At 74.3% G+C, this 55238-nt stretch carries 52 protein-coding genes, 1 tRNA gene and 2 pseudogenes (1 of these 55 running past the window's edge); 33 read left to right on the top strand and 22 right to left on the bottom strand.

Annotated features, from left to right (window positions below):
- Positions 1 to 220, top strand: the final stretch of a protein-coding gene (locus ACZ3IL_RS14565) for a class F sortase (RefSeq protein WP_467390151.1). It extends 431 nt beyond the left edge of the window; the window shows 220 of its 651 coding nt (coding positions 432-651); its start codon lies beyond the left edge, outside the window; it ends in the stop codon at positions 218 to 220.
- Between the two features lie 401 nt (positions 221 to 621).
- A tRNA-Leu gene (locus ACZ3IL_RS14560) sits at positions 622 to 706 on the top strand.
- 93 nt (positions 707 to 799) lie between these two features.
- On the opposite strand, the gene ACZ3IL_RS14555 is transcribed toward ACZ3IL_RS14560, so the two are convergent.
- Genes ACZ3IL_RS14555 through ACZ3IL_RS14545 form a run of 3 tightly spaced genes read right to left on the bottom strand, consistent with a single transcriptional unit; the run spans position 800 to position 2512 of the window.
- Positions 800 to 1510 carry a class I SAM-dependent methyltransferase gene (locus ACZ3IL_RS14555; protein WP_467390149.1) on the bottom strand — a complete coding sequence of 237 codons (711 nt, stop codon included), beginning with the start codon at positions 1508 to 1510 and terminating at the stop codon, positions 800 to 802.
- 34 nt (positions 1511 to 1544) lie between these two features.
- Positions 1545 to 2069 (bottom strand): hypothetical protein, encoded by a 525-nt coding sequence (locus ACZ3IL_RS14550; RefSeq protein ID WP_467390147.1) that lies wholly within the window; start codon positions 2067 to 2069, stop codon positions 1545 to 1547.
- Positions 2070 to 2074: 5 nt separating this feature from the next.
- A complete protein-coding gene (locus ACZ3IL_RS14545; RefSeq protein ID WP_467390145.1) occupies positions 2075 to 2512 on the bottom strand; it encodes an ATP-binding protein in 438 nt (145 codons plus the stop codon).
- A 265-nt stretch (positions 2513 to 2777) separates the two neighbouring features.
- On the opposite strand from ACZ3IL_RS14545, the gene ACZ3IL_RS14540 reads away from it, so the two are divergent.
- From ACZ3IL_RS14540 to ACZ3IL_RS14530, 3 genes are all read left to right on the top strand, one after another.
- The gene (locus tag ACZ3IL_RS14540) at positions 2778 to 3650 is read left to right on the top strand and encodes a helix-turn-helix domain-containing protein (protein WP_467390143.1); all 873 of its coding nucleotides are present in this window, start codon (positions 2778 to 2780) and stop codon (positions 3648 to 3650) included.
- Positions 3651 to 3887 carry a DUF397 domain-containing protein gene (locus tag ACZ3IL_RS14535; RefSeq protein WP_467390141.1) on the top strand — a complete coding sequence of 79 codons (237 nt, stop codon included), beginning with the start codon at positions 3651 to 3653 and terminating at the stop codon, positions 3885 to 3887.
- A gap of 73 nt (positions 3888 to 3960) precedes the next feature.
- A complete protein-coding gene (locus ACZ3IL_RS14530; protein WP_467390139.1) occupies positions 3961 to 4779 on the top strand; it encodes an SAM-dependent methyltransferase in 819 nt (272 codons plus the stop codon).
- Positions 4780 to 4852: 73 nt separating this feature from the next.
- Here the strand turns inward: ACZ3IL_RS14530 and ACZ3IL_RS14525 are convergent, their stop codons facing one another.
- Positions 4853 to 6196 (bottom strand): 6-phospho-beta-glucosidase, encoded by a 1344-nt coding sequence (locus ACZ3IL_RS14525; protein WP_467390137.1) that lies wholly within the window; start codon positions 6194 to 6196, stop codon positions 4853 to 4855.
- A 133-nt stretch (positions 6197 to 6329) separates the two neighbouring features.
- Here ACZ3IL_RS14525 and ACZ3IL_RS14520 point away from each other — a divergent pair, with 133 nt between their 5' ends.
- The gene (locus ACZ3IL_RS14520) at positions 6330 to 6767 is read left to right on the top strand and encodes a YchJ family protein (protein ID WP_467390135.1); all 438 of its coding nucleotides are present in this window, start codon (positions 6330 to 6332) and stop codon (positions 6765 to 6767) included.
- A gap of 75 nt (positions 6768 to 6842) precedes the next feature.
- Here ACZ3IL_RS14520 and ACZ3IL_RS14515 read toward each other — a convergent pair whose 3' ends face one another.
- Positions 6843 to 7037, bottom strand: a complete 195-nt coding sequence (locus tag ACZ3IL_RS14515) for a hypothetical protein (protein ID WP_388697296.1) — start codon at positions 7035 to 7037, stop codon at positions 6843 to 6845.
- Between the two features lie 627 nt (positions 7038 to 7664).
- Here ACZ3IL_RS14515 and ACZ3IL_RS14510 point away from each other — a divergent pair.
- The gene (locus ACZ3IL_RS14510; RefSeq protein WP_467390484.1) at positions 7665 to 7922 is read left to right on the top strand and encodes a WhiB family transcriptional regulator; all 258 of its coding nucleotides are present in this window, start codon (positions 7665 to 7667) and stop codon (positions 7920 to 7922) included.
- A gap of 44 nt (positions 7923 to 7966) precedes the next feature.
- Here ACZ3IL_RS14510 and ACZ3IL_RS14505 read toward each other — a convergent pair whose 3' ends face one another.
- From ACZ3IL_RS14505 to ssgD, 3 genes are all read right to left on the bottom strand, one after another.
- On the bottom strand, positions 7967 to 8941 hold the full coding sequence (locus ACZ3IL_RS14505; RefSeq protein WP_467390133.1) for an acyl-ACP desaturase: 975 nt from the start codon (positions 8939 to 8941) through the stop codon (positions 7967 to 7969).
- Positions 8942 to 9249: 308 nt separating this feature from the next.
- The gene (locus ACZ3IL_RS14500) at positions 9250 to 10893 is read right to left on the bottom strand and encodes an ABC-F family ATP-binding cassette domain-containing protein (RefSeq protein ID WP_467390131.1); all 1644 of its coding nucleotides are present in this window, start codon (positions 10891 to 10893) and stop codon (positions 9250 to 9252) included.
- Between the two features lie 356 nt (positions 10894 to 11249).
- On the bottom strand, positions 11250 to 11666 hold the full coding sequence (gene ssgD / locus ACZ3IL_RS14495) for a spore wall synthesis regulator SsgD (RefSeq protein ID WP_388697069.1): 417 nt from the start codon (positions 11664 to 11666) through the stop codon (positions 11250 to 11252).
- A 350-nt stretch (positions 11667 to 12016) separates the two neighbouring features.
- On the opposite strand from ssgD, the gene ACZ3IL_RS14490 reads away from it, so the two are divergent.
- Positions 12017 to 13165, top strand: coding sequence for a WD40/YVTN/BNR-like repeat-containing protein (locus ACZ3IL_RS14490; protein ID WP_467390482.1), 1149 nt, complete (start codon positions 12017 to 12019; stop codon positions 13163 to 13165).
- On the opposite strand, the gene ACZ3IL_RS14485 is transcribed toward ACZ3IL_RS14490, so the two are convergent.
- On the bottom strand, positions 13162 to 13461 hold the full coding sequence (locus ACZ3IL_RS14485; protein WP_467390128.1) for a YciI family protein: 300 nt from the start codon (positions 13459 to 13461) through the stop codon (positions 13162 to 13164). The genes ACZ3IL_RS14490 and ACZ3IL_RS14485 overlap by 4 nt on opposite strands.
- An 89-nt stretch (positions 13462 to 13550) precedes the next feature.
- On the opposite strand from ACZ3IL_RS14485, the gene ACZ3IL_RS14480 reads away from it, so the two are divergent.
- The gene (locus ACZ3IL_RS14480; RefSeq protein WP_467390126.1) at positions 13551 to 14282 is read left to right on the top strand and encodes an endonuclease V; all 732 of its coding nucleotides are present in this window, start codon (positions 13551 to 13553) and stop codon (positions 14280 to 14282) included.
- Between the two features lie 273 nt (positions 14283 to 14555).
- Entirely contained in the window at positions 14556 to 14813 is a 258-nt protein-coding gene (locus ACZ3IL_RS14475; protein WP_467390124.1) for a VOC family protein, read from the top strand.
- Between the two features lie 61 nt (positions 14814 to 14874).
- On the opposite strand, the gene ACZ3IL_RS14470 is transcribed toward ACZ3IL_RS14475, so the two are convergent.
- On the bottom strand, positions 14875 to 16152 hold the full coding sequence (locus tag ACZ3IL_RS14470) for a saccharopine dehydrogenase family protein (protein WP_467390122.1): 1278 nt from the start codon (positions 16150 to 16152) through the stop codon (positions 14875 to 14877).
- Between the two features lie 178 nt (positions 16153 to 16330).
- Between ACZ3IL_RS14470 and ACZ3IL_RS14465 the strand changes: the two genes are divergently transcribed.
- The 4 genes from ACZ3IL_RS14465 to ACZ3IL_RS14450 are packed head-to-tail and all read left to right on the top strand — an operon-like array spanning position 16331 to position 22104.
- The gene (locus ACZ3IL_RS14465; protein ID WP_467390120.1) at positions 16331 to 17476 is read left to right on the top strand and encodes a CaiB/BaiF CoA transferase family protein; all 1146 of its coding nucleotides are present in this window, start codon (positions 16331 to 16333) and stop codon (positions 17474 to 17476) included.
- Positions 17473 to 18615, top strand: a complete 1143-nt coding sequence (locus tag ACZ3IL_RS14460) for an acyl-CoA dehydrogenase family protein (RefSeq protein WP_467390118.1) — start codon at positions 17473 to 17475, stop codon at positions 18613 to 18615. The genes ACZ3IL_RS14465 and ACZ3IL_RS14460 overlap by 4 nt, the downstream gene beginning before the upstream one ends.
- A 59-nt stretch (positions 18616 to 18674) precedes the next feature.
- A complete protein-coding gene (locus ACZ3IL_RS14455) occupies positions 18675 to 19889 on the top strand; it encodes an acetyl-CoA C-acetyltransferase (RefSeq protein WP_467390116.1) in 1215 nt (404 codons plus the stop codon).
- Positions 19890 to 19929: 40 nt separating this feature from the next.
- Positions 19930 to 22104: a 3-hydroxyacyl-CoA dehydrogenase NAD-binding domain-containing protein gene (locus ACZ3IL_RS14450; RefSeq protein ID WP_467390114.1), complete on the top strand. Its 2175-nt coding sequence runs from the start codon at positions 19930 to 19932 to the stop codon at positions 22102 to 22104.
- Between the two features lie 52 nt (positions 22105 to 22156).
- Here ACZ3IL_RS14450 and ACZ3IL_RS14445 read toward each other — a convergent pair whose 3' ends face one another.
- From ACZ3IL_RS14445 to ACZ3IL_RS14435, 3 genes are all read right to left on the bottom strand, one after another.
- On the bottom strand, positions 22157 to 22891 hold the full coding sequence (locus ACZ3IL_RS14445) for a MerR family transcriptional regulator (protein WP_467390112.1): 735 nt from the start codon (positions 22889 to 22891) through the stop codon (positions 22157 to 22159).
- A gap of 75 nt (positions 22892 to 22966) precedes the next feature.
- Positions 22967 to 23521, bottom strand: coding sequence for a Clp protease N-terminal domain-containing protein (locus ACZ3IL_RS14440; protein ID WP_467390110.1), 555 nt, complete (start codon positions 23519 to 23521; stop codon positions 22967 to 22969).
- Positions 23521 to 23730: a helix-turn-helix domain-containing protein gene (locus ACZ3IL_RS14435; RefSeq protein ID WP_467390108.1), complete on the bottom strand. Its 210-nt coding sequence runs from the start codon at positions 23728 to 23730 to the stop codon at positions 23521 to 23523. The genes ACZ3IL_RS14440 and ACZ3IL_RS14435 overlap by 1 nt, the downstream gene beginning before the upstream one ends.
- Before the next feature lie 208 nt (positions 23731 to 23938).
- Between ACZ3IL_RS14435 and ACZ3IL_RS14430 the strand changes: the two genes are divergently transcribed.
- Positions 23939 to 24436 carry a hypothetical protein gene (locus ACZ3IL_RS14430; protein ID WP_467390106.1) on the top strand — a complete coding sequence of 166 codons (498 nt, stop codon included), beginning with the start codon at positions 23939 to 23941 and terminating at the stop codon, positions 24434 to 24436.
- A 9-nt stretch (positions 24437 to 24445) separates the two neighbouring features.
- Here ACZ3IL_RS14430 and sph read toward each other — a convergent pair whose 3' ends face one another.
- Positions 24446 to 25480 (bottom strand): sphingomyelin phosphodiesterase, encoded by a 1035-nt coding sequence (gene sph / locus ACZ3IL_RS14425; protein ID WP_467390104.1) that lies wholly within the window; start codon positions 25478 to 25480, stop codon positions 24446 to 24448.
- Between the two features lie 125 nt (positions 25481 to 25605).
- On the opposite strand from sph, the gene ACZ3IL_RS14420 reads away from it, so the two are divergent.
- Together ACZ3IL_RS14420 and ACZ3IL_RS14415 are read left to right on the top strand one after the other, a co-directional pair.
- Entirely contained in the window at positions 25606 to 26091 is a 486-nt protein-coding gene (locus ACZ3IL_RS14420; protein ID WP_467390102.1) for a F0F1 ATP synthase subunit B family protein, read from the top strand.
- Between the two features lie 110 nt (positions 26092 to 26201).
- A complete protein-coding gene (locus ACZ3IL_RS14415) occupies positions 26202 to 27065 on the top strand; it encodes an oxygenase MpaB family protein (protein WP_467390100.1) in 864 nt (287 codons plus the stop codon).
- 26 nt (positions 27066 to 27091) lie between these two features.
- Here the strand turns inward: ACZ3IL_RS14415 and ACZ3IL_RS14410 are convergent, their stop codons facing one another.
- The gene (locus tag ACZ3IL_RS14410) at positions 27092 to 28627 is read right to left on the bottom strand and encodes a M1 family metallopeptidase (RefSeq protein WP_467390098.1); all 1536 of its coding nucleotides are present in this window, start codon (positions 28625 to 28627) and stop codon (positions 27092 to 27094) included.
- Positions 28628 to 29048: 421 nt separating this feature from the next.
- Between ACZ3IL_RS14410 and ACZ3IL_RS14405 the strand changes: the two genes are divergently transcribed.
- Positions 29049 to 30362 (top strand): M14 family metallopeptidase, encoded by a 1314-nt coding sequence (locus ACZ3IL_RS14405; RefSeq protein ID WP_467390096.1) that lies wholly within the window; start codon positions 29049 to 29051, stop codon positions 30360 to 30362.
- Between the two features lie 74 nt (positions 30363 to 30436).
- On the opposite strand, the gene ACZ3IL_RS14400 is transcribed toward ACZ3IL_RS14405, so the two are convergent.
- On the bottom strand, positions 30437 to 31393 hold the full coding sequence (locus ACZ3IL_RS14400) for an NAD(P)/FAD-dependent oxidoreductase (protein ID WP_467390094.1): 957 nt from the start codon (positions 31391 to 31393) through the stop codon (positions 30437 to 30439).
- Positions 31394 to 31474: 81 nt separating this feature from the next.
- Here ACZ3IL_RS14400 and ACZ3IL_RS14395 point away from each other — a divergent pair, with 81 nt between their 5' ends.
- The 3 genes from ACZ3IL_RS14395 (at position 31475) to ACZ3IL_RS14385 (ending at position 34289) form a co-directional block, all read left to right on the top strand.
- Positions 31475 to 32038, top strand: a complete 564-nt coding sequence (locus ACZ3IL_RS14395) for a hypothetical protein (protein ID WP_467390092.1) — start codon at positions 31475 to 31477, stop codon at positions 32036 to 32038.
- 58 nt (positions 32039 to 32096) lie between these two features.
- A complete protein-coding gene (locus ACZ3IL_RS14390; protein ID WP_467390090.1) occupies positions 32097 to 33734 on the top strand; it encodes an ABC-F family ATP-binding cassette domain-containing protein in 1638 nt (545 codons plus the stop codon).
- 150 nt (positions 33735 to 33884) lie between these two features.
- Positions 33885 to 34289 carry a hypothetical protein gene (locus ACZ3IL_RS14385; RefSeq protein WP_467390088.1) on the top strand — a complete coding sequence of 135 codons (405 nt, stop codon included), beginning with the start codon at positions 33885 to 33887 and terminating at the stop codon, positions 34287 to 34289.
- Positions 34290 to 34346: 57 nt separating this feature from the next.
- Here ACZ3IL_RS14385 and ACZ3IL_RS14380 read toward each other — a convergent pair whose 3' ends face one another.
- A complete protein-coding gene (locus tag ACZ3IL_RS14380) occupies positions 34347 to 36755 on the bottom strand; it encodes a Tex family protein (protein WP_467390086.1) in 2409 nt (802 codons plus the stop codon).
- A gap of 119 nt (positions 36756 to 36874) precedes the next feature.
- Positions 36875 to 37741, bottom strand: a complete 867-nt coding sequence (locus ACZ3IL_RS14375; RefSeq protein ID WP_467390084.1) for an SCO6745 family protein — start codon at positions 37739 to 37741, stop codon at positions 36875 to 36877.
- Positions 37742 to 38196: 455 nt separating this feature from the next.
- On the opposite strand from ACZ3IL_RS14375, the gene ACZ3IL_RS14370 reads away from it, so the two are divergent.
- The gene (locus ACZ3IL_RS14370; protein WP_467390082.1) at positions 38197 to 38823 is read left to right on the top strand and encodes a DJ-1/PfpI family protein; all 627 of its coding nucleotides are present in this window, start codon (positions 38197 to 38199) and stop codon (positions 38821 to 38823) included.
- 12 nt (positions 38824 to 38835) lie between these two features.
- On the opposite strand, the gene ACZ3IL_RS14365 is transcribed toward ACZ3IL_RS14370, so the two are convergent.
- Entirely contained in the window at positions 38836 to 39579 is a 744-nt protein-coding gene (locus ACZ3IL_RS14365; RefSeq protein WP_467390080.1) for an enoyl-CoA hydratase/isomerase family protein, read from the bottom strand.
- 345 nt (positions 39580 to 39924) lie between these two features.
- Between ACZ3IL_RS14365 and ACZ3IL_RS14360 the strand changes: the two are divergent.
- Positions 39925 to 40374: pseudogene (locus tag ACZ3IL_RS14360) on the top strand (ATP-binding protein); the annotation flags it as partial.
- Between the two features lie 76 nt (positions 40375 to 40450).
- On the opposite strand, the gene idi reads toward ACZ3IL_RS14360, so the two are convergent.
- From idi to ACZ3IL_RS14345, 3 genes and pseudogenes are all read right to left on the bottom strand, one after another.
- Positions 40451 to 41071, bottom strand: coding sequence for an isopentenyl-diphosphate Delta-isomerase (gene idi / locus ACZ3IL_RS14355; protein ID WP_467390078.1), 621 nt, complete (start codon positions 41069 to 41071; stop codon positions 40451 to 40453).
- 368 nt (positions 41072 to 41439) lie between these two features.
- Positions 41440 to 42219 (bottom strand): annotated as a pseudogene (locus tag ACZ3IL_RS14350) (class I SAM-dependent methyltransferase); the annotation flags it as partial.
- A gap of 313 nt (positions 42220 to 42532) precedes the next feature.
- Positions 42533 to 43474 (bottom strand): cation diffusion facilitator family transporter, encoded by a 942-nt coding sequence (locus ACZ3IL_RS14345; protein WP_467390076.1) that lies wholly within the window; start codon positions 43472 to 43474, stop codon positions 42533 to 42535.
- 408 nt (positions 43475 to 43882) lie between these two features.
- Here ACZ3IL_RS14345 and ACZ3IL_RS14340 point away from each other — a divergent pair, with 408 nt between their 5' ends.
- The 10 genes from ACZ3IL_RS14340 (at position 43883) to ACZ3IL_RS14295 (ending at position 55081) form a co-directional block, all read left to right on the top strand.
- Positions 43883 to 45664 carry a DUF5941 domain-containing protein gene (locus ACZ3IL_RS14340; protein WP_467390480.1) on the top strand — a complete coding sequence of 594 codons (1782 nt, stop codon included), beginning with the start codon at positions 43883 to 43885 and terminating at the stop codon, positions 45662 to 45664.
- Positions 45661 to 46398 (top strand): phosphocholine cytidylyltransferase family protein, encoded by a 738-nt coding sequence (locus tag ACZ3IL_RS14335; RefSeq protein ID WP_467390074.1) that lies wholly within the window; start codon positions 45661 to 45663, stop codon positions 46396 to 46398. Before ACZ3IL_RS14340 ends, ACZ3IL_RS14335 begins: the two co-directional genes overlap by 4 nt.
- Positions 46386 to 47447: an iron-containing alcohol dehydrogenase family protein gene (locus tag ACZ3IL_RS14330; RefSeq protein ID WP_467390072.1), complete on the top strand. Its 1062-nt coding sequence runs from the start codon at positions 46386 to 46388 to the stop codon at positions 47445 to 47447. The genes ACZ3IL_RS14335 and ACZ3IL_RS14330 overlap by 13 nt, the downstream gene beginning before the upstream one ends.
- Positions 47425 to 48204, top strand: coding sequence for a CDP-alcohol phosphatidyltransferase family protein (locus ACZ3IL_RS14325; RefSeq protein ID WP_467390070.1), 780 nt, complete (start codon positions 47425 to 47427; stop codon positions 48202 to 48204). The genes ACZ3IL_RS14330 and ACZ3IL_RS14325 overlap by 23 nt, the downstream gene beginning before the upstream one ends.
- Before the next feature lie 186 nt (positions 48205 to 48390).
- Entirely contained in the window at positions 48391 to 49320 is a 930-nt protein-coding gene (locus ACZ3IL_RS14320) for an ABC transporter permease (RefSeq protein ID WP_467390068.1), read from the top strand.
- Positions 49313 to 50098, top strand: a complete 786-nt coding sequence (locus ACZ3IL_RS14315; protein ID WP_467390066.1) for an ABC transporter ATP-binding protein — start codon at positions 49313 to 49315, stop codon at positions 50096 to 50098. The genes ACZ3IL_RS14320 and ACZ3IL_RS14315 overlap by 8 nt, the downstream gene beginning before the upstream one ends.
- A 508-nt stretch (positions 50099 to 50606) precedes the next feature.
- On the top strand, positions 50607 to 51518 hold the full coding sequence (gene hpnC, locus ACZ3IL_RS14310; RefSeq protein ID WP_467390064.1) for a squalene synthase HpnC: 912 nt from the start codon (positions 50607 to 50609) through the stop codon (positions 51516 to 51518).
- Positions 51515 to 52465 carry a presqualene diphosphate synthase HpnD gene (hpnD, locus tag ACZ3IL_RS14305; RefSeq protein ID WP_467390062.1) on the top strand — a complete coding sequence of 317 codons (951 nt, stop codon included), beginning with the start codon at positions 51515 to 51517 and terminating at the stop codon, positions 52463 to 52465. The genes hpnC and hpnD overlap by 4 nt, the downstream gene beginning before the upstream one ends.
- A 118-nt stretch (positions 52466 to 52583) precedes the next feature.
- On the top strand, positions 52584 to 53984 hold the full coding sequence (gene hpnE / locus ACZ3IL_RS14300; protein WP_467390060.1) for a hydroxysqualene dehydroxylase HpnE: 1401 nt from the start codon (positions 52584 to 52586) through the stop codon (positions 53982 to 53984).
- The gene (locus ACZ3IL_RS14295) at positions 53981 to 55081 is read left to right on the top strand and encodes a polyprenyl synthetase family protein (RefSeq protein ID WP_467390058.1); all 1101 of its coding nucleotides are present in this window, start codon (positions 53981 to 53983) and stop codon (positions 55079 to 55081) included. Before hpnE ends, ACZ3IL_RS14295 begins: the two co-directional genes overlap by 4 nt.
- The last annotated feature ends 157 nt before the right edge of the window (positions 55082 to 55238 follow it).

Below are 55238 nucleotides of genomic sequence, written 5' to 3'. Positions count from 1 at the left end.
GGGGAGCCGCGTGGAGGTCCGGCGCCGCGACGGCAGGACCGCCGTCTTCACGGTGTACGGGGTGGAGGTCGTCCCGAAGGAGGGCTTCCCCGCCGGGCGGGTCTACCGGGACACCGGTCTGCCGGAACTGCGCCTGATCACCTGCGGCGGCAGGTTCACGCGGGAGAAGGGCTACGAGGGCAACGTGGTCGTCTCGGCCCGCCTGACCGAAGTCCGCTGACCGCCCGGCCCCACCCCGCCCCGCCTCTCCCGGCCGGAGCCCGCCGCCCCCGGCGCCCGGCCGCGGCCCTACGCCGGACCGCGCCCGCTCTCTCCTCTCCCGCCCCCCCCCGTGGACCTGACGGACTCCGGACGGAGCATTGGCCCGGACCATGCCGCAGTGACCAGGGTGGCTCCCACGGAGCCGGCGTCGGGGGGCGTCGGGCTCCCACCCGGCGGCGTTCACCTTCGGTACGCGAGCGAACGCGCACCGTGAGAGCGACGGGACGGGCCCGGCCGGAGCGGGGGCGACGGGACCCCGCCACCCCACTGACCACGGGAAACGCTGGTGAAAGGGGCCCCGAACCCCTGGTAGAGTTATCTCTGTCGCCGCGGGGGAAACCCCGGGACGACAGACACCTTGTCCGGGTGGCGGAATGGCAGACGCGCTAGCTTGAGGTGCTAGTGCCCTTTATCGGGCGTGGGGGTTCAAGTCCCCCCTCGGACACAGAGAAGAAGCGCCGGTCGACCTCGTGTCGACCGGCGCTTCTCGTGTGCCCGTGAACGGCCCGGCCCGGGGCGCCGGGTCCTGCGGTACTGCCTAGCCCTTCCGCGCCACCACCAGTCTGCACCGGGGGCTCCCGTCCTCCCGGCGGCCCAGGGGTTCGACCGGGACGAGGGAGACGTCGAAGCCCGCCGCCTCCAGGCGGGCGCGCACGTCCGTGAGGCGGAAGGTGCGGTAGTACATGACGAACGGCGGGCGCCACAGCGCGTTCCTGACCCGCATCACCGCGTCGAAGCCCCACAGGGTCCAGTAGGGGCGCGAGCCGACGGCCGGTGGGGCCGGGAGGGGGAAGGCGAAGGTGCCGCCGGGGCGGAGGGAGGCGTGGACCTGCGCGAAGAGGGTCCGCTGGGCGTCCGGGAGGAAGTGGCCGAAGGCGCCGAAGCTGACCGCCAGGTCGAAGGCCGGGGCGAAGGGCAGGGCCAGGGCGTCGGCGCGCACCAGGCCGGCGTCGGGGTGGGCGCGGCGCGCCCCGGCCAGCATGCCCGCGCTGAAGTCGACGCCCGCGACCCGGCCCGCGCAGACCGAGCGGAGGACGCCGAGCCCGGCGCCGGTGCCGCAGCAGACGTCGAGGCCCGTGTCGAAGGGCCCCAGGGGTTCCAGGGTGCGGGTCACCGCCTCCAGGAGGCGGTCGGAGGTGCGGAAGGGGGTCGCGTCGAACTTGTCCGCGAGCAGGTCGTAGCCGTGCTCCACGGAGGAGAGCGCCTGGACGGCCAGTTCGCGGAGGGTGGGACCCTGCGGAGTGGACATGGGCCCGACCCTATGCGGTGGGGGCCGGCGCGCGTCAGAGCGCGCTGCGCACCGGGGACACCGACCAGGCCGGGGCGATGCCCGTCAGCTGGCAGGTCAGCAGGTACAGGGGGATCGGCGGCGTGTAGGGCGAGCTGCCGTCGGGGCGGTGGACGAGGCGGGGGCGGCGGTCCGGGATCTCCGCGCCGGGCGCGTAGCAGGCGGGCAGCGGCCAGGTGAGGTCCAGGTCGGAACCGGCGGGGACGAGCCACCACCACCAGGCGGAGTCGGCGTAGACGCAGCCCTGGGCGGGGAGCCGGGAGAGGATCTTGAAGCCGAAGCGGGCCGGGACGCCGACGGCGTCGCAGCCGAGACCGGTGCGGAGGCCTGCGGGGACGGCGAGGCGGGTGGCGTCCAGTCGCCGGGGGCGTGCCGAATCGGCCGGGACGCGGGCGCCGGAGGCCGCCGGGAGGCGGCGGGCGTCCAGTTCGAGGCGGAGTTCCCGGGAGCGTCCGGCGGCCGGGGCGAGGCCGGCGCCGGGGTACCTGCTGCGGGCCCGCGGCATCATGCGGGTCGCCATCGACCTCAGCACGGTTCGCCCGTGCCGTGGTCCAGCTCCGCCCAGACGGTCTGCGAGGTGCCGTGGCCGGTGCGCTCGGCGCCCCAGGCGCCGCACAGCGCGTCGACGATGAGGAGGCCGCGGCCCCTCTCGTCCTCGCCGCAGTCGCGTATCCGCGGTCCCGCCGGGCCGCCCTCGTCCCGTACCGCTATCCGCAGCTTCTCCCCGCCCTCGCGGAGCTCGCAGACGAAGCGGCCGCTGGCGGTGTGCACGACGGCGTTGGTGACCAGCTCGGACACGATGAGCGACACCGTGTCCCGTACGTCGGGGCCGCAGCCCCAGATGATGAGCCGTTCCTCCGCGAGCCGCCGGGCGCGCGCGACCGACACGGTGAGGGCCGGCAGCTCGAAGGCGAAGCGCCGTACTGCGGGGGTGGTGGTCCGGGGCTGTGGGCGCTGGGCCATGACGCGGGGACTCATGAGACCTGAAGGCTGCGCGTTACCAGAAGCCACGACCGGTTCCTCACAACAGTGGGCAGGACTTGCCGTACGGCGCCGGCGCCGGGGCGCGGAGACGCACGACGGCAGCGTGTACTGGTTCACCGGAACACTGTCCTCCTGACTCGGACACTTGGCAAGTGGCACTCTGAAAATTGCAGAGTGCCGTGTTCTCTCTGACCCCGCTTCGTGGCACACTCGGTCGAAACAGTGCGTCGGGGGAGGTCTGACAGTGAGCGAGCCGCGGTCCGCCCCGACGGTGGGACAGGTCGTCCTCGGAAAGCGACTGCAGGATCTGCGCGAGCGGGCCGGCATGAAGCGGGAGGAGGCCGCGAAGATCCTCCGCGTGGCCCCGGCCACCGTCCGGCGGATGGAGACCGCCGAGGTCGCGCTGAAGATCCCGTACGTGCAGCTCCTGCTGAAGGAGTACGGGGTCACGGACTCCGAGGCGGAGGGCTTCGTCGCCCTCGCGGAGGAGGCCAACCTCCCCGGCTGGTGGCAGCGGTACCACGACGTGCTGCCCGGCTGGTTCTCCATGTACGTGAGCCTGGAGGGGGCCGCGAGCCTCATCCGCGCGTACGAGCCCCAGTTCGTCCCCGGACTGCTCCAGACCGGGGAGTACGCCCGTGCCATCCTGCGCGGCGGGGCGGTCGGGGGCGGCGGCGGCGTCGGGGACGAGGACACCGAGCGCCACGTGGCCCTGCGCATGGAGCGCCAGTCCCTGCTGACCAGGGAGGACGCCCCCAGGTTCTGGGTGATCATGGACGAGACGGTGTTCCGCCGGCCGGTCGGCGACGGGCCCGAAGTGATGCGCGGCCAGATCGACCGGCTGCTCGAGGCCTCGGAGATGCCGAACGTCACCCTGCAGATCGCGGAGTTCGCGTCCGGCCACCACCCCGGCACCTACGGACCGTTCGTCCTCTTCCGCTTCGCCGTGCCCGAACTCCCGGACATGGTCTACAGCGAGTACCTGACCGGTGCCGTCTACCTCGACGCGCGTCCCGAGGTGGCGTCCCACCTGGAGGTCATGGACCGCATGGCGGCGCAGGCCGCGACTGCACAACGCACGAAGGAGATTCTCCGGAATCTCCGCAAGGAGCTGTGAATGGACCGCGTGTACAACGGCATGCCCGCCGCCGAGCTCGGTGCCGAGGGATGGCACAAGCCGTGGAGCGGCGGGAACGGGGGCAACTGCGTGGAGGCCATGAAGCTGGCCGACGGCAGGATCGCCGTGCGGCAGTCCGCGGACCCCGAGGGGCCCGCGCTCATCTACACCCACGGAGAGATCGAAGCCTTCATCCAGGGGGCGAAATCCGGACAGGCTGACTTCCTGCTCACCTGACCCTTCCGTCCCGCCCCGCGCATCGCGTAACTCTTGCTCCCGTACACCTCGTTCGTCCCGACCAGGAGAGCCGATGACCCAGGACCCCGCCGCCCCGCGCAGCGAGATACGCATCGACACCAGCAAGCCGCATCCGGCGCGCATGTACGACTGGTTCCTGGGCGGCAAGGACAACTACCCGGTCGACGAGGCGATGGCCCGCCAGCTCCTCACCCTCGACGCCCGGGGCCGGGACATGGCCCGTGTGAACAGGGCGTTCATGCACCGCGCCATCCGCTGGCTCAGCGCCCGGGGCGTCCGCCAGTACCTGGACATCGGCACGGGCATCCCGACCGAGCCGAACCTGCACCAGATCGCGCAGCAGGCCGCGCCGGAGTCCCGCATCGTCTACTGCGACAACGACCCGATCGTGCTCGCGCACGCGGCCGCCCTGCTGCGCTCGACCCCGGAGGGGGCCACCGAGTACATCCAGGCGGACGCCCGTGAGCCCGAGGCCATCCTGGAAAGGGCCGGAAAGGTCCTTGACTTCGATCAGCCGATCGCCCTGTCGATGCTCGCCCTGCTGCACTTCATCGGGGACGAGGACGGCGCGCACGATCTGGTCGCCAAGATCGTCGAGAAGCTCGCGCCGGGCAGCTACCTCGTCCTCTCCCACGTCACCGGGGACTTCAACCCCGAGGGGTCGGCGCAGGCGGTCGCCCTGTACAAGGAGCGCGGACTGACCCTGCGGCCCCGCTCGCGCGACGAGCTGGCCGCGTTCTTCGACGGCCTGGAAATCGTCGAGCCGGGCGTCTCGCTCACCGCCGAGTGGCACCCGGAGCTGGGCGAGCCCGTCCCGGTCCAGGGCGACGAGCCCATCCCGGGGTGGGCCGGCGTGGCCCGCAAGCCCTGACCCCCGCCGACGGCGTGACGGGACCCGCGGGCCCTCCGGCCCGCGGGTCCTCGCCGTACGCCTCCCCGGCGGCTCAGTTCCGCAGGTGGGCGAGGCCCGGGTGCTCCGCCGCGTACCGCTCCACGAGCCGGCGGGCGACCGCGACGGAGTCCACCAGCGGGTGCAGCGCGAAGGCCTTCACGGCCGTCTCCCGGGAGCCGCTCTCCGCCGCCGCCAGCACCTCCCGCTCCACCGCCTTCACGGCGGTCACCAGACCGACGGCGTGGTACGGCAGCGGGGCCGCCGCCACCGGGCGGGCGCCGTTCGCGTCGACCAGGCAGGGCACCTCGACCACCGCGTCCGCGTCGAGCACGGAGAGCGTCGTGCCGTTGCGCACGTTCAGGATCAGCGTCGTCCGCTCGTCGCGCGCGACCGCCCGCATCAGGGCGAGGGCCACCTTCTCGTAGCCGCCCGGCTCCAGGTCCTCCCCGGCGCGCTCCCCGGCCCCGGCCGCCTCCCGGTTGGCGGCCATGTAGGTGGCCTCCCGGTCCGCGAGCGTGCGGCGCCAGGTGGCCAGGGCCGGGGTGCCCGGCCGGCCCATCTCCTCGTAGAAGGCGTCCTGCTGGTCGCGCAGGTACGCCCCGCGCGTCCGCTCCGCGGTCCGGTAGGCGCGCACCGCCTCCCGGTTGAAGTAGTAGTAGTGCAGGTACTCGTTGGGGACCGCGCCGAGCGAGCGCAGCCACTCCGGACCGAAGAGCCTGCCCTCCTCGAAGGAGCCGAGCGCCTTCTCGTCGGCGAGCAGCCGGGGCAGCTCGTCCCGGCCGCCGATCCGCACCCCCCGCAGCCAGCCGAGGTGGTTGAGGCCCACGTAGTCGAACCAGGCCTCGTCCGGGTCGGCGCCCAGGACGCGGGCGACCCGGCGGCCCAGGCCCACGGGGGAGTCGCAGATGCCGACGACCCGGTCGCCGAGGACCCGGGACATCGCCTCCGTGACCAGGCCCGCCGGGTTGGTGAAGTTGATGACCCAGGCGTCCGGGGCGAGTTCCGCGATCCGCCGGGCCACGGCCGTCGCGACGGGCACGGTCCGCAGCCCGTACGCGATCCCGCCCGCCCCCACCGTCTCCTGGCCGAGCACCCCTTCGGCGAGCGCGATCCGCTCGTCCGCCGCCCTGCCCCCGAGGCCGCCGACCCGGATCGCGGAGAAGACGAAGTCCGCCCCGCGCAGCGCCTCGTCCAGGTCCGTCGTCGCCGTCACCGCCGGCGCGTCCGGCACCCCTTCCGCCTGGTCCGCGAGGACCCGCGCGACGGCGGAGAGCCGCGCTCCGTCCGGGTCGTACAGGGTGACCCGGGTGACCCGCCCCTCGGCGTGGTCGCCGAGGAGGGCGCCGTACACCAGCGGCACCCGGAATCCGCCGCCTCCGAGAATCGTCAGTCTCATGCCCTCACGCTACTGGGAGGCCCCCCGGGGCAGCCGGATTCCGGACGGGCGCCCGTCCGGGCGCCTCCGCGGCGGGTGCCCCCGGACCGGCGGCGGGGCCCGTCCCGGGGGCGCGGTGGGGGAGAATGACGGCATGTCCCGACGCAAGACCCGCCCCCGCACCCCGCAGGCCCCCGCCGTGACGGCGGCCTCGCCCTGCCCCTGCGGCACGGGCGTCCCCTACGGCGAGTGCTGCGGCCGTTTCCACGCGGGCACGGGCGGCGCCGCGCCCACCGCCGAACTCCTCATGCGCTCCCGCTACAGCGCCTTCGTGGTCCGCGACGAGGCCTATCTGCTGCGCACTTGGGCGCCGGAGACGCGGCCGGACGGGATCGACTTCGACCCGGGGCTGCGCTGGACCGGCCTGGAGATCGGGGAGACCACCGGGGGCACCGCCTTCCACCAGCACGGCACCGTCGCCTTCACGGCCCGCCACGTCCACGGCGGGGAGCCGGGCGCGCTGCGCGAGCGGAGCCGTTTCGCCCGCCGCGAGGGGGCGTGGGTGTACGTGGACGGGGACGTCGCGGAGTAGCCGGAGGCGCCGGGGAGGCGCTGGGGGGAGGCCGAAGCTCCCGCCCGTGCCGGAGGGCGCCGGGCGGATGCCCCGTCAGGGGGTGACGGGCAGTTGGGGGTGGTGCTTGGCGAGGATCTTGTTGGCCCGCGCGAGCGCGGCCAGGGCGTGCTCGCGGTCCGCCCGGTCCTCCGCGCAGAGCGGCCCCCGGAACCGGTACACCTCGCGGGCCGCGGAGTCCGCGTCCACCTCGGCCTGCAGGACGTGCAGCGGCAGACAGGAGCCGATCATCGCGGCCACGCGGTCGGGGATCGGAACGGGGACGAGGCGCGAGGGCGAGGTGATCACGGGCAGTCCTAGTGGGGGTCCGGGAGGGGTACGGAAGAGTGTCCCCCCATACGTACCGGATCGCGGTAGGGGTGCTGCCACGGGGATGTCGCGGGACGGTGACGGCGCGGGGCGCCGCCGCCGGGGCGCACGGGCGGGGAGGGGGCCGACCCGTCGCCGGCGCCGGGCGCGGGCGGGGGCGTTCCCGCAGGTGTGGGGGCGGGCGGTCGCGGCTGCTTTTCGCACCCCCCTTCCGTATCGACCGCGTGTTCGTCGAATGCGCGATCGAGTGGGAGGCCCGGAAAGGGATCGATCATCGATAGAATGTGAAGCATCTCACTCGGGGTGCGGACGTCTTCCGGGTCGGCGGGAGGTGTGCCTTTCACGCCGCCGGTGCCGGGATCGTGTCAACCCGCCGGGGCGCCTTGCCGGGGCGCCCCGCCGCGCCACCCCGGCCGGAGGGACGGGGCCCGCCCCACCGGCTCCGTGACCCCGCCGGACCGTCCCGCCGGGAGCGGCGCACCGCCCCCGGCGCGCCGCATTGATCGAACGTTGATGGCTCGTTTACGACGCCTCGGCATCGTGTACGGCATGCAGACCGACACGAGCGTACTGACCGCACCGGAGCCCGACATGACCTGGCAGGAGAACGCACTGTGCGCCCAGGCGGGCCCGGAGTTCTTCTTCCCGGCGCCCGGCTCCTCCACCCGCGAGGCGAAGCGGCTCTGCGGGGCCTGTGAGGGGCGCGTGGCCTGCCTGGAGTACGCGCTGGAGCACGACGAGCGGTTCGGCGTCTGGGGCGGGCTCTCGGAGAAGGAGCGGTTCCGGCTGAAGCGCGGCCGGGCCTGAACGCGCGGCGGGCGGACCCGTCCGCCGCGCGGTGGAACCGGCGGTCAGCCCGCCGCGCGGGCCGCGAGCCGGGCCTTGCGGGCCGCGAGCTTCTCGTCGAACTTGCTCGCCTCGCCGTCCAGGCCCTCCATGTACAGGCCCAGCTCCTCCTGGGCGCGCAGGCCCTCCGGCCCCAGACCGTCGATCTGGAGGACCTTCAGGAAGCGCAGCACGGGCTGGAGGACGTCGTCGTGGTGGATGCGCATGTTGTAGATCTCGCCGATCGCCATCTGCGCCGCCGCCCGCTCGAAGCCCGGCATGCCGTGTCCGGGCATCCGGAAGCCGACCACGACGTCCCGTACGGCCCGCATGGTCAGGTCCGGGGCGAGCTCGAAGGCCGCGCCCAGCAGGTTGCGGTAGAAGACCATGTGCAGGTTCTCGTCGGTGGCGATGCGGGCGAGCATCCGGTCGCAGACCGGGTCGCCGGACTGGTGGCCGGTGTTGCGGTGCGAGATGCGGGTGGCCAGCTCCTGGAAGGCGACGTACGCCACGGAGTGCAGCATCGAGTGCCGGTTGTCCGACTCGAAGCCCTCGCTCATGTGCGCCATCCGGAACCGCTCCAGCTGGTCCGGGTCGACGGCGCGCGAGGCCAGCAGGTAGTCGCGCATCACGATGCCGTGCCGGCCCTCCTCGGCGGTCCAGCGGTGCACCCAGGTGCCCCAGGCGCCGTCGCGGCCGAAGAGGCTGGCGATCTCGTGGTGGTAGCTCGGGAGGTTGTCCTCGGTGAGCAGGTTGACGACGAGGGCGATCCTCCCGATGTCGGTCACCTTGGACTGCTTCGGGTCCCAGGCCTCGCCGTCCTCGAAGAAGCCGGGGAAGTTGTGGCCGTCGGACCACGGCACGTACTCGTGCGGCATCCAGTCCTTGGTGACCTTCAGGTGACGGTTGAGTTCCTTCTCCACGACCTCTTCCAGGGCGTAGAGCAACCGTGCGTCGGTCCACCCAGCCGAGCTGTCGAGGGAGGGAGAGGTGAGCGTCAAGGGGGACTCCTGGGGACGGAGGGGGGCACGCGGACGTACTTACGGATTCGTAGGTTACGAAACCGTAGGTTAAGCCTCCGTAAGTCTCCGGCCAAGCCCGCCCCCGTCACGCCCGGTCACACCGGGTCATGACCCCTGCTCCGGCCGGACGGGGAACGCGCAGGTCACATCCCGTACGACCCCCTCCAGGCACCCCGCCGGACACGCAGCGCGAGTGCCCGGCGCGGCGGGCGGGGGGATTCGGTCCCTGGCCGGAAACGGTGCGCGGGCGGGGTCGGTCCTTGGCCGGAAACGGTGCGCGGGCGGGGTCAGCCCCTGTCCGGAAACGGTGCGCGGACCTCCTCGGCGGTCGTCGGCCGCAGCGCGCCGTCGAGCAGCAGCCAGCGGGTGATCCCGAGCGACTCCAGGAACGCCACGTCGTGGCTCGCCACGACCAGCGCCCCCTCGTAGGCGTCGAGGGCCTCCGTCAGCTTCCGCGCCGACGCCATGTCAAGGTTGTTCGTCGGCTCGTCCAGCATCAGCAGCTGCGGGGCCGGCTCCGCGAGGAGCAGGGCCGCGAGCGTCGCCCGGAACCGCTCCCCGCCCGAGAGGGTGCCCGCGGCCCGGTCCGCCCGCGCCCCCCGGAACAGGAACCGGGCCAGCCGGGCCCGGATCGCGTTCGCGGTCGCCGCGGGCGCGAAGCGGGCCACGTTCTCCACCACGCTCAGCCCGTCGTCCAGGACGTCGAGCTGCTGCGGCAGGAAGCGGAGCGGCACCTTCGTCTCCACCTCGCCCGACAGGGGCTCCAGCTCTCCGGCGATCGTCCGGAGCAGCGTCGTCTTGCCCGCGCCGTTCGGGCCGACCAGCGCGATCCGCTCCGGCCCGCGCAGCTCGAACCCGCCCTCCACGCGCGCCCCGTGCCGCAGCTCCAGGTCCCGCAGGCGCAGCACCTCGCGGCCCGGCGGCACCGAGGTGCGCGGCAGCTCGATCCTGATCTCGTCGTCGTCCCGCACCGCCTCCACCGCCGCGTCGAGCCGTTCCCGGGCCTCCGAGAGGCGCTCGCCGTGGAGCGTGCGCTGTTTGCCGGCCGTGACCTGGGCGCTGCGCTTCCGGCTGTTCGCCACCAGCTTGGAGGCGACCTTGTTCTCGAAGCTCTTCTGCCCGTACCGCCTGCGGCGGGCCAGCTTCATGTGGGTGTCGGCGAGTTCCCGCTTCTGCCGCTGCACGTCGGCCTCGGCGACCCGCACCATCCGCTCCGCCGCGTCCTGTTCGGCCGCGAGCGCCGTCTCGTAGTCCGACCAGGAGCCGCCGTACCAGGCGACCTCGCCGTCCCGCAGGTCCGCGATCTGGTCGACCCGCTCCAGGAGTTCCCGGTCGTGGCTGACCACGACCAGCACCCCGGACCAGTTCTCCACCGCCTCGTAGAGGCGTGCGCGGGCGCGCAGGTCCAGGTTGTTGGTCGGCTCGTCCAGGAGCAGGACGTCGGGCCGGGCGAGCAGCAGCGCGGCCAGGCGCAGCAGCACGGACTCGCCGCCGGAGATCTCGCCCACGGTCCGGTCCAGGCCGACGTGGCCGAGCCCGAGCTGGTCGAGGACGGCCCGTGCCCGCTCCTCCACGTCCCAGTCGTCGGCGAGGGCGGCGAAGTGCTCCTCGGCGGGGTCCCCCGCCTCGATGGCGTGCAGGGCGGCCCGCTTCGCGGCGACGCCGAGGGTCTCGTCGACCCGGCGCGAGGTGTCCAGGACCAGGTTCTGCGGCAGGTGGCCGAGTTCGCCCGTGACCCGGACCGTGCCGGAGGTGGGCGTCAGCTCGCCCGCGAGCAGTCTGAGGAGGGTGGACTTGCCGGAGCCGTTGAGCCCGACGAGCCCGGTGCGGCCGGGGCCGACCGCGAGCCGGAGACCGTCGAAGACCTCGGTGCCGTCCGGCCAGGAGAAGGAGAGCGAGGAGCAGGTGAGGAACGTGGGGTGAGGGGCCATGGGTGCCTCCGGGGTGCGAACGCGGGCGTACGGGATGCGATACGCGGAGACACCGGGGCGCGGGCAGCGGGAAGACGGCTCGTACGCCGAGGTCGAGAACGGCACACGCGGCACGGGGGCGCGCGCGGCACGGTGTCTCGCAACCTCAGACGAGCAACGTCCTTCTCCGATCGGGTGACGGCGGGGGTCGTCACCGACCGTACGGTCCCGGCCGGGAGGGCGGCAAACGGTTTACGGCGCGGCGGCACCGGGCCGGGAGACGGCCGTGCCCGCCGCGGAGAAGGAGCGGGCCGAGCGGGAGGAGGGGCGGACGGAGCGGAGGAAGGAGCCGGCGGAGGGTGAGGCCGGGGCGATCGTCACGGGTGCTCGCGGAACAGCTCCGTCAGGTCGTGGTCCCAGTCCAGGTACTGGTGCTCGCGTCCCTCGGGGACCAGGTGCTGCGAGCGCTCCAGGAACCGGCGCAGTTCCGAGGTCCGGACGTGGACCATGGCCACCCCTTCCGGGGCGTGGAACTCCACCACGGTCCGGTCGTACCCGTACGGGCGCAGCCGCACGTCCCCGACGCCGGCCGGGCGCTCGACCCCCTGGACGAGCAGGTCGCGCGCGAAGGCCCAGGAGACCTCGACGCCCTCCAGGGTCGCGGGGGGCGGGAAGGCCATGCTGACGGCGTACGGATCCTCGCGGTCGTACCGCAGGGTGGCGGGGACGGTCTCCATCCGGGGAGCGGATGCGACCAGACGGGCCTGGACGGCCTGCTCTATGACGGCGGACAAGACCGGCTCCTCTCGTACGGGCTTCGGGTCTTCTGCGTCTCCCCGAGACCGGGGCTTCTGACACCCGTGAAGACGGGTGAGGGCCACGGGGCGTGCATTCCGGGATCGCGTGAGCTGCGTCACCGCGCCCGCCGGGAGGGGAATCCGGGCAGGCCGGAGCCGTCGCGGACCCTCCGGAGGCGCTCCGGGGCGGGGGTCCGTCCCGGACCGGCGGGGCCGCCGCGTCACCGGCCCGGACCGTACGGGCACGCTCCGCCCGCCCCGTCGGCCGGGTGGGCGCCCTGGACGGGGGGCGGTCCCGGGCGCTAGCTTCCGGCGCCATGACGTCCATGGGGAAGACGAGACGAATGATGTCGGCGGGACTCGTCGGGGCGGCGCTCGCGCTGACCCTGACCGCCCCGGCACGGGCCGGGGAGACCCCCGCGGCCTCCGCCGGCCGGCCATCCGCCCCGGCGGCCGGCGAGCGGTCCGGCCCGGCGGTCGCCTGGCGGCTCACGCCGACCGGGACCGGCGCCCGCTTCCGGGGGCTCGCGGCGGTCGACCGCCGGACCGCCTGGGTCGCGGGCTCCAAGGGCACGGTGCTGCGCACCGGCGACGGGGGCAGAAGCTGGCGAAACGTTTCCCCGCCGGGTGCGGAGGGACTGGAGTTCCGCGACGTGGAGGCCTTCGACGCCCGCCGGGCCGTCGTCCTCGCCATCGGGGAGGGAGAGGCATCCCGGGTGCTGCGCACCGAGGACGGCGGCACCACCTGGACCGAGTCCTTCCGCAACACCGACCCGCGCGCCTTCTACGACTGCATGACCTTCTTCGACCACCGGAACGGCCTCGCCATGAGCGATCCGGTCGACGGGAAGTACCGCATCCTCTCGACCCGGGACGGCGGCCGGTCCTGGCGGGTCCTGCCGAACGCAGGGATGCCGGACGCGCTCCCCGGCGAAGCCGGTTTCGCGGCGAGCGGCCAGTGCCTGGTGTCGGCCGGCCCCCGGGACGCGTGGCTCGCGACGGGCGGCGGCGCCACCGCCCGCGTGCTGCACTCCGCCGACCGGGGACTGACCTGGACCGCGACCGACTCGCCCGTCCCGGCGGGCGACCCGGCCCGGGGCGTCTTCGGACTCGCCTTCCGCGACCGCGCGCACGGCATCGCGGTCGGCGGCGACTACCGCAAGGACCAGCCGTCCCCCCGGGCCGCCGCCGTCACCGCCGACGCGGGCCGCACCTGGCACACCCCGGCCGCGCCCCCGCCCGCCTACCGCTCGGGCGTCGCCTGGCTCCCGCACGGCAGGACGTCCGCGCTCGCCGTGGGCCCCACCGGCACGGACCTGACCACCGACGGAGGCCGCACCTGGCGGACGGTCGACACCGGCTCGTACGACACGGTCGACTGCACCCCGGACGGCGCCTGCTGGGCCTCCGGCGAACAGGGCCGCGTCGCACGCCTGGCACACCGCCGGGGGCCGGACGCGGAGGCCCCGTCCGGTCACCCCGGCGACAGGCCCTAGGAGGACGGCAGCTCCCGGTACGCGGCGATCCCGTCGGCCGTCCTGGTCGCGTGGAACTCCGTGATCCGGTACGCGCACACGCCCCCGGTGCTGAACGGGTCGGCCGCCGCGATCTCCTCGATCCGCGCGCGGTCGACCCCGGCGGCCAGGATCACCCCGCCGTCCCGGGGGTTCTTCCGCCCCGACGCCAGGAACACACCGGCCGCGTACTGCTCGTCGAGCCAGGCGATGTGGTCGTCGAACAGCGCGTCCACCCGCTCGACGGGGGCGGTGTAGGTCAATTCCAGTACGAACATGATCGCCAGGCTACCGCCCGCTCCCGGGCGCCCGCCGCCCCCGCCGGGACCCGGTACGGGCGCCCGCCCGGCCGTAGGGTGACCGCATCATGAGGATCATCGAGATTCCGGCGGGCTGGCCCGCCGACGAGACCACCGCCCTCGCCGTCCAGCGCGAACTGCGGGAGCGGCTGGTGCGGGACGAGACGGGACCGGAGGTCGGCGAGGGCCATGTCACGGGGCTCGACGTGGCCTACGACGACGAGCGGGACCTCGTCGCCGCCGCGGCCGTCGTGCTCGACGCCCGGACCCTGGAGGTGGTCGAGGAGGCGACGGCGGTCGGCCGGGTCTCCTTCCCGTACGTCCCCGGACTCCTCGCCTTCCGGGAGGTCCCGACCGTCCTCGCCGCGCTCGGCGGCCTGACCGCCGACCCCGGCCTCCTGGTCTGCGACGGCTACGGCCTCGCCCACCCCCGCCGCTTCGGCCTCGCCTCCCACCTCGGCGTGCTCACCGGACGCGCGTCCGTGGGCGTCGCCAAGAACCCCTTCGCCTTCACGTACGAGCAGCCCGGACCCGCGCGCGGCGACTCCGCCCCGCTGCTCGCCGACGGCGAGGAGGTGGGCCGGGCCGTGCGCACCCGTGCCGGGGTCAAACCGGTCTTCGTCTCCGCCGGCCACAGGATCTCCCTCGCCCGCGCCTGCGCCCACACCCTCCACCTGACCCCGCGCTACCGCCTCCCCGAGACCACCCGCCGCGCCGACTCCCTCTGCCGCCGCGCCCTCGAAGAAGCACGCGGGCAGACCGGGACCCCTCTGCGTACGCGTACGGACACCGGCCCGTGAGCACGCGTACGGATGCCCGCCCGGCAGAGTGGGGCGCATGACAACTCCCCCGTCGCCGCGTCGCGTTCCCCCCGGCGCGCCCCGGTTCCGGCCCTCCCCGCCACCGGTCCCCTCGCGCCGGCCCGGAACCGTGCCGTGCCCCGCACCGCCCGGGCACCGCGTGATCGGGCGGCTGAGGTGCGTCGTCCTCGACTGCCCCGACGCGACCGAACCGGCCTCCTTCTACCGGACGCTGATCGACGGTGGGATCGAGGAGCCCGACCCCGCCGGGCCGTGGGGGAGGGCTGTGTCGTCCTGCGCGGCGACCGCGGTCCGGTCCTCGCCTTCCAGGGCGTCGCCGACCACCGTCCGCCCGTCTGGGGCGCGCCCGAGCAGCAGTTCCACCTCGACGTGCGGGTCGACGGCCCGGCCGCCGCCGACGAGGCCGTCCTCGCGCCCGGGGCCGTACCGCTCGACGACGGGAGAGGGGACCCGGCCCGGCGCGTCTACGCGGACCCGGCCGGCCACCCGTTCCGTCTCGTGGGGCCCTGAGGCCCGCCCCGCGGGCCCCGGCGGCGTCCGGGTCCCGCCGGACGGGCTTCCCGCGCGTGCCCTAACCCCGGTGCGCCACCCGGAAGCGGATGCCCGCCGCCCGCAGCCGGGCGGTGAGGGCGTCGCCCATCGCCACCGCCGTCGTCACCTGCCCGGCGGTCCTCGGCAGCGGGTCGAAGGCGAGGCAGAGGGCCGACTCGGCGAGCATCCTGGCCGTCTCGTCGTATCCGGGGTCACCGCCCGAGACCTCCGTGAGGACCCGCCGGCCGCCGCCCTCGCCCACGAACCGCACGGAGAACCAGCTGCGGGCCCGGCGCTCGGCCGACGGCCCCGTACCGGCCCGGTGACGCTCCATCAGCCAGTCGCGCACGGGCGGGACCTGGGCCGCCACCGCGCACGCCCCGACGGCGGCCGCGCCTCCGAGCGCCATCGGGAGCGTCTTCACGGAGGCGTAGTGCCGGTAGCGGAAGTCCGGGCCGTACCGTTCCAGGGCCGCCGCCGAGCGCGCCACGATCCGCGGGTCCAGGGTCGGCAGCGGCAGCGCCCAGGTGCCCGTCTCCGGGCTGAACCGGGGCCCGCCGAGCGGCGCGCGCGACCGGCGGCCCATCAGCCGGGGCTCGTGCAGGCGCCGTTCGCGCGCGGCCCGCAGGACCTTCCGGCCCCGGCCGAGCGCGGTCAGCGCGGAGGCGAAGGTGCCGCCCGAGAACGCGGCCCCGGCCCGTACGAAGCCGTCCACGCGCAGCGGCACGCCCTCCGGGAGCTGCCCCACGGTGAAGTGCACGCCGAGGTCGTGCGGGACGGAGTCGAAGCCGCAGGCGTGCACGATCCGGGCGCCGGTCTCCCGGGCGCGGGCGTCGTGCCGCACGTAGGTCAGGTCCACGAACTCGGCCTCGCCCGTCAGGTCAAGGTAGTCCGTGCCGGCCTCCGCGCAGGCGGCGACGAGGCCCTCGCCGTACCAGACGTAGGGTCCGACCGTCGTCGCCACCACCCTCGCGGACGAGGCGAGTTCGCGCAGCGAATCGGGGTCGCCGGAGTCCGCGAGGACCAGGGGGAGGCCGGCGAGGTGCGGGCGCGCCGAGGCGAGCCGGTCCCGCAGGGCCTCCAGCCGGCCGAGGTCGCGCCCCGCGAGCGCCCAGCGGCACGTGCCGGGGGCGTGTTCGGCGAGGTACTCCGCCGTGAGCGCGCCCACGAACCCGGTGGCCCCGAAGAGCACCACGTCGTACGGCCTGGCCGAGCCCCCCGGCCCCGCCCCGTGCTCCGGTCCCGTCCCGTGCTCCGCACCGGAACCGCCGCCCCGGTCCGCCCCGGTGCCGCGCCCCGTGCCCGCCCCTGTCCCCATCCAGCCCCTCGCTTCGGCCGTACCGCGCAGCCGTGCGCGGTTGTCGTCGGCGGAGGATAGCGGAAGCCTCCCGCCGGTCTTCCCGGCGCTCGACCGGCCGGGGGGCTTGTGCGGAGTGGAACACGTTCCTAGCATCACTGGTGTTACATCATTGGTGTCACATACTTCTGGGGGCTCGATGAGCACGACGCACACCGCCCGGAACGGTCCGCTCGCAGGGGTGCGCGTGGTCGAACTGGCCGGCATCGGGCCCGGTCCCTTCGCCGCGATGCTCCTCGCCGACCTCGGCGCGGACGTGGTCCGGGTCGACCGGCCCGGCGGCAACGCCCTCGGCATCGACCCCGCCCGCGACCTGACCAACCGCAACAAGCGCTCGGTCCTGGTCGACCTCAAGGCCGGGGACGGTCCCGCGACCGTGCTCGACCTGGTGGCCGGCGCCGACGTCCTGATCGAGGGGTACCGGCCCGGCGTGGCCGAACGCCTCGGAGTCGGCCCGGACGTCTGCCTCGCCCGCAATCCGCGCCTGGTCTACGGCCGGATGACCGGCTGGGGCCAGGACGGGCCGCTGGCCGCGACCGCCGGACACGACATCGGCTACATCGCGATCACCGGCGCGCTCGGCATGATCGGACCGGACCCGGACGGCCCGCCCACCGTCCCGGCCAACCTGCTCGGCGACTACGCCGGAGGTTCCCTCTACCTCGTCGTCGGCGTCCTCGCCGCGCTCCACCACGCCCGCGCCCACGGCGAGGGACAGGTCGTGGACGCCGCGATCGTCGACGGCACCGCCCACCTGACCACGATGATCCGGGCCATGCTGGCCGCCGGGAGCTGGCAGGACCGGCGCGGGACCAACCTGCTCGACGGCGGCTGCCCCTTCTACGGCGTCTACGCGACCTCGGACGGCGGCCACATGGCGGTCGGCGCCCTGGAGGAGCGGTTCTACGCCGAGTTCGTCCGCCTCCTCGGGATCGGGGAGGCCGCCGCCGGACGCCACGACTTCGCCCGCTGGCCCGAACTGCGCGACGCCGTCGCCAAGGCCTTCCTCGGCCGGACCCGCCAGGAGTGGACGGACGTCTTCGACGGCTCCGACGCCTGCGTGGCCCCCGTCCTCTCCCTGAGCGAGGCCCCGTCCCACCCGCACCTGGCCGCCCGCGCGACCTTCACCGAGTACGGCGGCCTGACCCAGCCCGCCCCCGCACCCCGTTTCTCCGTCACCCCCGGCACCCTGCGCAAGGGCCCCGCCCTGCCCGGTGCCGACACCGCCGAGGTCGCCCGCGACTGGGCCGTACCCTCCCTGCACACCCAGGAGACTTCCGCATGAAGCGTCGGATCTACACCGAGGACCACGAGGCCTTCCGGGCGGTCGTGCGCACCTTCCTGGAGAAGGAGGTGCTGCCCCACTACGAGCGGTGGGAGAAGGACGGCATCGTCTCCCGCGAGGCCTGGCTCGCCGCCGGGCGGCAGGGCCTGCTCGGCATCGCCGTCGACGAGGAGTACGGCGGCGGCGGCAACCCCGACTTCCGCTACGCCGCCGTCCTGGCCGAGGAGTTCACCCGGGCCGGCACCCCCGGCCTCGCCGTCGGCCTGCACAACGACATCATCGGCCCCTACCTCACCTCCCTCGCCACCGACGAGCAGAAGCGGCGCTGGCTGCCCGGCTTCTGCTCCGGCGAGACCATCACCGCCATCGCCATGACCGAACCGGGCGCGGGCTCCGACCTCCAGGGCATCCGCACCACCGCCGAGGACCGCGGCGACCACTGGGTCCTCAACGGCTCCAAGACCTTCATCTCCAACGGCATCCTGGCCGACCTCGTGGTCGTCGTCGCCCGCACCACCCCCGAGGGCGGCGCCCACGGCCTCTCCCTCCTCGTCGTGGAACGGGGCGCGGAGGGCTTCGAGCGCGGCCGGAACCTCGACAAGATCGGCCAGAAGTCGCAGGACACCGCCGAACTGTTCTTCCACGACGTCCGCGTCCCCAAGGAGAACCTGCTCGGCGAGCTCAACGGCGCCTTCATCCACCTGATGACCAACCTCGCCCAGGAGCGGATGGCCATCGCGGTCGCCGGCATCGCCGCCGCCGAACACCTCCTGGAGATCACCACCGCCTACGTCAAGGAGCGCGAGGCCTTCGGCCGGCCGCTCTCGCGGCTCCAGCACATCCGCTTCGAGATCGCGGAGATGGCCACCGAGTGCGCCGTCACCCGCTCCTTCCTCGACCGCTGCATCGAGGAGCACGCCGCCGGCACCCTCGACGCCGTGCACGCCTCGATGGCCAAGTGGTGGGCGACCGAACTCCAGAAGCGGGTGGCCGACCGCTGTCTGCAGCTGCACGGCGGGTACGGCTACATGAACGAGTTCCCGGTCGCCAGGGCCTACACCGACGGCCGCATCCAGACCATCTACGGCGGCACGACCGAGATCATGAAGGAGATCATCGGCCGTTCCCTGCTCGGCTGACCTCCACCCCCCCCGGCGCACCCGCGGCGCCCTCCCACCCTCCTCGCGAAAGGCTTCCCGTGAGCACCGAAGCGTACGTGTACGACGCGATCCGCACCCCGCGCGGTCGTGGCAAGGCCAACGGCTCCCTGCACGGCACCAAGCCGATCGACCTGGTCGTCGGCCTGATCCGGGAGATCCAGAGCCGCAACCCCGGTCTCGACCCGGCCGCCGTCGACGACATCGTCCTCGGCGTCGTCGGCCCGGTCGGCGACCAGGGCTCCGACATCGCCCGCATCTCCGCCCTCGCCGCCGGACTCCCCGACACCGTCGCGGGCGTCCAGGAGAACCGCTTCTGCGCCTCGGGCCTCGAAGCGGTCAACATGGCGGCCATGAAGGTCCGCTCCGGCTGGGAGGACCTCGTCCTGGCCGGCGGCGTCGAGTCCATGTCCCGCGTGCCGATGGGCTCCGACGGCGGCGCCTGGTTCTCCGACCCGATGACCAACCTGGAGACGAACTTCGTCCCCCAGGGCATCGGCGCCGACCTCATCGCCACCATCGAGGGCTTCTCGCGGCGCGACGTCGACGAGTACGCGGCCCTCTCCCAGGAACGCGCCGCCGAGGCCTGGAAGGACGGACGGTTCGCCCGCTCCGTCGTCCCCGTCAAGGACCGCGCGGGCCTCACGGTCCTCGACCACGACGAGCACATGCGCCCCGGCACCACCGCCGACTCCCTCGCGAAGCTCAAGCCGTCCTTCGCGGACATCGGCGAGCTGGGCGGCTTCGACGCGGTGGCGCTGCAGAAGTACCACTGGATCGAGGAGATCGACCACGTCCACCACGCGGGCAACTCCTCCGGCATCGTGGACGGCGCCGCCCTCGTCGCCGTCGGCTCCCGGGAGGTCGGCGAGCGGTACGGGCTGACGCCCCGCGCCCGGATCGTCTCGGTGGCCGTCTCCGGTTCCGAACCGACCATCATGCTCACCGGCCCCGCCCCGGCGGCCCGCAAGGCGCTCGCCAAGGCCGGCCTGACCATGGACGACATCGACCTCGTCGAGATCAACGAGGCCTTCGCGGCCGTCGTCCTGCGGTTCGCCAAGGACATGGGCATCTCGCTGGACAAGGTCAACGTCAACGGCGGCGCCATCGCGCTCGGCCACCCCCTCGGCGCCACCGGCGCGATGATCCTGGGCACCCTCGTGGACGAGCTGGAGCGGCAGGACAAGCGCTACGGCATGGCCACCCTGTGCGTGGGCGGCGGCATGGGCATCGCCACCATCGTCGAACGCGTCTGACCGTCCCGTCCGAACCCCTTCTTACGGAGAAGCATCAGTCATGAGCGAGAGCACCACCATCCGCTGGGAGCAGGACGAGACCGGGATCGTCACCCTCGTCCTGGACGACCCGAACCAGTCCGCCAACACCATGAACCAGGCCTTCCGGGCCTCGATCGCCGCGATCGCCGACCGCGTGGAGGCCGAGAAGGACTCCATCCGGGGCATCATCTACACCTCCGCGAAGAAGACCTTCTTCGCCGGCGGCGACCTCAAGGACATGATCCAGGCGGGCCCCGAGCACGCCCGGGACATCTTCGAGGGCGCCCTGGAGATGAAGCGGGCCCTGCGCCGCATCGAGACCCTCGGCAAGCCGGTCGTGGCCGCGATCAACGGCGCCGCGCTCGGCGGCGGCTACGAGATCGCCCTCGCCTCCCACCACCGGATCGCCCTCGACGTCTCCGGCTCCAAGATCGGCCTGCCCGAGGTCACCCTCGGCCTGCTGCCGGGCGGCGGCGGCGTCACCCGCACCGTGCGCCTGATGGGCATCACCGACGCCCTCCTCAAGGTGCTGCTCCAGGGCACCCAGTACAACCCCGGGCGCGCCCTGGAGAACGGCCTGGTGCACGAGCTGGCCGCCACCCCCGAGGAGATGTTCGCGAAGGCCGTCGCCTTCATCGACACCCACCCCGAGTCGCACCAGCCCTGGGACGTGCCCGGCCACAAGATCCCCGGCGGCACCCCCTCGCACCCGAAGTTCGCCGCCAACCTGCCGGCCTTCCCGGCCAACCTGCGCAAGCAGCTCAACGGCGCCCCCTACCCGGCGCCCGCCGCCATCATGGCCGCCGCCGTCGAGGGCTCCCAGGTCGACTTCGAGTCCGCCTCCGTCATCGAGTCCCGCTACTTCACCGAGCTGGTCACCGGCCAGACGGCGAAGAACATGATCCAGGCGTTCTTCTTCGACCTCCAGGCCGTCAACTCCGGCGCCAGCCGCCCCAAGGGGATCGAGCCCCGCGCGGTCCGCAAGGTCGCCGTCCTCGGCGCCGGCATGATGGGCGCCGGCATCGCCTACTCCTGCGCCCGGGCCGGCATCGAGGTCGTCCTCAAGGACGTCTCCGCCGAATCCGCCGCCAAGGGCAAGGCGTACTCCGAGAAGCTGTGCGACAAGGCCGTCTCGCGCGGCCGCACCACCCGCGAGAAGGCCGACGCCCTCCTCGCCCGCATCACCCCCACCGCCGAGGTCGCCGACCTCGCGGGCTGCGACGCGGTCGTCGAGGCCGTCTTCGAGGACACCGCCCTCAAGCACAAGGTGTTCCAGGAGGTCCAGTCCGTCGTGGAGCCCGACGCGCTGCTCTGCTCCAACACCTCCACCCTGCCGATCACCGTCCTCGCCGAGGGCGTGGAGCGCCAGGCCGACTTCATCGGCCTGCACTTCTTCTCGCCCGTCGATAAGATGCCGCTCGTGGAGATCATCAAGGGCGAGCGGACGAGCGACGAGGCCCTGGCCCGCGCCTTCGACCTGGTCCGGCAGATCAACAAGACCCCGATCGTCGTCAACGACTCGCGCGGCTTCTTCACCTCGCGGGTGATCGGCCAGTTCCTCAACGAGGGCGTCGCCATGGTGGGGGAGGGCATCGAGCCCGCCTCGATCGAGCAGGCCGCGGCGCAGGCCGGCTACCCGGCGAAGGTCCTCTCCCTGATGGACGAGCTGACCCTGACCCTGCCCCGCAAGATCCGCAACGAGACCAAGCGGGCGATCGAGGAGGCGGGCGGCGTCTGGGCGACCCACCCGGGCGAGGCCGTGATCGACCGCATGGTCGACGAGTTCGGGCGCCCCGGCCGCAGCGGCGGCGCCGGCTTCTACGAGTACGACGAGAACGGCAAGCGGGGCAAGCTCTGGACCGGCCTGCGCGAGCACTTCGCCAAGCCGGGGTACGAGATCCCCTTCCGCGACATGCAGGAGCGGATGCTGTTCTCCGAGGCCCTCGACACCGTCCGCCTCCTGGAGGAGGGCGTCCTGACCTCGGTCGCCGACGCCAACATCGGCTCCATCATGGGCATCGGCTTCCCGGCCTGGACCGGCGGCATCCTGCAGTACGTCAACGGCTACGAGGGTGGGGTCGCCGGCTTCGTCGCCCGCGCCCGCGAACTGGCCGAGACGTACGGCGAGCGGTTCGCCCCGCCCGCCCTCCTGGTGGAGAAGGCCGAGCGCGGCGAGGTCTTCACCGACGCCTGACCGGCCGGCGCGGCCCCGGGGGAGGGGCCGTCCCGGACTCCGGGACGGCCCCTCACGGACTCCGGAACGCCGTCCTCAGCTCCTCGCTCAGCGAGCGCTGGAAGGCCGTGACGAGGGCCTGGATCACCATCGGCTGCATGTGCGCCGAGAGCGACTTCATCGCGCTCAGGTGGTCCGGGTCCTCCCCGCTCTCCCGGTACGGGCTCCACACCTCGTCCCGGAAGAGCCGGGAGAGCTCCTGGGCGGCCGCGCGCGCGTGCTCCAGGAGCACGGTCCGGGAGGCGAGGATCGTCTCGTGCTCGATGGGCACGTCGAGCAGTTCCACCCCGAGCCGCAGCAGCGCCCCGTCGAGCCGGTAGGTGTCGGCCTCGTCGGTCCGGTCGAGCACCCCCATCGCGGCCAGCCGGTCCACGTCCCGCCCGGTCAGCGCCCGCCCGGCCCGCCGTTCCAGCTCGCGCCGGGTGATCGTCTCGGCGGACTCCGGGGCCCAGGACGCCACGAGGGCCCGGTGGACCGCGAGGTCCCGCGCGCTGAGGTCGGACGGCAGCTGTTCCAGGTAGCGCTCGATCGCGGCCAGCGTCATGCCCTGCCGCTGGAGCTCCTCGATGAACGCGAGCCGCGCCAGGTGCTCCGGCCCGTAGTGCCCGACCCGCCGGGCCCCGATGACGGGTGGCGGCAGCAGCCCCCGGGTTCCGTAGAACCGCACGGTCCGCACCGTGACCCCGGCCCGCGCGGCCAGCTCGTCCACGGTGTACACGGGCTCCTGCGTGTCGCTCCCCTGGTCCATGGCTCAACAGTATTGCTGTCTCACCACTCGTGTAAAAGACCCGGGAGGACGGCGGCTCCCTCCCGGGCCCCCGGGTCAGAGCGGCGCGGCCGCGGTGAGGGCGGTGTCGACGGCGGCGTAGGTCACGCCGTGGTCGGCCAGGACCTCCGCCACGACGCCGCCGGTCGTGGTGAGGGCCAGGAGCAGGTGCTCGTCGCCGATCTCCCGGTCCTTGCGGGCCAGCGCCACGCGGAGCGACTTCTCCAGGACGCCCTTCGCCTCGCGGGAGAAGGGGCGGCGGCCCGTCCGCCGGCCGGCGACCCCGCGGTCGCCGGTCAGGGCGCCCGTGCCGTGGGTCTCCTCGACGCGCGCGACGACGGCGCCGACGTCGATGCCGAGTTCCGCCAGGGCCTCCGCGTCCGCCCGGGACAACCCGGCCCTGCGCCGGGCGTCGGAGAGGGCGGAGAGCAGGGACGGGCGGCGGTCGGGCGGGCAGAGCCGGCCGAGGGCCGCCGCGGCGCGGGTGTCCCGGCGGTCGAGCAGGGCCAGCAGCAGGTGCTCGGGCGCGACGGCCGCCGCGTCGCCGCGTTCCGCGTGCTCGGCCGCCCCCTTCACCACGTCGCGCGCGGCCTTCGTGAGCCGTTCGAACATCACTGCCTCCCGTACTTCTTGTGGACGGCCTGCCGGCTGACGCCCAGCTCGGCCGCGATCTCCTGCCACGACCAGCCCCGGTCGCGCGCGCTGCGCACCTGGACGGCCTCCAGTTGTTCCAGCAGTCGCCGCAGGGCGGAGACGGCCCGCAACCCGACGCGGGGGTCGCGGTCGCCGGCCCGTGCGGCGAGGTCGGTCGCATCGGTCATGCTGTCAACATAGGTTGACGGGCGGGCGATGTCAACCGGAGTTGACGGGCGGGGTGTCGTCTCCCGGCCGGCGGAGCCCTCCCGCCCGGCGTCGGCGCCCCTCCCGCGGTGCACCGGGGGCGCGAGGGGCGGGGTGCCGCGGGGGCGGTCGGCGGGAACCGTTAGAGTCGGCGCCTGTTCGCATCGGGGGTCGGGGCAGGGGAGCCAGATGTACACGCAACTCAGGGACGTGGCGGTCGAGTTGGCCGGGGTCCTGTGGCGGGAGCACACCGTCTACCGGGAGCGGGGCGGCGGCGTGGTGATCCGGGGCGAGCACGTCCGCCGCTGGATCAGCCTGGCGCCGACCGGGGGGAAGGACCGGGCCCTGCTGCGGGCCGGGCGGATTCTGGACGGGGGGACGACCGCCCCGGCCCGTGCGGAGGCGGTCGTCGACCTGACGGCCGGGACGGCGGAGCTGGCGGCCGTCTGCCGCCGGCTGCTCGCCGAGACCGCCGGAGGTGCCGGGCCTACGCCGGGGCCGTCCCGCGCCGGAAGGCCGGGAAGGCCGGGAAGGCGGGAGAAGAAGGAGAGGCCGGGGCGGGCGGCCCGTGCCGCCCGCCCCGGCCGCCGCCCCCGGGGGGAGCGGCACACCGGCCCCGGTTCCTGGTTCGTCCTGCTCTGCGTCGTCGCGGTGCTCGGCGCCTGGCTGTACGGGCTCCTCGGGTAGCCGCTCCGGTCAGAAGCCGGTGACGGGATAGTGGTCGGAGAGGTTGGTGTAGGTGTACTGCTTGCCCCAGCTGGAGACCGTCCACGGCGCGCTCCGCTCCGGGACCACGTCGTTGGTCCAGCCGGCGGGCCGGGCGTTCCCGGCGCGGTAGAGGATGTGGTCCAGGTCCTCGCGGGGGTCGTCCGGGTAGCGCTCGGAGGCGATCGAGTTCAGTTCGGTGTCGAAGGAGTACGGGTGGCCGGTGCGGGCGTCGGCCCCCACCAGGCCCGCGTCGGCGAGCATCGTGCCGTACTCGGGGGTACGGGTGTCGACGTTCATGTCGCCGGCGACGATCACCTGCTCGCCGGCCGGGATGTTCTTGGCGTCGAGGAAGGCGTCGAGCGCCTTGAACTGGAGGCTGCGCGTCCGGGCCGCCTCGCCCGCCGAGCAGCCCGGGTCGGTGGACTGTGCGTGGGTGCCCACGACGTGGACCCGGCTGCCGTTCACGTCCAGGACGGTGTAGGCGAAGCCCTTGTTCGAGTACCAGTCGGAGCCGCAGGCGTCCTTGTAGACGTACTGCTCCTTGCGGACGATCGGCCACTTGCTGAGGATCGTCACGCCGCCGTCCTCGGGCGTGGTCGCGGAGTAGGACCCGCCGGTGGCGTCCCACCCGCTCTTGCTCCGGCCCACGACCGGGGTCTGGTACGGGTACCGCGCGGCGGCGTTCGCCCGGAGGGCGTCCGAGGCGGAGTTGTCGAAGGCCTCCTGGAGGACCACGACGTCCTGCCCCTGGAAGAAGGGGGCGGCGGGGATCGCCTTCGCCCGGTGGTCCTGTCCCCAGTTGGGGTAGAGGGTCTTCGAGAAGAGGAACGTGTTGTACGTGAGCACCTTCAGCCGCGGGACCCCGGCGGCCTGCGAGGGAGCGGCGGACGCGGCCGGAGCGGCCGCCGCCAGGGTGGCGACGGCGAGCGCGAGGGCGAGGGTGGTGCCCGGGGCGCGGCGGGGCGCGGCGAGTGACACGTGAACTCCCTTGGGGGCGTGGGGGTTTGGGGTGGCGCGGCACATACAATCAGCTGCGGTTACCTTCCGGTAGCCTCTGGGTGCCGGGAATCTGGACGCACCCGCACGGGCGTGCCAACTCTCCGCCCGGTGTCGCGTTTGCACCCATTTGGTCCAGGTAGAATGCGCGCATGACCCTCGCGAACGCACAGATCTTCAAGATGGACCTCGGTCCGCTCAACCCCGTCTGGGCCGAGCTCATCCTCGGCCTGGTGCTGTTCGGTATCACCTTCCTCATCCTCGCGAAGGGCGTCCTGCCGAAGGTCAAGCGCACCCTCGACGAGCGCGAGGACGCCATCGACGGCGGCACCGGACGCGCCGACGACCTGCGCGCCGAGGCCGCCCGGGTCCGTGAGCAGTACGAGTCCGAGCTCGCCGAGGCCCGTCACGAGGCCGCCCGCATCCGCTCCAAGGCCGTCGAGGAGGGCTCGGCCGCCATCGCCGCCGCCCGCGCCGAGGGCTCCGCCGAGCGCGACGCCATCCTCGCCGCCGGTGCCGCGAGGATCGCCGAGGAGCGCGCCGCCGCCGAGCGCGAGCTCAACGCCGACGTCGACGCCTGGGCGCACGCCCTCGCCGCCCGCATCGTGGGCGAGCCGGTCGGCGCCGACCGCGTCTGACCCCGTATCCACCCGGAAGGGGCCGTCGCCCGGGCGACGGCCCCTTCGTCACGCGTGGTGCACCCTGGAGGTGCGGGCCGGGCCCGGCCGGAGGCACGAGGAGGAGCACCGTGGAACGCGCGAAGACCGTCGATCCCCCGCCGCCACCCGCCGGCGGGGTGCTGTGGAGCGTCGCCGGGGACGTCCGGGCGCTCCTCATGCTGCCCGCCGCCCTCGCCCTGCAGGTCGCCCACCCCGCGATCGGCGCCGGCGTCGACGAGCACTCCGTCTTCCGCACCGACCCCTGGGGCCGGGCCGAACGCTCCCTGCGCTCGGTCCAGCTCTGGATCTACGGGGGCGAGGAGGCCGCGCGCGAGGGCCGCCGGCTCCGGGAGCTGCACCGCGCGATCCGGGGCACCGACGCCCACGGACGCCGCTACCACGCCCTCACCCCCGCCTTCTACTCCTGGGTGCACGCCACCGGCTTCCCCGTCTACCGGCACGGCCTCGGCCTGCTCGCCCGCCCCCTCACCGGGGCCCAGGAGCGTCAGCTGTACGCCGAGTGGCTCCGGGTCGGCCGCGTCCTCGGCATCCACGACCGGGACATGCCGCAGACCGTCGAGGAGTTCTGGCCGTACTACCGGAAGGTCCTCGCCGAGGAGCTGGAGGTCACCACCGTCCTGCGGGAACTCCTCGACCCCGACCTGCCCGTCCCCGCGCCCGACCGGGGGCCGCTGCCGCTCCGGCTCGTCCTCCGCCCGCTCTGGCCCGTGCTGCGCCGCCCCGTCCTGCGCCTGCGCGCCTTCCTCACCGTGGGCCTCATGCCGCCGGACGCCCGCGAGGCCATCGGCCTGGAGTGGACGGACGACCAGGAACGCGCCCTGCGCCGGTTCGCGCGGGCCGTCCGGGCCGTGGTCCCCGTCCTGCCCGAACGGCTGCGCTACCTGCCCCTGGCCCGGACCGCGCGGAAGGCCGCCCGCCGCGCGAAGCGCTGACGGACGGCCCTCCGGGGCCGCGCGGCTCAGTGCCCGCCGTGCTCCCCGCGTCCGTGGTCGTGGACCGTGTTCGTCGCCGCGATCTTCTCCCACGACTTCGGCCGCACCGGCTCCGGGGCGGTCCGCCGCGCGGCGGCCTCCGGGGCGGACAGCCCGGCCGCGGCCGCCGCCGGCGCCTCCGGCTTCGACGGCTGGTACAGCCAGGTGTCGAACAGCCCGGCCAGCGGCTTGCCGGACACCCGCTCCGCGTACCGCACGAAATCGGCCACCCGCGCGTTGCCGTACGCGAACTGCTGCGGCCAGCCCTTCAGGACCGCGAAGAAGTCCTCGTCGCCGATCTCGTTGCGCAGCGCCTGGAGCGCCAGCGCGCCCCGGTCGTAGACGGCGCCGTGGAACTGGTTCTCCGGGCCCGGGTCGCCCGGCTTCACCGTCCAGAACGGGTCCTCGGCCCCCCGCAGCGCGTACACGTAGTCCGCCAGCTCCTGCGCCGTGCCCTCGCCCTCCTTCTCCGACCACAGCCACTGGGCGTAGCGGGCGAAGCCCTCGTTGATCCAGATGTCCTTCCAGTCCCGCACGGACACGCTGTCGCCGTACCACTGGTGCGCCAGCTCGTGGACGACCACCGACACGTTCGCGCCGTTGGCGAACTGCCGGGGGCTGTAGAACGGCCGGGTCTGCGTCTCCAGGGCGAAACCGCTGGTCACGTTCGGCACGTAACCGCCCAGGGAGTTGAAGGGGTACGGCCCGAAGGCCGACTCCAGCCACTCCGCCACCTCGGTCGTGCGCTCGATCGAGGCGCGCGCCGCGCCGGCGTGGGCGCCCAGGTCCTTGCTGTAGGCATTGAGGACCGGCAGCCCGTTCGCCGTGCGGTCCGTCGTGATGTCGAACTTCCCGACGGCGAGCGTCGCCAGATAGGTCGCCTGCGGCTTGTCGGAGCGCCAGTTGTAGCGGGTCCAGCCCAGGGCCGTCGACTGGGACTGCAGCACGCCGTTGCTGATGGCCTGGTGGCCGGCCGGCACCGAGACCGAGACGTCGAAGGTGGCCTTGTCCAGCGGGTGGTCGTTGGACGGGAACCACCAGACGGCCGAGTCCGGCTCCTGCGCGGCGACACCGCCGTCCGGGGTGCGGGCCCAGGCCGACCAGCCGTCGACCTTGAACTCGGAGGGCTTGCCCGCGTAGCGGACGACGACCGAGATCTGCCGGTCCTTCTCCAGCGGGACGGCCGGGGTGACCTCCAGCTCGTGGTCGCCGGACGAGGCGAACCTCGCGACCCGGCCGTTCACCCGCACCTCGCTGACCTTCAGGCCGAGGTCGAGGTTGAACCGGGACAGGTTCTGCCGGGTGGTCGCGAGTATCGTCGCGGTCCCCTCGAGCAGGTCCGTCGCCGGCTGGTACCTCAGGCGCAGGTCGTAGTGGGAGACGTCGTAGCCGCCGTTGCCGCTGGCGGGGTAGTAGGAGTCGCCGATGCCCGGGGCGCCGGGGACGAAATCGGCCGCCGACGCCGGGATCGCCAGCAGGAGGGAGGCGGCGAGGGCGCCGGGAACGATGATTCTGCGGTGCACGGATGCTCCCCAAGTCATAAGAAACGTAAGACGCGCGGGTGGTCGTCGGTCCTTGCCGAGGACACTATTCAGCGCTCCGACGCACCGTCACGTCCAGAGGGCCCCCGTCACACGATCGCCATTCGGCCGACACGAACCCCTCCCTCCCGGGACCACCCCCGAACGGCCCTCTTCCCTCCGGCACCCTTTCGCGCGGGTGCCGGCCGGGGTACGTTCCGCCCCATGCCGATGCGAGAGCGGACCGCCCGCGGGGCCCGGCCGCCGTACCGGCCCGCCCCGGCGACGGTCACGGCCGCGTCCGCCGCGCCCCCGGCCGCCCCGGCGGCCGCCGCCGGACCCCGGCCGCCCGGAGCGGGGGCCGCCCGATGAGGAGACCCGTCGCGCGCCGGGGTCCCGGCACGCGCGAAGAAGGAGCCGCCCGGTGAACACCCGCACCGCGCGCCGGGGTTCACGGCGCGTCCTCGCCCTCGCGGCGGGCGCCGCCGCGCTCGCCCTGCCGCTCGTCACCGTCCCCGCCGGGACGGCCGGCGGCGCCCTCGCGCGGCCGTTGCCGCGCACCGGGTTCGAGACCGCCGAAGGCGCCCGGTGGACGACCGGGACGGAGGAGCGGGACTTCCTCGCGGCCGTCGCCCGGACGGGCGAGCGGGTGTCGGTGCGCGAGATCGGCACCACCGCGCAGGGCCGCCCCCTCCGGCTCGTCACCCTCGGCGCCGCCCGGGCCGGCACGACCGTGCTCCTCGTCTGCAGCCAGCACGGCGACGAACCCGCCGGCCGCGAGGCGTGTCTGAGCACGGTGCGCGACCTCGCGTTCGCCCGGGACCGGGAGACCCGCCGCTTCCTCGACCGCACCACCCTCCTGGTCGTCCCGACCGCGAATCCCGACGGCCGGGAGGCCGGCACCCGGGGCAACGCCGCCGGCGTCGACATCAACCGCGACCACCTCGCCCTGCGGACCGCCGAGGCGCGGGCGATCGCCGCCGTCGTCCGCGACCGGCGCCCCCACCTCGTCCACGACCTGCACGAGTACGACGCCACCCCCCGGTACTACGAGAAGGACCTGCTCGCCCTCTGGCCCCGCACCCTCGACGCCGACCCGGGCGTCCACGACGAGTCCCGGACCCTCTCCGAGTCCTACGTCAGGCCCGCCGCCGCACTCGCCGGCCACAGCACCGGCGTCTACGGCATCTGGACCGACCCCCTCACCGGTGAACCGGTCCGGCAGGTCGCGGGCGACGGCCAGGAGCGGATCCTGCGCAACACGGCCGGTATCAAACACGCGGCCGGCCTGCTGGTGGAGACCCGGACGGACGCGCTCGACCCGGCCGAGCGGGACGATCCCGCCCGCGGCCACCGGCGCCGGGTCGCCACCCAGCACGCCGCCCTGAAGGGGGTGTTCGCCTACCTGGACGAGCGGCGCGACCGGCTGGCGGCGGCCACCGCCCGCGCCCGGCTCGCCGGCCTCGCCGACCGGGGCCCGGTCTTCCTCGGCGGCGCCGACAACGACCCCCCGGAGCCCGGCGAGGTCCTCGCCGACCCGCCGTGCGGCTACCGCCTGGACGCCGCCCAGTACGCCGGGGCGGGCGACGAACTCGCCCTGCACGGAGTCGTCGTGCGGCGAGAGGGGACGGGGGCGTTCGTACCGCTGCGGCAGTCGCAGCGCGCGCTCGTCCCGCTGCTCCTGGACGGACGGGCCGCCCACCCCCTCGTCGCCGCGAGCCCCGTGGAGGAGTGCTGACGACTCCGCGAGCGGGGGCGCCCCCGTCGCGCGGGGCGGACGCCCTCCGGGGGGGCACCCGCCCCGGACGCCCCTCACCCGTCGGCCAGGTCCGCCGCCCGTTCCGCGCACCCCCAGGCCACCGTCACCCCCGCGCCCCCGTGCCCGTAGTGGTGGACCAGCCGTCCGCCGCCCGGCAGCGCCACCGCCTCGATCCGCACGCCGCCCGCCCGCGCGGGCCGCAGTCCCACCCGGTGCCCCAGCACCCGCGCCCCCGCGATCTCCGGCCGCACCCGCGCGCACCGCGCCACGATCGCCGCCGCCGTCTCCGGACCGGGCGCGAGCCGCTCGTCGTCCTCCTCGGCCGTCCCGCCGAGCACCAGCCGTCCCGGCTGCGGGAAGAAGTACACCGTCTCGCGCGCCCCGGAGTCCGCCGCGACGAACCACTCCCCGATCCCCGGGTTCTCCACCAGGACCAACTGCCCCCGCACCGGACGCAGGCCGGCGTCCGGAACGAGCTCCCGCGCCGCCGTGCCCGTGCAGTTCACGACCGTCCGGGCCCGCGCCGCCGCCTCCCCGAGACCGGTGACCGCCCGCCGCTCGAACACCCCGCCCGCCGCTTCGAACCGGGCCCGCAGCCAGGACAGGTGGACCGGCATGTCGATCAGCGGCAGCCGGGCCGCGAGCCCCGCCCCGTACGGCTCCGGCACCTCTCCCGGAGCCGTACGCCGGAGCCCCGGCACCTCTCCCGCCCAGGCGCCGAGCCGGTCCGGGTCCACGTCCGCGTGGACCCCCGGCACCCATCGCACCCCCGTCCGCTCCGGGTCGGCGGCCAGTTCCCCGTACACCCGGAGCGAGGCGAGCGCCCAGGGTCCCGCCTCCGCCTCCGGCCCGATCCGGTACGGCCACCACAGGGCGCCCGCCACCGCCGAGGTCGTCGCCGTCACGTCGTCCCGCGACCAGATCCGCACCCGCCGGCCGCGTTCCGCCAGGACCGTCGCCGTCGTCAGGCCGACGACCCCGCCCCCCACCACGATCACGTCGTTCTCCATGGGCGGACCGTACCGGGACCGGGACATTTCCGGGACGGAGCGGCCATGGAACGAACCCGTCCACGGGGAAATACTCGTGCCATGCCGTCCGCGTACACCAGTCTCGACCTCACCTCCGCAGCCCTTCCAGGCCCCGCCGACCTCCTGGTCGACGGCAGACCGCTGCTCCACCTGCTCGACGGGGCCGACGGCGCGGACACGGTCTCCCCCCTCGCGGCGGACCTCCCGCCCGTCCTCCGCGCCGCACACGTCCGCCGCCTCCTGGACGCGGGCGGCCACGGCCTCCCGGGCGGCCGGTACGCGTTCCACTCCTGCCCCGCGTGCGACGAACCCGGCTGCGGAGCCGTCACGGCCGTCGTGGAACGCGACGGCGACGACGTCGTCTGGCGCGACTTCGCCTGGCAGACCGGCCCCGCGCCGGACCTCGCGCGCGACGGCTACCCCGGCACCGGCCCGTACCGCTTCCCCGCGGCCACCCACCGGTCCGTGCTCCTCCGGCTCCTCGCCGTCACCCCCGAGCCCGTCACCCCCGAGCCCGTCACCCCCGAGCCCGACTCCCTCGCGCCCGGCCCCCTCGCGCCGCCGGACCCGGAGGGCGCCGCCCCCGCCCGGACGGGGAGCGACCGGGCACCGGCCGGGCGCTGACCGGGCCGGGCCCCGGCCCCCTCGGCGGGTCCCCCCGTCGCCTAGGATTCGTCCCCTGATGACTGCAACCCTCGTCGCCAAGGACCTCGCCGCCGGCCACGGCGAACGCACCCTCTTCGCCGGGCTCGACCTCGTCGTCGCCCCCGGCGACGTCATCGGCCTCGTCGGCGTCAACGGCGCCGGGAAGTCGACCCTGCTGCGGCTGCTCGCCGGACTCGACGCCCCGGAGGAGGGCGAGCTGCGGCTCTCCCCGCCCACCGCCTCCGTCGGCCACCTCCCGCAGGAGCCCGAGCGGCGCGCGGGGGAGACCGTGCGGGAGTTCCTCGCCCGGCGCACCGGCGTCACCGCCGCCCAGACCGCCATGGACGAGGCCACCCAGGGCCTCGTGGACGGCACGCCCGGCGCCGACGACGCGTACGCCGTCACCCTGGAGCGCTGGCTCGCCCTCGGCGGCGCCGACCTGGACGAGCGCGCCGAGGAGGTCACCGCCTCCCTCGGCCTCACCGTCGGCCTCGACCAGCCGATGACCTCCCTCTCCGGAGGCCAGGCCGCCCGCGCCGGACTCGCCTCCCTCCTCCTCTCCCGCTACGACGTCTTCCTCCTGGACGAGCCCACCAACGACCTGGACCTCGACGGCCTGGAGCGCCTGGAGTCCTTCGTGAAGGGGCTGCGGGCCGGCACGGTCGTCGTCAGCCACGACCGCGAGTTCCTCACCCGCACCGTCACCAAGGTCCTGGAACTCGACCTGGCCCAGCAGCGGATCACGCTCTACGGCGGCGGCTACGAGGCCTACCTGGAGGAGCGGGACACCGCCCGGCGCCACGCGCGCGAGGAGTTCGAGGAGTACGCGGGGAAGAAGGCGGCCCTCGAGGCACGCGGCCACATGCAGCGGTCCTGGATGGACAAGGGCGTCAGGAACGCCCGCCGCAAGGCCACCGACGGCGACAAGCTCGGCCGCAACGCCCGCAGCGAGGCCAGCGAGAAGCAGGCCGCGAAGGCCCGGCAGACCCAGCGCATGATCGAACGCCTCGACGCCGTCGACGAGCCCCGCAAGGAGTGGGACCTGCGGATGGAGATCGCCGCCGCCCCGCGCTCCGGCTCGGTCGTCGCGACCCTCCGCGAGGCCGAGGTGCGGCGCGGCGACTTCTCCTTCGGTCCCGTCACCCTCCAGATCGACTGGGCCGACCGGGTCGCCGTCACCGGTGCCAACGGCGCCGGGAAGTCGACCCTGCTCGCCGCCCTCCTCGGCCGTCTCCCCCTGGACTCCGGCGACGCGGTGCTCGGTTCCGGGGTCGTCGTCGGCGAGGTCGACCAGGCCCGCAGGCTCTTCCACGGCGACGAGACCCTGCTGGACGCGTTCTGCGCGGCCGTGCCCGACACCGAGCCCGCCGAGGTCCGCACCCTGCTCGCCAAGTTCGGCCTCAAGGCCGTCCACGTGCTGCGGCCCGCCACCACCCTCTCGCCGGGGGAGCGGACCCGGGCCGCGCTCGCCCTGCTCCAGGGCCGGGGCGTGAACCTGCTCGTCCTGGACGAGCCGACCAACCACCTGGACCTGCCGGCGATCGAACAGCTGGAGACCGCCCTCGACGCGTACACCGGCACGCTGCTGCTCGTCACCCACGACCGGCGCATGCTCGACGCCGTCCGCACCACCCGCCGCGTCGAGGTCGCGAACGGCAAGGTCACCGAAGTCTGACGAACCCCCGGCGGCGGCCACGGACCCGGCCGCCGCCCGCACGGCCGCGACCCGGGCCGCGCACCGCACGAGTACGGCTCTCCCCGGGGGCGGGACCGGGACCCGCGTCCCGGACCCGCCCCCGGGGACGGCGCACCCCCAGGAGGCACCATGACCGACGACCGCATCACCCGGCTCCTCGCGATGCTGGACGACCTCGACGCGGACGTCGACGCGACGATCGACCTCGCCGACGAGATCGCGACGACGGGCGGCCCCGAGCTGCTGCCGCGCCTGGAGGAGGAACTCGGCCGGGCGGTCGAGGAGCGCAACGGGTACGCCCGCGAACTGCTCGGCGGCGTCGTCGCGGGCATCGGCGGCGCCGGGACCCTCCCGGTCCTGGTGCGGGCCTCCGCCGCCGACCTCGGCGACGACCAGGACGGCCTGGCCGCCGAGATCGTCGACCTGGTCCAGGCGGACCCGGAGACGGCCCGCGACGTCCTGCGCCCCCTCACGCGGGACGACGACCTCACCGTCGCCCACCGCGCCGACTGGGCCCTGCGCTTCCTGCCGTAGCGGCACCGGAAGGGGGGCGCGGTCCCGCCGGACCGCGCCCCCCTTCCGCGACGCGCTTCAGCGCCGCCCGCCGCCGCCCTCGCCCAGCAGGCCCGCCTTGCGGAGGGCGTCCGCCATGGCGCTGTTGGCCGGGGCGGGCGCCGGCGACCGCTCCCGGCCGCCCCGGTCACCGCGCTCGGCGCGCCGCCCGCCGCCACCGCCCTGCCGCTGCCGCGGCGGCCGGCCGGAGCGCTCGCCCCGCTCCTTCCGCCCGCTCCCGGGAGCGCCGTCCGCCGTCTCCGCGCCCGGCTCGTCGTCGAGGCGCAGCGTCAGCGAGATCCGCTTGCGCGGCACGTCCACGTCGAGGACCTTGACCTTCACCACGTCGCCGGGCTTCACCACGTCGCGCGGGTCCTTCACGAAGGTCTTCGACATCGCGGACACGTGCACCAGGCCGTCCTGGTGCACACCGATGTCCACGAACGCCCCGAACGCGGCCACGTTGGTGACGACGCCCTCCAGGACCATTCCGGACGCCAGGTCCCCGATCTTCTCGACGCCCTCCTTGAAGGTGGCCGTCCGGAACGCCGGACGCGGGTCGCGCCCCGGCTTCTCCAGCTCGCGCAGGATGTCCGCCACCGTCGGCAGGCCGAAGGTCTCGTCCACGAAGTCCTCCGCCCGCAGCGAGCGGAGCGTGCCCGTGTCGCCGATCAGCGCCGCGACCTCGCCCCCCGTCCGCTTCGCCATCCGGCGCACCACCGGGTACGCCTCCGGGTGCACCGCCGAGGCGTCGAGCGGGTCGTCGCCGCCCCGGATGCGCAGGAAGCCCGCGCACTGCTCGTAGGCCTTCGGGCCCAGCCGGGCCACGTCCTTGAGCGCCCGGCGGGAGCGGAAGGGGCCGTTGGCGTCCCGGTGCGCGACGATGTTCTCGGCGAGGCCGGAGCTGATGCCCGAGACGCGCGAGAGCAGCGGTACGGAGGCGGTGTTGACGTCCACGCCGACGCCGTTCACACAGTCCTCGACCACCGCGTCCAGCGAGCGCGAGAGCTTCACCTCGGCCAGGTCGTGCTGGTACTGGCCGACGCCGATCGACTTCGGGTCGATCTTCACCAGCTCGGCCAGCGGGTCCTGGAGGCGCCGGGCGATGGAGACGGCGCCGCGCAGCGACACGTCCAGCTCGGGCAGCTCCCGCGAGGCGTACGCGGAGGCCGAGTAGACCGAGGCGCCGGCCTCCGAGACCATCACCTTGGTCAGGTTCAGCTCGGGGTGCCCGGCGATGAGTTCGGCGGCCAGCCGGTCGGTCTCGCGGGAGGCCGTGCCGTTGCCGATCGCGATCAGTTCGACCGCGTGCTCCTTCGCCAGACGGGCGAGCCGGTCGAGGGCCTGGTCCCACTTGTTCGCGGGGACGTGCGGATGGATCGTGTCGGTGGCCACGACCTTGCCGGTGGCGTCGACGACGGCGACCTTCACGCCCGTGCGGAAGCCGGGGTCGAGGCCGAGCGTCGTCCGGGTGCCGGCCGGCGCGGCGAGGAGCAGGTCGCGCAGGTTCGCCGCGAAGACCCGGACGGCCTCGTCCTCGGCGGCCGTCCGCAGCCGCAGCCGCAGGTCGATCCCGAGACGGACCAGGATGCGGGTCCGCCAGGCCCAGCGGACCGTCTCCCGGAGCCACTTGTCCCCGGGGCGCCCCCGGTCGGCCACGCCGAAGCGGTGCGCCACGATCCCCTCGTACGAGGAGGGGCCCTCGACGGGCTCCTCCGGCTCCAGTTCGAGGCTGAGCACGTCCTCCTTCTCGCCGCGCAGCATGGCGAGCACCCGGTGCGAGGGCAGCGCCGTGAACGGCTCCGCGAAGTCGAAGTAGTCGGCGAACTTCGCGCCCGGCCCCTCCTTGCCGTCGTCCTTGCCCTCGCGGACCTTCGCCACCAGCCGGCCCCGGTTCCACATGCGCTCGCGCAGTTCGCCGATGAGGTCGGCGTCCTCGGAGAACCGCTCCGCGAGGATCGCCCGCGCGCCCTCCAGGGCCGCCGCCGCGTCCGCGACGCCCCTGTCCGCGTCCACGAAGGCCGCCGCGGCGGCGGCCGGTTCCACGGACGGGTCGGCGAGCAGCCCCTCCGCCAGCGGTTCGAGACCGGCCTCGCGGGCGATCTGCGCCTTGGTCCGGCGCTTCGGCTTGAAGGGCAGGTAGACGTCCTCCAGGCGCGCCTTGGTGTCGGCGGCCCGGATGCGGGCCTCGAGGTCCGGCGTCAGCCCGCCCTGCTCGCGCACCGAGTCGAGGACCGCCGACCGGCGCTCCTCCAGTTCGCGCAGGTAGCGCAGCCGCTCCTCCAGGGTGCGGAGCTGCGCGTCGTCGAGCGTCTCGGTCGCTTCCTTGCGGTAGCGCGCGATGAACGGCACGGTCGAACCGCCGTCGAGGAGCTCGACGGCTGCCCTCACCTGTCGCTCGCGTACGCCGAGTTCCTCGGCGATCCTTGCTTCGATGGACGTCGTCACGGTGTCCCGACTCGCCTTCTCGTGCCCTCAAGCTTGCGACTGCATTGTGCCGGGTCGGTCACCCGGACGCGGCGACCGGCCCGTCCCGCGCGTCCCGCGCCGGGTCCGGCCGTCCGCGGTCAGCCCTTGCCGACGAGGTCCTCGGGGAAGGCGCCCGCGGCGGCCGCCGCGTAGAGGAAGCCGCGTCCCAGCTCGGTGAGGCGCTCGACGCCGGCCGGGCCGAGGTGCTCGTACGGGGCGGCGTCCAGCCGGTCGGTGTGCTCCTCCAGGGCGGCGCGGAACGCCGTCCCGGCCTCGGTCGGCTCGCCCCCGGCGTCGAGCAGGCCGCGGTCGCGCAGCCGCGCCACCGCCCCGTCCCAGTCGACGCGCCGCCAGCCCCGGGACCCGAGGGCCCAGCGGGGTGCGAGGCCCTTGCCGGTGGCGGTGTGGGAGGCGAGGGCCTCGACGGGGTCGAGCCCGGCGGAGAGCAGGGCCGCCAGGTGGCCGTCGCCCCGGTGCTCGCGCAGCAGGGTGGCGGCGTGCCAGTAGGCGAGGTGGGGCTCCTCGGGGACCGGCAGGTCGGCGTTGGCCGCGTACAGGGGCCGGGCGTGCCGGGTGCAGGCCTCGGCGGCGCGCAGCGCGAGCTCCGCCGCCTCGGCCATCTCCGGGGAGGCGACGGCGTCCTCGCCGAGCAGCCGGCGCAGGGTCGTGTCGACGGCCCGCAGCCGCGCGGCCAGGACCTCGGCGGGGGAGGCGGTCTCCCAGACGGAGGGCAGGTGCCGGGCGAGCAGCTCGTGGTTGTAGTTGTAGAAGGTGGCGGCGACCGTGCCCGCTCCCACCGCGCCCAGGGGCGCGCTCCGCGCGGCGAGCCGCATCGCGTTCCGGTCGGTGAGGCCGAGGGCGGAGAGTTCGCGGTCCAGGTCGGGGGAGAAGTAGAGCGTGGAGTGCAGCGGGTTCAGCACGTTGTGGCAGCGGCGTCCGGCGCGCGGGGGGAGGGCAGTCGTCATGTCCTGAACGTTACCGACTGGTCGGTACGACGGGAACAGGCGCGCGTCCCCGGAAACCCCGGCCGGAGCACGGGCTTCCTCCCGGAGCACGGGCTTCCTCCCGGGGTGCGGGCCTCTTCCCTGGGCGCGTCCTTCCTCCCGGCCGCCGGGCGGGGAGGAAGGGGAGGACGGGGGGAGGGCGGAAAGGGGGCCTCCCGTCATTGCGGACGCGGGCCGGCCCGCCGAGGATGGGGCACGCCGCGGCGGCCCGCACGCGGCCCTCGCCCGCCGAACCCGCCCCGCCCCCGGACTCACCTCGCGCCCCGGACCCGCCCGCCGAACCCACCCCGCCCCCGGACCCGCCCGCCGAACCCACCCCCCGGACCCGCCCCGCCCGCCGAACCCCGCTCGTACGCCGGCCCCGGTCGCGGCCCGGAGCCGGCGTGCGGCCGGGCCCGTCCACCGAAAGGGACACCGTGCAGATCGCCGTCCTCCTCCACGACCGCTTCACCGCCCTCGACGCCGTCGGGCCCTACGAACTCCTCGCCCGCCTCCCCGGCGCCGAGAGCGTCTTCGTCGCCAAGCAGGCGGGCCCGGTCCGCAACGACCAGGACAGCCTCGCCCTGGTCGCCGACCGGAGCCTCGCGGAGGTCCCGAGCCCCGACATCGTCCTCGTGCCCGGCGGACCCGACGTCCGGGAGGCCATGGGCGACCCGGAGATCCTCGACTGGCTCCGCGCCGCCGACGCCACCAGCACCTGGACCACCTCCGTCTGCACCGGTTCGCTGATCCTCGCCGCCGCCGGCCTGCTCGGAGGGCGCCGGGCGGCCACCCACTGGCTCGCCTTCGACGAACTGCGGGCCCTGGGCGCCGAACCCACCGGCGAGCGGGTCGTCTTCGAGGGCAAGTACGTCACTGCCGCCGGCGTCTCCTCCGGCATCGACATGGCGCTCCACCTGCTCGGCCGGATCGCCGGGGACGAGACCGCGCAGACGATCCAGCTGCTCACCGAGTACGACCCCCGGCCGCCGTACGACGCGGGTTCGCCGGAGAAGGCCCCGGCCGGGATCGTCGCGAAGTGGCGCGCGGGGACGGCCGGGTAGGGCGTACGGGAGTCAGAGCCCGTACGTGAAGCGGGGCGCGCGCCGCTCCAGGAAGGCGGCGACGCCCTCCGCGGTGTCGCCGCTCCCGCGCGCCCGCCCGGCCCAGTGGGCGTCCCGGTCCAGGCGCCCGTCGGCGAACTCCTTGGCGGCCGCCTGGGTCAGCAGCGAGCGCGAGGCGAGCACCTGGCAGAACCCGTCCACCCGCTCGTCCAGCCCGTCCGCCGGGTGGAGTTCGTCCACGAGCCCGGTCCGCAGTGCCCGTTCGCCGTCGATCAGTTCGCCGGAGAACAGCAGGTACTTGGCGGCCGAGGGGCCGACGAGGGCGGTCAGCCTGCGGGTCGACGAGGACGGGTAGACGATGCCGAGCTTCGCGGGGGTGATCCCGAAGCGCGCGCCCTCCTCGGCGAACCGCAGGTCGCAGGCGGCGGCGAGCTGGGTGCCGCCCCCGACGCAGAAGCCCCGGACGGCCGCCAGGGTCGGTTTGGGGAAGGCGGCCAGCGCCTCCTCCGCCCGTACCGCGAGGCTCTGCTGCTCGTCCCCGGGCCGGCGCAGGGACGAGATGTCCGCCCCGGCGCAGAAGGTGTCGCCCTCGCCGGTCAGGACCAGGACCCGGACCGCCGGGTCGGCGGCGAGCCGGTCCAGGAGGTCCGGCAGGGCGCGCCACATGCCGGCGGTCATCGCGTTGCGCTTGGCCGGGTGGGAGATGACGACGGTGGCGACCCCGTCCGTGACGCTGTGCCTCAGCTGCGGCTCCATGGGCCGGATGCTATCCGGCACGTCCGGACGCGCGACCGGGAAGGGGGCCCGCCGGGGAGGCGCCGGCTCCTTCCGGCACGGCGGCGGTGGCACCCCGGGACCTCATGGCCGGCGCGAGAGGCCCATGGATTCCTCGTATGATGTGCCTGCTCGCGACGTTTTCCGGCCCATTTTCAGAATCTCCAGAAAACGCGCGCGATCGGTCGAGTAATTGACATCGACATACTCACTCGATCGGAAAGTGACCGATAGGTGTCGACTTCTGATCAGTAGGCCGGGCCGTCCCCCCGCAGTGCCAAGACTCGATCCGTGGCGAGAATCGAGCACGAGGGTGGAAATCGGACCGTGGGAACCCGCGAAGGCGGCCCCGCCCGGCACCCCTCCTACGAAGGAGTCTGGCGCTTCACCGCTGCCGCGGTCGACGTCTCCGTCCCGCAGGCCCGGCACGCCGTGCGCGACCTGCTGGTCCGCCAGGGCGTCCCCCTCCACGACGAGATCATGGACGGTCTGCTGCTGATCGTCTCCGAACTGGTCACCAACGCCGTGCGGCACGCGGCGCTGCTGTCCCCCGAGATAGCGGTCGAGGTGGCGATCGGCCCCGAGTGGATCCGGGTGTCCGTCGAGGACAACCACCCCTACCGCCCCAAGGCCCTGGAGGCGGACTGGGGACAGACCGGCGGCAGGGGACTGCTCCTGGTCCGCGAGATCGCCCAGGAGGCCGGCGGCACCTGCGACGTCGAGCACACCGCGAGCGGTGGCAAGATCATCTGGGCGGCGATGCCCCTGGTCCCGGCGGCGCCGGGACCGGAAGCCGTGCCGCACCGGGAAGCGGGGACCGTGCCGCGGGCCCCCGGAGACGTGCCGGGCCCGGTCACCAGCCCCCGGACGGACCCGTCAGTTCCCTGACCGCCGGGCGCGCCGCGTCGAGGACCGTCATGAACCAGGCGGAGAACGGCGCCTCGGCGTGGCGCTCGGCCAGTTCGGCGGCGGTCACGAAGGCGGTCCCCTCCACCTCCTCCGGGTCCGGGCGCGGTTCGGTCCGCACCAGGCCGACGAAGAGGTGGTTGAACTCCTGCTCCACCAGGCCCGAGGCCGGGTCCGGATGGTTGTAGCGGACCGTGCCGGCCTCCGCGAGGAGCGCGGGCGAGACGCCCAGCTCCTCGAAGGTGCGCCGCGCGGCCGCCGCGAACGGCGCCTCGCCCGGATAGGGGTGGCCGCAGCAGGTGTTCGACCAGACGCCGGGGGAGTGGTACTTGCCGAGCGCCCGCCGCTGGAGGAGCAGCCGGCCCGACTCGTCGAAGAGGAAGACGGAGAAGGCGCGGTGGAGCCGGCCCGGCGCCTGGTGGGCGGCCAGCTTCTCCGCCGTGCCGATGGTCGTCCCGTCCTCGTCGACCAGTTCGAGCATGATCGGGGCCGGGTCTCCGGACGGCTGGACGCCGTTCGGCGCGATCTCCGTCGAGATCTGAGCCGCGGGGGCTGGTGTGGTCGGCATACCCATCCTTCGCTTCGGTCCTCGGCCCGGTGGGGCCCCCTCAGTCTGCCGCACAAAAGCGGCTTGTCCGTACTTCGGAGGCCGGACGGGGCCGCGCCCACCGCACCGGAGTACCGGCCCGGCGCCGCGGGAGCGGAGGGAACCGGCGGGGGCGCCCCGCCCCGAAAGGGGCGGGGCGGGCCGGTGTGTCCCCCGCCCCGGGCGGGCGCACCGGCCCCGGGGACCGCTTCTTCCGTACGGCGTTCCCCGCCCGCGCCGGGGCCCGGAACCCGGCCCCGCGCGGGGGCGCCCGCGCGGGACCGCACCGGGAGCGGTCCCGCACGGGCGCCGGTGCCTCACCCCGCGTCCGGCCCGTGTCCGGGGGCGTGACGGGCGCTCCCGCGCGGCCCGCCGGGACGGAGCACGAAACCGGCGTACCCGTAGTCGGAGCCGTGCTCGCGCCGCAGCGCGATCTCGGCCCGGGCCCCGGCGACCGCCCCGGCCATGCCGGGGACGGTGGTGTCCGCCGCCCCGGCGCGCGCGGCCAGCGGGCCGTAGTACTCGTCCCAGTCGCTCTCCGGCTGGATGAAGGTCCCCAGGACGCGGTAACCGGCCGCGACCGCAGCCGCCGCGTTCCCGGCGACGGTGCGGAGCGGATAGTGCTCGTCCCAGAAGGCGCGGGCCGCGGGGCCCGGCTCCCCGGTGGTCCACACGCACTCGGTGAGGACGAGGGTGCCACCGGGCGCGAGGAGACGGCGCCACGCGGCGAGTGCCCGGTCGAAGCCGAGCACGAAGACCGAGCTCTCGGCCCAGACGAGGTCGAAGGAGCCGTCGGCGAACGGCGGGGCGCCCATGTCGGCGCGGAGGGCACGGACCGAACCGCCGCCCCTGCGGACCGGGCCGTCGAGGCCGCGTGCGGCGGCGGCCTCCCGCAGTTCGTCGAGGAACGGTCCGTGGGTGTCGACGGCGGTCACCTCGGCACCCGCCTCGGCGGCCAGGAGCAGCGCGGAACGGCCGGGGCCGCAGCCCAGGTCGAGCACGCGCGGACGGGCCGGGAGCGGCCCCGCGAGCGCGAGGAGCCGGCGGGTGGTGGCGTCGGAGCCGGGGCCCTGGCGCGGCAGGCCGCGGTGCAGGGCGAAGAAGGAGTCGTGCGAAGCGTTGTCGGACAACGTGGAAACCCTTGGAGGAAGGGGTCCCGGCCGACGACGTGACGTACCGGTGCGAGGACCGGGATCAGGTCAGCCGGAGACCCGGAGGCTGAGGGACGACCGGGTGCCGCCGCGCGGGGCGGCCTCCATCGCGACGGTCATCGACCTCAGCTCCTCTCGGCGCGCGTTCGTGCGGCAGAGACTAACAGGGCACCGGGCGCGCCGTCCGGGCCTTTCCCGGGGCACGTGCCGGAAGCGGCGCCGTCTGTTCCCGGGGCACGTGCCGGAAGCGGCGCCGCCGCCCGGAGGGCGGGCGGGGCTTCCGGCACGCGCCCTAGAGGCACAGTCTCGCCTCGTGCTCCGCGTGGCCGGCCGGTTCCAGCTGGAAGGTGCAGTGCTCCACGTCGAAGTGCGAGCCCAGGCAGCCCTGGAGGGAGTGCAGCATCTTCTCGTGCCCCACCGAGTCGAGGGCCCCCTGGTCGACGACCACGTGCGCGGAGAGCACCGGCATCCCCGAGGTGATCGTCCAGGCGTGCAGGTCGTGCACGTCCTCGACCCCCGGCAGGGCCAGGATGTGCGCCCGCACCTCCGCCATGTCCACGCCCTTGGGGGCCGCCTCCAGGAGCACGTCCAGGGTTTCGCGCAGCAGCCCGACCGTGCGGGGCACGATCATCAGGCCGATCACCAGCGAGGCGATCGGGTCGGCGTACGGCCAGCCCGTGACCAGGATGATCCCGGCCGCGACGATCACGGTGACCGATCCCAGGGCGTCCGCCAGCACCTCCAGGTAGGCGCCCCGCACGTTCAGGCTCTCCTTCCGGCCGCGCGTGAGCAGCGAGAGGGAGACCGCGTTCGCCACCAGGCCGACCGCCGCGAACGCGAGGGCGGGCCCGCCCCTGGTCCCGGCCGGCTCGACGAACCGCTGGACCGCCTCGAACAGCACGTAGCCGCCCACGCCGAGCAGCAGCAGACAGTTGGCGAGCGCCGCCAGGATCTCGGCCCGGGCGTAGCCGAAGGTGCGGTTCCCGGAGGGCGGGCGGTTGGCGAAGTGGATCGCGAGCAGCGCCATCGCGAGGCCGACCGCGTCGGTCGCCATGTGGGCCGCGTCCGCGATCAGGGCGAGCGAGTCCGCGACCACGCCGCCGATGATCTCGATCACCGTCACGGAGAGCGTGATGCCGAGCGCGATCCGCAGCCGGCCCCGGTACGCGGCCCCCGCGGTGCCCGTCGGCGGCGGGCCCCCGTGGCCGTGCCCGTGATCGTGTCCAGCCCCCATGACGTGGCCTCCCGGTCGTGTCGTCCGTATGCCCCGAGGCGCAAGTCAACTACGGGTGGGGGGTATGCGCAACACGGCACTGAACACCGTTGTCATATGCCCTGACCTGCGATGACGGGAAACGGCCGGTCGCGGCGCGATGAGCCTGCGGCGACCTCCCGCCCGCACCCGGGCGAGGGCCGGGGGCGGACCGGCGGTCACTCACGATGATCTTCACGGAACCGGACGTGACCGCGCGGTCCCGGAGCGGCCGGAGGGGGTCCCGCCCGCGAAGCCTCGGTGAATCCGTCCCCCCGTTCATCCGATAGCCTCAGCCGACGTGTCGCCGCCCGGTGCCGGGCCGCACCGCCGTGCCCGGGCCGCCACGGCCCCGCCGGTCCCTCCGCCAGCTCCAAGGAGTGAGTTCGTCTGTCGACCGCCATCCTCACCGGCCCCCCGGCACCCGGATCTTCGCTCGACGGGGATCTGCGGTCGCTCGGCTTCGACGTCCGGATCGCCTCCGGCGCCGAGGAGACCGGTGCCCTGCTCGCCGCCGTCCCGGCGGGTGAGCGCGTCGCGCTCGTGGACCCCCGCTTCGTCGGCCACCTCCACGCGCTGCGCCTCGTCCTCACCGACCCGCGGTTCCCGGCCGCCGCCGCCCCCGGCGCGCTCACCGCGCAGGGCGGGGCCCGTACCGCGCTGACCCGCGCGCTCGGCGCGGTTCCCGCCGCCGACGACCTCACGGCCGCCCTCGCCGACGCCCTCGACGCCGAGGGCGTCGCCGTGCACCGGCCCCGGCTCGGCACCCTCGTCGCCACCGTGCCCACCGACGCCGAGGCCCGCCACGCGGCGCGCGCCGCCGTCGGGGCCGTCGACGACGAGGCCGTACGCCTCCGCTCGGCCGTGAAGGCCCACGACGGATTCTTCACCACCTTCTTCATCAGCCCGTACTCGCGCTACATCGCCCGCTGGTGCGCGCGCCGCGGGCTGACCCCCAACCAGGTCACCACCGCCTCGCTGCTCACCGCCCTGATCGCGGCCGGCTGCGCGGCGACCGGCGAGCGCGGCGGCTACGTCGCCGCGGGCGTCCTGCTCCTCGTCTCCTTCGTCCTCGACTGCACCGACGGGCAGCTCGCCCGCTACGCGCTGAAGTACTCGACGATGGGCGCCTGGCTCGACGCCACCTTCGACCGGGCCAAGGAGTACGCCTTCTACGCGGGCCTCGCCCTCGGCGCCGCCCGTGACGGCGACGACGTGTGGGCCCTCGCGCTCGGCGCCATGATCCTCATGACCTGCCGGCACGTCGTGGACTTCGCCTTCAACGAGGCCAACCACGACGCCACGGCCAACACCAGCCCGACCGCCGCCCTCTCCAGCCGCCTGGACAGCGTCGGCTGGACGGTCTGGGCCCGCCGCATGATCATTCTGCCGATCGGCGAGCGCTGGGCGATGATCGCCGTCCTCACCGCCGTCACCAGCCCCCGGACCGTCTTCTGGGCGCTGATCATCGGCTGTGCCTTCGGCGCCTGCTACACCACCGCCGGGCGGGTCCTGCGCTCCCTGACCCGCAAGGCCCGGCGCACGGACCGGGCCGCGCGGGCGCTCGCCGACCTGGCGGACCCGGGCCCGCTGGCGGAGGCGTTCGCCCGCATCGGACGCCGGGGTCCGCGTTCCGCCTTCACGGCGCCGGTCCTCGCGGCCATCGCCGCGGCGATGGTGCTCGTCAACTCGTACGTCATCGGCCCCGGGGCGTCGAACGTGGCGGCCGCCGTCGGCTACGCCTTCTTCGCCGGCCTCGCCGTCGCCGCGCCGCTCAAGGGCCCCCTCGACTGGCTGCTGCCGCCGCTCTTCCGTGCCGCCGAGTACGGCACGATCCTGATCCTCGCGGCGAAGTCGGACGCCGCCCACGCGCTCCCCGCCGCATTCGGGCTGGTCGCGGCCGTCGCCTACCATCACTACGACACGGTGTACCGCATTCGCGGCGGCACCGGCGCGCCGCCCGCCCGGCTGGTGCGCGTCATCGGCGGACACGAGGGGCGCACGCTCCTGGTGGCCGTCCTCGCCGCCCTCCTCGCGGGTCGCGGCGACGACTTCACCCTGGCACTGACCGTCCTCGCGGTCGCCGTCGCGCTGGTGGTGCTCGTGGAGTCCATCCGCTTCTGGGTCTCCGCCGGAGCACCCGCCGTTCACGACGAAGGAGAAACAGCATGATCGGTCTCGTACTGGCAGCCGGTGCCGGACGGCGTCTGCGTCCCTACACCGACACCCTTCCGAAGGCCCTCGTGCCGGTCGACGGGGACACCACCGTCCTCGACCTGACCCTGAAGAACTTCGCCGAGATCGGCCTCACCGAGGTCGCGATCGTCGTCGGTTACCGCAAGGAGGCCGTCTACGACCGCCAGGCGGAGCTGGAGGCGAAGTACGGCCTGAAGCTCACCCTCGTCGACAACGACAAGGCCGAGGAGTGGAACAACGCCTACTCCCTGTGGTGCGCCCGCGAGGTCCTCAAGCGCGGTGTGATCCTCGCCAACGGCGACACCGTCCACCCGGTCTCCGTCGAGAAGACCCTGCTCGCCGCCCGCGGCGACGGGCAGAAGATCATCCTCGCCCTCGACACGGTGAAGAACCTCGCCGACGAGGAGATGAAGGTCATCACCGGCGAGGACGGGGGCGTCCGGCGCATCACCAAGCTCATGGACCCGGCGACCGCCACCGGCGAGTACATCGGCGTCACCCTGATCGAGCCCGAGGCCGCCGAGGAGCTCGCCGACGCCCTCAAGGCCACCTTCGAGCGCGACCCCGACCTCTACTACGAGGACGGCTACCAGGAGCTCGTCAACCGCGGCTTCACCGTCGACGTGGCCCCCATCGGGGACGTCCGGTGGGTCGAGATCGACAACCACGACGACCTCGCGAAGGGCCGTGAGATCGCGTGCCAGTACTGACCCGGCTGATCCCCTCGCCGGTCGTCGTCGACATCCGCGGGGGCGCGCTGGAGGACCTCTCCGCGCTCCTCGCGGACCAGCGGATCTCCAGCAACGGCAAGATCGCCGTCGCCATCAGCGGGGGCTCCGGCCTCAGGCTGCGCGACCGGTTCGCCGCCGAGCTGCCCGGGGCCGACTGGTACCCGGTCGCCGGGGGCACCATCGACGAGGCCGTGAAGCTGGCCGACGCCATGCGCGGCCAGCGGTACGACGCGGTGGTCGCCCTCGGCGGCGGCAAGATCATCGACGTGACCAAGTACGCGGCGGCCCGGGTCGGGCTGCCGCTGGTGGCCATCGCCACCAACCTGTCGCACGACGGGATCTGCTCCCCGATCTCGACCCTGGACAACGACAACGGCCGGGGCTCCTACGGCGTCCCCACCCCGATCGCCCTCGTCATCGACCTGGACGTGATCAGGGACGCGCCGCCCCGCTTCGTCCGCTCCGGCATCGGCGACGCGATCTCCAACCTCTCCGCCATCGCGGACTGGGAGCTCTCCCACCGGGTGAACGGCGAGCCCGTCGACGGCCTGGCGGCCGCCATGGCCCGCAGCGCCGGCGAGGCCGTGCTCCGCCACCCCGGCGGGATCGCCGACGACGACTTCCTCGTCACCCTCTCCGAGGGCCTGGTGATGTCCGGCATCGCCATGTCGATCAGCGGCGACAGCCGCCCCTCCTCGGGCGCCTGCCACGAGATCAGCCACGCCTTCGACCTCCTCTTCCCGGACCGCGCCGCCAGCCACGGCGAGCAGTGCGGCCTCGGGGCGGCCTTCGCCATGCACCTGCGCGGCGCCCGCGAGGGGTCCGCGCTGATGGTCGAGACCCTGCGCCGGCACGGGCTGCCCGTCCGGCCGGAGGAGATGGGCTTCACCGTGGACGAGTTCGTCCGGGCGGTGTCCTTCGCCCCGCAGACCCGGCCGGGCCGCTTCACCATCCTGGAACACCTCGACCTGTCCGACGACGAGATCAGGGACGCGTACGCCGACTATGCACAAGCCATCGGTAGCTGAGCTCCGGCCGGTCGTCCACCCCCCGGGCGTGAAGGACCGGCGGAGCGGCGAGCACTGGGGCGGCCGCCTGTACATGCGGGAGATCTCGCTGCGGATCACCCGGCAGCTGGTGACCACCCGGGTCACGCCCAACCAGCTGACCTACCTGATGACCGTCTGCGGCGTGCTCGCGGCCCCGGCGCTGCTCGTGCCGGGCGTCCCGGGCGCCCTCCTCGGCGTGCTCATGGTCCAGCTCTACCTGCTGCTCGACTGCGTCGACGGCGAGGTGGCCCGCTGGAAGAAGCAGTTCTCGCTCGGCGGCGTCTACCTGGACCGCGTCGGCGCCTACCTGTGCGACGCGGCGGTCCTCGTCGGCTTCGGCCTGCGCGCCGCCGACCTGTGGGGCACCGGCCGGATCGACTGGCTGTGGGCCTTCCTGGGCACCCTCGCCGCCCTCGGCGCCATCCTGATCAAGGCCGAGACCGACCTCGTCGGCGTCGCCCGGCACCAGGGCGGCCTCCCGCCGGTCAAGGAGTCCGCCTCCGAGCCGCGCTCCTCCGGCATGGCGCTGGCCCGCCGGGCCGCCGCCGCGCTCAAGTTCCACCGGCTGATCCTCGGGATCGAGGCCTCCCTGCTCATCCTGGTCCTCGCGGTCGTGGACCGGATCAGGGGCGACCTCTTCTTCTCCCGGCTCGGCGTCGCCGTCCTCGCCGGCATCGCCCTGCTCCAGACCCTGCTCCACCTGGTGTCGATCCTGGTCTCCAGCAGGCTGAAGTGAGGCAGGCCGCCGGCGGTCCGTCCGGGGCGGGAGCCGCCGTCGTCACGAGGGGCGGCCGCCCCGGCGGGCCGTGCCGCCCCACGCGGTGGCGTACGGTGTGGCGGCCGACCCGGCCGGGTCGCCCCCCGGCCGTCCGACATCGTGGTACCCCCCGTGCCGCGCATCTTGAACACGAAAGTTTCGACTGTGAGTGACACACACCAGGGCGGAGCGGTCGCGACGAGCGCGCCCCCGTCCGTCGACGAGGGCCTGGCTCCGGCCGAGCTGGCCGCGAAGTACGGTCTCTCGGTCAGCGGTGCCCGGCCCGGGCTGTTCGAGTACGTCCGGGAGCTGTGGAGCAGGCGCCACTTCATCCTGGCCTTCTCCTCCGCCAAGCTGACCGCCCAGTACAGCCAGGCGAAGCTGGGCCAGGTGTGGCAGGTGGCGACCCCGCTCCTGAACGCCCTGGTCTACTACCTGATCTTCGGCCTGATCCTGGGTGCCGGAAGGGGGATGGCCAAGGACGTCTACATCCCGTTCCTGGTCACCGGCATCTTCGTGTTCACCTTCACCCAGAGCTCGGTGATGGCGGGCGTCCGGGCGATCTCGGGCAACCTGGGCCTGGTCCGGGCGCTGCACTTCCCGCGCGCCTCGCTGCCCATCTCCTTCTCGCTCCAGCAGCTCCAGCAGCTGCTGTTCTCGATGATCGTCCTCGTGGCGATCGCGATCGCCTTCGGCAGCTACCCCTCGCCCCGCTGGCTGCTGCTGGTCCCGGCGCTGTTCCTGCAGTTCGTGTTCAACGTCGGCCTGGCCATGATCATGGCCAGGATGGGCGCCAAGACGCCCGACCTCGCCCAGCTGATGCCGTTCGTCATGCGCACCTGGATGTACGCGTCCGGCGTGATGTTCTCGATCCCCGCGATGCTCTCCGACAAGCCCGCCTGGATCGCCGACGTCCTCATGTACAACCCGGCGGCCGTCTACATGGACCTGATCCGGTTCTCCCTCATCGAGGGCTACGGCGCGCAGAACCTGCCGTCCCACGTCTGGCTGACCGCCCTCGGCTGGGCCCTGCTCCTCGGCGCCGGCGGTTTCGTCTACTTCTGGAAGGCAGAGGAGAGGTACGGCCGTGGCTGACCCGAACCAGTCCAGCGTCCCCACCGTCATCTGCGACGACGTCCACATCGTCTACCGGGTCAACACCGGCGGCGGAGGCCGGGGCAGCGCCACGGCGGCGCTCAGCCGGATCGTCGGCCGCGGCAAGGCCGAGGTCACCCGGGGCGTCCGCGAGGTCCACGCGGTCCGCGGCGTCACCTTCACCGCCTACCGGGGCGAGGCCATCGGCCTCATCGGCTCCAACGGCTCCGGCAAGTCCACGCTGCTGCGCGCCGTCGCCGGCCTGCTCCCCACCGAGAGCGGCAAGGTCTACACCGACGGCCAGCCCTCGCTCCTCGGCGTCAACGCCGCCCTGATGAACGACCTCACCGGCGAGCGCAACGTGATCCTGGGCGGCCTCGCCATGGGCATGAGCCGCGAGGAGATCCGCTCCCGCTACCAGGACATCGTCGACTTCTCCGGCATCAACGAGAAGGGCGACTTCATCAGCCTGCCCATGCGCACGTACTCCTCCGGCATGGGCGCCCGGCTCCGCTTCGCCATCGCGGCCGCCAAGAACCACGACGTCCTCCTCATCGACGAGGCACTGGCGACCGGTGACCGCAAGTTCCAGATCCGCTCCGAGGAGCGCATCCGCGAGCTGCGCAAGGAGGCCGGCACGGTCTTCCTGGTGAGCCACAGCAACAAGTCCATCCGGGACACCTGCGACCGGGTGCTCTGGCTGGAGAAGGGCCAGCTCCTCATGGACGGCCCCACGGACGAGGTCCTCAAGGCGTACGAGCGGGAGACCGCCCGCTAGGCACGGGACCGGAAGCCCCGTCCGGACCCTCCGCCCCCGTCGCGCCGCCGCGGCGGGGGCGGTTCCGTCGAGGACGGCCCCCGTCCGCTCACCGTGCGTCATCCTCCCTGGCCGGAGGCGCTTCTCGCGCGGCGCGGGAGCGCCGCCGCCGGGACCGCCCGGACCGCGCCCGCCACCGGGACACGCCCCCGGCGGCCCGCGCGTCGCCTCGAACGCCCTTGTGCGCGGCGGAGGTTGACGGGACGTAGGGGGCGCGCGCCCGGCACCCGGCACCCCGGAATGGCGGCGGACGTCGTACGACGTAAGCTGGACCGGTCTGTTTCGCGGCAAGTAGGGCGATACCCCACGGTCATCGGGTCTCCGGGCGACGGCCCTACGGGCAGGGGTCGGCGGCGTGTCCGAAATAGGATGGATTGGGTCAGCAGTGTAGAACGGGAGACGTGACGGCCATGACGCAGAATCTCCAGCTCCACGAGGGCGTCGCCGTCCCTCCGACGGGCAGCGCCCGGTGACGGACCTCCGGCAGGCGCGCCCCGACGCCACCTCGCGCGCCACCCTCGACAAGGCGGCGGACGAGAACTTTCCCGTCGCCCCCTTCTTCCTGCCCCGCGCCCGGCGCGACGACCTCATGGCCGCCTACGGCTACGCCCGGCTCGTCGACGACATCGGCGACGGTGACCTCGCCCCCGGCGGGGCCGACGCCCGCCACCTCGGCGTCGCCCCCGGCGAGGCCGGGGACCGGCTCGTCCTCCTCGACGCCCTGGAGGCCGACCTCCACCGCGTCTTCGACTCCACCCCGCGCCACCCCCTGCTGCGCGCCCTCCGGCCGACCGTCCGGCGGTGCGGGCTCACCCCCGAACCCTTCCTCGCCCTGATCGCCGCCAACCGCCAGGACCAGCTCGTCGCCCGGTACGAGACGTACGACGACCTCCTCGCGTACTGCGAACTCTCCGCCAACCCCGTCGGCCGGCTCGTCCTCGCGATCACCGGCACCGACACCCCCGAGCGGGTCCGGCGCTCCGACGAGATCTGCACCGCCCTCCAGCTCGTCGAGCACCTCCAGGACGTCGCCGAGGACCTCGCCCGCGACCGGATCTACCTGCCCGCCGAGGACCTCGAACGGTTCCGCGTCACCGAGGACGACCTCGCCCGGCCCACCGCCGGGGCCTCCGTCCGCGCCCTGATCGCCTTCGAGGCCGAGCGGGCCCGGGCCCTGCTCCACGCGGGCGCCCCGCTCGTCGGCAGCGTCCGCGGCCGGCTCCGCCTCCTCCTCGCCGGATTCACCGCCGGGGGACTCGCGGCGCTCGACGCGATCGCGGACGCGGGACACGACGTGCTGGCCGGCCCGCCGAAGCCCACCAAGCCGAGCCTGATGCGCCAGGCGGGAGCGGTTCTGCTCCGGGCGCGGAGAGAGGGGTGAGCGCGACCGTGGAGGGACAGCACCAGCCGTCCGCACCGGTGCAGGCCGCCTACAGCTACTGCGAGGCGGTCACCGGGCAGCAGGCCCGCAACTTCGCCTACGGGATCAGGCTCCTGCCGACCGAGAAGCGCCAGGCGATGTCCGCGCTCTACGCCTTCTCCCGGCGCGTGGACGACATCGGCGACGGCACGCTCGAACCGGGCGCCAAGCGCGAGCGACTCGAAGCCACCAGGGACCTGCTCGACCGGGTCCGCGCCGGAAAGGTGGAGGAGGACGACACCGACCCGGTCGCCGTCGCCCTCGCCGACTCCGCCGCCCGCTTCCCGATCCCGCTCGACGGCCTCGACGAACTCATCGACGGCGTCCTCATGGACGTCCGCGGCGCGACCTACGACACCTGGGACGACCTCAAGGTCTACTGCCGCTGCGTCGCCGGCGCGATCGGCCGCCTCTCCCTCGGCGTCTTCGGCACCCACCCCGGCGCCCCCGGCGCCGACCGCGCCCCCGAGTACGCCGACACCCTGGGGCTCGCGCTCCAACTCACCAACATCCTCAGGGACGTACGCGAGGACGCCGGCAACGGACGCACCTACCTGCCCGCCGAGGACCTCGCCGCGTTCGGCTGCGGGGACGGTTTCGGGAGCGCCACCCCGCCCGAGGGCGCCGACTTCGCCGGGCTCGTCCGCTTCGAAGTGCGGCGCGCCCGCGCCCTGTTCGCCGAGGGCTACCGGCTGCTGCCCCTCCTCGACCGGCGCAGCGGCGCCTGCGTCGCCGCCATGGCCGGCATCTACCGGCGCCTGCTCGACCGGATCGAGCGCGACCCCGGAGCCGTCCTGCGCGGCCGCGTCTCGCTGCCGGGCCGCGAGAAGGCGTACGTCGCGGTGCGCGGCCTCTCCGGCCTCGACACCCGCCACGTCGCCCGGCGCGACGCCAGGAGGCACCCCTGATGCGCCCGTCCGCCCCCGCGCCCCGGGCAACCCGCCCCCCGGTTCCGGCGTCCCTGCCGGTGACGGCCGCGCACGACCGGGTCCCGACCGCGACGAAGACGAACCGACCGGAGGCCGCGTGACCCACGAAGGAACCGGGCGGAGCGCCCGGCGCTCCCACGCCGTCGTCGTCGGCGGCGGGATCGCCGGGGTCACCGCGGCCCTCCAGCTCGCCGACGCGGGCGTCCGCGTCACCCTGCTCGAAGGCCGGCCCCGGCTCGGCGGCCTCGCCTTCTCCTTCCGGCGCGGCGAACTGACCGTCGACAACGGCCAGCACGTCCACCTGCGCTGCTGCACGGCCTACCGCTGGTTCCTCGACCGGATCGGCGGCGCCCACCTCGCCCCCGTGCAGGACCGGCTCGACGTCCCCGTCCTCGACGTCGGCCACCGGCGCGGCCCCCGCCTCGGCCGGCTGCGCCGCGACGACCTGCCCGTCCCGTTCCACCTCGCCCGGAGCCTGGCGGCCTATCCGCACCTCAGCGTCGCCGAGCGCGTGGGCGTCGGCCGGGCCGCGCTCGCCCTGGGCCGCCTCGACCCCGCCGACCCGGCCCTCGACGGCGTCGACTTCGCGACCTGGCTCGGCCGCCACGGCCAGTCCCCGCGCGCCGTCGAGGCGCTGTGGGACCTCGTCGGCGTCGCCACGCTCAACGCCACCGCCCCGAACGCCTCCATGGGCCTCGCCGCCATGGTCTTCAAGACCGGCCTGCTCTCCGAGCCCGGCGCCGCCGACATCGGCTGGGCCCGCGTCCCGCTCGGCGAACTCCACGACACCCTGGCCGCGAAGGCCCTCGCCGCCCTCGGCGTCCGCACCGCCCTGCGCGCCAGGGCCGGGCGGATCTCGCGCACCGACGACGGCCGCTGGGCCGTGGAGGTGCCGGGAGAGACGATCGAGGCCGACGCCGTCGTCCTCGCCGTACCGCAGCACGAGGCCCACGCCCTGCTGCCCGAGGGCGCCCTCGACGACCCCGGCCGGCTCCTCGACATCGGCAACGCCCCCATCCTCAACCTGCACGTCGTCTACGACCGCAAGGTGCTCAGGCAGCCCTTCTTCACGGCCCTCGGCTCCCCGGTGCAGTGGGTCTTCGACCGCACCCGGACCTCCGGCCTGGAGGGCGGCGGCCAGTACCTCGCCGTCTCCCAGTCCGCCGCGCGGGACGACATCGACGAACCCGTCGCCGTCCTGCGCGAGCGCTACCTCCCGGAACTGGAACGGCTGCTGCCCGCCGCCCGCGGTGCCGGGGTGCGCGACTTCTTCGTCACCAGGGAGCGGACGGCGACGTTCGACCCCGCCCCGGGCGTCGGCCGGCTCCGCCCCGGCGCCCGCACCCGGGCACCGGGCCTCTACCTGGCCGGGGCCTGGACCGCCACCGGCTGGCCCGCGACCATGGAGGGGGCGGTCCGCAGCGGCTTCAGCGCCGCGGGCGCCGCGCTCTCCGCCCTCGGCCGCCGCCATGACCATCCGCTGCAGGAGGCGGTATGAGTGTGAGTACCGGAACAAGAGGAGAGACCGTGCCGACAGCGCCGCCGGGACACCCGGCCGTCGACACCGCGGACGTGTCCGCACTGCTGGAGCGGGGACGGACCCTGTCCACCCCCGTACTGCGGGCGGCCGTCGGCCGCCTCGCGCCGCCCATGGACACCGTGGCCGCCTACCACTTCGGCTGGATCGACGCGCAGGGCAACCCCGCGGACGGCGACGGCGGCAAGGCCGTCCGCCCCGCGCTCGCCCTGCTGTCGGCCGAGGCCGCGGGCGCCGCGCCCGAGGTCGGGGTGCCCGGCGCCGTCGCCGTGGAACTCGTCCACAACTTCTCGCTCCTCCACGACGACCTGATGGACGGCGACGAGCAGCGCCGCCACCGCGACACGGTGTGGAAGGTGCACGGCCCGGCGCAGGCCATCCTCGTCGGCGACGCCCTCTTCGCCCTCGCCAACGAGCTGCTGCTCGAACTCGGCACCGTCGAGGCGGGACGGGCCACCCGCCGGCTCACCACGGCCACCCGCAAGCTCATCGACGGGCAGGCCCAGGACATCTCCTACGAACACCGCGAGCGGGTCACCGTCGAGGAGTGCCTGGAGATGGAGGGCAACAAGACGGGCGCCCTCCTCGCCTGCGCCGTCTCCATCGGCGCCGTCCTCGGCGGCGCCGACGACCGGACCGCCGACAAGCTGGAGGAGTACGGCTACCACCTCGGCCTCGCCTTCCAGGCGGTGGACGACCTGCTCGGCATCTGGGGCGACCCGGAGGCCACCGGCAAGCAGACCTGGAGCGACCTGCGCCAGCGCAAGAAGTCCCTGCCCGTCGTCGCCGCCCTCGCCGCCGGCGGACCGGCCTCCGAGCGGCTGGGCGAACTGCTCGCCGCGGACGCCAAGTCCCACGACTTCGACACCTTCTCCGAGGAGGAGTTCGCCATCAGGGCGGCCCTCATCGAGCAGGCCGGAGGACGCGAGTGGACCTCCCAGGAGGCCCGCCGCCAGCACACCGTCGCGATCGATGCCCTGAACGAGGTGGACATGCCCGCCCGGGTGCGGGCCCAGCTCACCGCCCTGGCCGACTTCGTGGTCGTACGGAAGAGATGATCGCCATCACCCTGATATGAGTTCGCGGTCGCCGGGCGGCGCCCCCCCCCCCCCCCCCCCCGCCCCCCCCCCCCCCCCCCACCAAAACCCCCCCCCCCCCCCGGAACCCAAAAACCCACCCCCCCCCGAAACCCCCGGGGCCGGTGGCCCCCGCCGG

This window comes from Streptomyces sp. NPDC014907 (assembly GCF_055562975.1).
The sequence above is the reverse complement of the archived record's forward strand: the minus strand, read 5'-3'. Positions and strand labels throughout refer to the sequence as shown.

Excerpts from the sequence above, each read along its gene's own strand:
- ACZ3IL_RS14555 (WP_467390149.1), bottom strand. The coding sequence starts at position 1,510 with ATGTCCACTCCGCAGGGTCCCACCCTCCGCGAACTGGCCGTCCAGGCG.
- ACZ3IL_RS14550 (WP_467390147.1), bottom strand. The coding sequence starts at position 2,069 with ATGGCGACCCGCATGATGCCGCGGGCCCGCAGCAGGTACCCCGGCGCC.
- ACZ3IL_RS14545 (WP_467390145.1), bottom strand. The coding sequence starts at position 2,512 with ATGGCCCAGCGCCCACAGCCCCGGACCACCACCCCCGCAGTACGGCGC.
- ACZ3IL_RS14535 (WP_467390141.1), top strand. The coding sequence starts at position 3,651 with ATGGACCGCGTGTACAACGGCATGCCCGCCGCCGAGCTCGGTGCCGAG.
- ACZ3IL_RS14530 (WP_467390139.1), top strand. The coding sequence starts at position 3,961 with ATGACCCAGGACCCCGCCGCCCCGCGCAGCGAGATACGCATCGACACC.
- ACZ3IL_RS14525 (WP_467390137.1), bottom strand. The coding sequence starts at position 6,196 with ATGAGACTGACGATTCTCGGAGGCGGCGGATTCCGGGTGCCGCTGGTG.
- ACZ3IL_RS14520 (WP_467390135.1), top strand. The coding sequence starts at position 6,330 with ATGTCCCGACGCAAGACCCGCCCCCGCACCCCGCAGGCCCCCGCCGTG.
- ACZ3IL_RS14515 (WP_388697296.1), bottom strand. The coding sequence starts at position 7,037 with ATGATCGGCTCCTGTCTGCCGCTGCACGTCCTGCAGGCCGAGGTGGAC.
- ACZ3IL_RS14510 (WP_467390484.1), top strand. The coding sequence starts at position 7,665 with ATGCAGACCGACACGAGCGTACTGACCGCACCGGAGCCCGACATGACC.
- ACZ3IL_RS14500 (WP_467390131.1), bottom strand. The coding sequence starts at position 10,893 with ATGGCCCCTCACCCCACGTTCCTCACCTGCTCCTCGCTCTCCTTCTCC.
- ACZ3IL_RS14490 (WP_467390482.1), top strand. The coding sequence starts at position 12,017 with ATGTCGGCGGGACTCGTCGGGGCGGCGCTCGCGCTGACCCTGACCGCC.
- ACZ3IL_RS14485 (WP_467390128.1), bottom strand. The coding sequence starts at position 13,461 with ATGTTCGTACTGGAATTGACCTACACCGCCCCCGTCGAGCGGGTGGAC.
- ACZ3IL_RS14480 (WP_467390126.1), top strand. The coding sequence starts at position 13,551 with ATGAGGATCATCGAGATTCCGGCGGGCTGGCCCGCCGACGAGACCACC.
- ACZ3IL_RS14470 (WP_467390122.1), bottom strand. The coding sequence starts at position 16,152 with ATGGGGACAGGGGCGGGCACGGGGCGCGGCACCGGGGCGGACCGGGGC.
- ACZ3IL_RS14465 (WP_467390120.1), top strand. The coding sequence starts at position 16,331 with ATGAGCACGACGCACACCGCCCGGAACGGTCCGCTCGCAGGGGTGCGC.
- ACZ3IL_RS14460 (WP_467390118.1), top strand. The coding sequence starts at position 17,473 with ATGAAGCGTCGGATCTACACCGAGGACCACGAGGCCTTCCGGGCGGTC.
- ACZ3IL_RS14450 (WP_467390114.1), top strand. The coding sequence starts at position 19,930 with ATGAGCGAGAGCACCACCATCCGCTGGGAGCAGGACGAGACCGGGATC.
- ACZ3IL_RS14445 (WP_467390112.1), bottom strand. The coding sequence starts at position 22,891 with ATGGACCAGGGGAGCGACACGCAGGAGCCCGTGTACACCGTGGACGAG.
- ACZ3IL_RS14440 (WP_467390110.1), bottom strand. The coding sequence starts at position 23,521 with ATGTTCGAACGGCTCACGAAGGCCGCGCGCGACGTGGTGAAGGGGGCG.
- ACZ3IL_RS14435 (WP_467390108.1), bottom strand. The coding sequence starts at position 23,730 with ATGACCGATGCGACCGACCTCGCCGCACGGGCCGGCGACCGCGACCCC.
- ACZ3IL_RS14430 (WP_467390106.1), top strand. The coding sequence starts at position 23,939 with ATGTACACGCAACTCAGGGACGTGGCGGTCGAGTTGGCCGGGGTCCTG.
- sph (WP_467390104.1), bottom strand. The coding sequence starts at position 25,480 with ATGTGCCGCGCCACCCCAAACCCCCACGCCCCCAAGGGAGTTCACGTG.
- ACZ3IL_RS14420 (WP_467390102.1), top strand. The coding sequence starts at position 25,606 with ATGACCCTCGCGAACGCACAGATCTTCAAGATGGACCTCGGTCCGCTC.
- ACZ3IL_RS14400 (WP_467390094.1), bottom strand. The coding sequence starts at position 31,393 with ATGGAGAACGACGTGATCGTGGTGGGGGGCGGGGTCGTCGGCCTGACG.
- ACZ3IL_RS14395 (WP_467390092.1), top strand. The coding sequence starts at position 31,475 with ATGCCGTCCGCGTACACCAGTCTCGACCTCACCTCCGCAGCCCTTCCA.
- ACZ3IL_RS14390 (WP_467390090.1), top strand. The coding sequence starts at position 32,097 with ATGACTGCAACCCTCGTCGCCAAGGACCTCGCCGCCGGCCACGGCGAA.
- ACZ3IL_RS14385 (WP_467390088.1), top strand. The coding sequence starts at position 33,885 with ATGACCGACGACCGCATCACCCGGCTCCTCGCGATGCTGGACGACCTC.
- ACZ3IL_RS14375 (WP_467390084.1), bottom strand. The coding sequence starts at position 37,741 with ATGACGACTGCCCTCCCCCCGCGCGCCGGACGCCGCTGCCACAACGTG.
- ACZ3IL_RS14365 (WP_467390080.1), bottom strand. The coding sequence starts at position 39,579 with ATGGAGCCGCAGCTGAGGCACAGCGTCACGGACGGGGTCGCCACCGTC.
- idi (WP_467390078.1), bottom strand. The coding sequence starts at position 41,071 with ATGCCGACCACACCAGCCCCCGCGGCTCAGATCTCGACGGAGATCGCG.
- ACZ3IL_RS14345 (WP_467390076.1), bottom strand. The coding sequence starts at position 43,474 with ATGGGGGCTGGACACGATCACGGGCACGGCCACGGGGGCCCGCCGCCG.
- ACZ3IL_RS14335 (WP_467390074.1), top strand. The coding sequence starts at position 45,661 with ATGATCGGTCTCGTACTGGCAGCCGGTGCCGGACGGCGTCTGCGTCCC.
- ACZ3IL_RS14325 (WP_467390070.1), top strand. The coding sequence starts at position 47,425 with ATGCACAAGCCATCGGTAGCTGAGCTCCGGCCGGTCGTCCACCCCCCG.
- ACZ3IL_RS14295 (WP_467390058.1), top strand. The coding sequence starts at position 53,981 with ATGAGTGTGAGTACCGGAACAAGAGGAGAGACCGTGCCGACAGCGCCG.